Raw genomic sequence first — 57,671 nt, forward strand, 5'->3', positions numbered from 1 at the left:
GGATCGCTGATTCCACTGAAAAAAACATAAAAAAAATGAAGCAAAAAGTAAGTATAACATTATATGCCTTGTAATTTTTTTTATCAAGACAATCCTCCAAAGGCGGATCGCTGATTCCACTGAAAAAAACATAAAAAAAATGAAGCAAAAAGTAAGTATAACATTATATGCCTTGTAATTTTTTTTATCAAGACAATCCTCCAAAGGCGGATCGCTGATTCCACTCAAAAAACATAAAAAATGAAGCAAAAAGTAAGTATAACAATAAATAATGAAGCAAAAAGTAAGTACCGTAATCTCTCGCTAATTTTCCTGATAACGCTGATGATCTAATTTAATGAGTTGAATAACGACCCAGGAGACTTTTGCGTTAAGAGCGTCAAACAAATTAATACTTACTCCTCAGCTACAACAACCCCCTGCAGAAACCCTTCGCCCCAAATAAACAACAAATCACGGTAACCCTTTCTGCGCCGGAAACCGAGTGGCACTTCCGCGCGGTTCTGTGCGCTTATTTCCGGCGCGGCGTGCACCTGTCTTCGGAAATCTCCGTTGTCAAGATTAATCTGAAGCTCCGTAATGCCGTCAACCGGCTGGCGGGAAGGGGAGAGGTGAAGCACGGCCTTTCCTCTCTGCCTCACCGCACTGTTCAGTTTGGGGAAATGCCCGTACTTTTTATGAAAGCGGAAATCCCGCAGTATTGCGCGGCCTTCGGGAGTACCCAATCCTCCTGCAGGGGTGCGCTGGCCCTTTTCGGCACCATCCGCAGCCTTCAGCTCCAGCATCAGTTTGTTTACCTTCCGGTACAGGTAGCGGTCATTCATGCGCCTGCATTCCTCTGCCAAGCCGGCACGCAGAAATTTTCCGGCCGATGAGGCCTTTGCAAATTCGGTGTTCTGAACCTCGTTCTTTTTCTGAGCCTCCGATTTCGGACCCCGTTTTTTACCGGCGGCCTTGCGCACAACCTGCTTCCCGTTCAGCTCGTAGAAAACATAATCGCCAAGTTTGCCGCTCACTTTAAATATCGAATTCACTTTGCCCATGCTGTTGCTTTTAGAAATGTACCCATCTCAAATATATAAAAAATAGCACATATAACCGATGTTTTATGATTTTTCCCTATATTTACAAAGTTTTGGTAAACAGGTGATTATGAACGTTTGTTTCATTCCGAAACCCCTGTTTTTCACCAATTAAATTCTTCTTAAACCCTTTCCATAAGCATTTTCCCGAGGTTGAGCCGTAGTTGCTGCATACTTGCGCCGTACCTCCCTGCAGGATGCTTAAGGTCTCCTTAAGGTCTTCGTGCTGAATGCTTCAGGTCTTATTCGTATCTCCTTCGGAAATAACCCCTTTTTTCCGAAGAAGTCCTGAACCAACCCCGAACAGTACGGGTGCGAACCACAAAACTGTAATGCAGACTTCCTGATTTATTCACCACCTGTAGCCGGTGTATAGCGCGCCTGTTAAAAAATTTATATCTTCGTGACAATTAAAATTCCGATAATGAAACGTAACTTTTCCCTGTTATTCATCCTTGTTTCTTTAATGGCTTTCGGCCAGATCGAAGAAAAAAAACTCGATGAACTGATTCAAAATACCCTCAAAACATTTGATGTTCCCGGAATGTCCGTCGGCATTATTAAAGACGGCAAAATGGTCTATGCCAAAGGTTTTGGCGTGAATTCCCTTACCGCGAACCAAAAAATGAACGGATACACCCTCGTGGGAATCGCTTCAAATTCCAAAGGTTTTACCGCTACCGCACTGGCAATCTTAGCCGATGAAGGAAAACTGAATTTCGATGATAAAGTCACGAAGTTCCTTCCTGAATTCCGTATGTACGATCCGTATGCAACCCAGGAGGTTACCGTTAAAGATTTAATTACCCACAGAGCCGGTTTGGGTTTGGGGCAGGGAGACCTGATGTTCTTTCCTGAAGGCGGTAATCTTACGGTGAACGACATCATCCACAACGTGCGCTATCTGAAGCCCGAGCATTCTTTCCGCAACACCATGGATTATAACAACATTATGTTCATTGTAGCGGGTGAGGTAATCAAAAGGGTTTCCGGACTTTCCTGGGCTGAATTTATCGAGCAGCGGATCCTGCAACCCGTAGGCATGAAATCGAGTTTTGGCAATTATAACCGTGCAAAAGCTGCTGGCGTAAAAAATATCATCGATGCACACGCCCCTGTTGACGGTAAAGTGATTCAGGTTCCACACGACTGGAATGAGACTGCGGATGCCGCGGGAGGTATTATCAGTAACATTACCGATATGGGGATATGGGCAGATTTCCTTATGAACGGGTTCACCACCAAAGACGGTAAAAAACTCGTCTCCGATAAACAAATCCAGCAGCTCTGGAACCTGCAGATCGCCACACCTGTAGCTTTAAAAAATGCCTACGATTCCAATTTCGGTGGTTATGGGTTGGGCTGGTTCCTTACCGATGTTAAAGGGCATAAACAGGTGTACCACACCGGCGGACTGATTGGTACTGTTACCCAGTTCACCCTGATTCCCGACATGAAGCTCGGCATCATCGTACTCACCAACCAGCAGAGTGGGGCAGCTTTCAGCACGGTAACCAACACCATTAAGGATGCCTACCTCGGCATTGAAGACCGAAACTGGCTGAAAACCTACGGCGACCGGATGACAAAAATGAATGCCGATTTCGAAAAAGGAAAGAAAGAAATCTTTGCGAAATCCGAAGCCTTTAAAAAAGAGAAAAGCCAGCACCCAAAACCGGAACAGTTTGTAGGTACCTACACTGATGCCTGGTTCGGTGATGTAGTCATCACGCAGCAGGGGAAAATCTACCGTGTCCAGGCTAAAAACTCGCCGAGACTGAAAGGCGAACTCTTGCCCTACACCCACAATACCTTCATTGCAAAATGGGATGACAGAAGTTACGATGCTGATGCCTTCGTAATCTTCACCTACGATGAAGCCGGAAAAGCCACCTCTGCAAAGATGAAACCCATCTCCGATATTACGGATTTCAGTTTCGATTTCGAAGATCTCGATTTGCAGCGCACCAAGTAATTAGAAACAGCAATAATTAATAAAAAAGTCACCGGGAACCGTAATTCTCTGTGACTTTTTAGTAAGCATTTACCACAAAAGTTACAAAAGTTTTGATCTGGTAAGATGTTGCAAAGATCAAAAAAGTGCAGTGAAAATTCTTCCCGATGATAAAACTCAAGACCCCTAACTTCACCTACATTATTGTCTTTGATAAGTGAAACACCTTTGCGTTCTTATTTAGTAATTGAGAAAAAAGATATATAACCCACTTATCGTTCATTAGCAGCACTTGAATTGTGCAAAAGTCTTTGCTAACTTTTGCGGTAAACGAAATTCTTTAAAAATCAGTGGTCTTAAAATACGGCACTTAAAGCTCAAATCTTCTTCGGTTCATAAAAAAACAGCAACTTCTTTTTTGCACCCTCAAAATCTGCCCACGACTCACACTCAACCTGAAAACCTGCTACTCCGCATGTAGGGAACGCAAAAATATCCCCGCTCATCATATTGGCAAAATTAGAAATGCCGTTGTTGTGAGAGAACATTGCCACCGACTTCACCTCGTCCGTCAGTTCATAAATCACAGATTCGAAATTGTTTTCGTTGGCGTTATAAAGTTTGGGGTTGGTTTCCATCGCCACCGGATAGGTTTTGTGGAAGATTTCACACGTATTCAGGGCGCGCAGTGCGGGGCTTGAGACCATCTTATCAATGGCGATGTTTTGATTCCTTAAAAAGTTCGACATCTTTACGGCGTCCTGTAAACCGCTTTCGGCAAGGGGTCTGTCAAAATCATCCGTATTTTCCGGCCAGTCGCTTTTGGCATGGCGAACAAGAATTAGTGTTTTCATATTGCGCTGTATTTTGGGGAAATAAAATTAGTTAAAAAAAAGAGAAGTTGTGAGCTTCTCTTCCTGATTATTAAAAAATTACGGTCAGTTGAAGTTAATAATTACTTTCAGGCCTTCTCTTTAGCGGCATTACCGAATACTTCATACGCATTGATCATATCACTGAAATCGAAGCGGTGCGAAACCAGTTTCTCGGGCTGCAGTTTCTTGCTTTCAACATTTTTCAGGAGCAGCAGTCGACCAGCGATTTTTGTCCGGATCCATTAAATACTAAAGCTTTCATCAGCAAAGTGTTTTTAGATTAAAATAATAAATAAAGTTAGGCAGATTAAGATTAAAGGTGCCGGATTTCAAATTGATAAATGTCACCTTTTTTTAAATTTTGTAAGCAAAGACAAATATTTGTAAATTTGCAGACTATGGGGAAAATTATGGCGGTAGATTATGGCAAAAAACGCTGTGGCATTGCGGTTACTGATGAGCTGCAGATTATTGCCAGCGGTTTGCAGACCGTAGAAACCGTAGAACTTTTTCCGTTTCTTACCGGTTATTTTGCCCAAAACAGGGTAGAGGCAATTGTAGTAGGGCTTCCCATAGATTTGAAGGGAAACCTTTCGGAAATAGAGCAGGAAATTTCAGGGTTTATTGAGAAATTTAAACTGCAGTTTCCGGAGATTGAAGTGTACCGTTTTGATGAGCGTTTTACCTCGAAAATGGCTTCCTTCTTCATCTCGCAAAGCGGCAAGAACAAAAAGAAAAGAGAAGAAAAGGGGCTGGTTGATAAAGTAAGTGCCACCCTTATTTTACAGAATTTTTTAGAACAGAAACAAAAATGATATTACCTATACGTGCATTTGGCGATGCAGTTTTAAGGAAACACTGTCACGAGATCGACAAAGATTATCCGGGGCTTAACGAACTGATCAGTAATATGTTCGAAACCATGGAATCTGCGCATGGTATCGGGTTGGCAGCTCCGCAGATCGGTCTCGATATCCGCCTTTTTATCGCAGATCTTTCGCCACTTGCGGAGGACGAAGATTATGCCGATATCGCTGATGAACTTAAAGATTTCAAAAAAGTATTCATCAATGCCAAGATTCTTGAAGAATCCGGTGAAGAATGGAAATTCAACGAAGGCTGTCTTTCAATCCCCGATATCCGCGAAGATGTTAAACGCAAAGAAACCATCGTGATCGAATATTATGACGAAAATTTCGTTAAACATACCGACACGTTCTCCGACATGAGAGCGCGTGTTATTCAGCATGAATACGATCATATTGAAGGCATACTTTTTACAGACCATCTTAGCTCACTGAAGAAAAAACTGGTGAAAGGGAAGTTGGTAAAAATTTCTCATGGCGATGTGGCGGTAAACTACAAAATGCGGTTCCCTAAATAAAAGAACGAACTAAAAATATAAAAAATAAGAAAAATGCAGTTAGAAAAAATAATCTCAATTTCCGGTAAGCCGGGGCTTTACAAACTGATTTCGCAGTTGAAAAACGGTTTCATTATCGAAGATGTGGTTTCCAAGAAGAAAGTGAGCATCGGCAATACTTCTCAGGTAAGTTTGCTCGATAATATCGCGATGTTCACCTTTGATAAAGAAGTTCCTTTATTTGAAGTGTTCGAAAATGTGGCCAAAAACTACGATTATAAAGAAGCAATTTCTCACAAGTCTTCGGATGCGGAACTGAGAGATTTCATGGCCCAGTCGCTGCCAGATTACGATACCGAAAGAGTATATGTTTCAGATATCAAAAAACTGGCACAGTGGTACAACATCCTGAGCAAAGCAGGATACATTACCCCCGAAAGCTTCGTAAAAGCAGAAGTTCCTGCTGAGGAAAAAACTGAAGATCAGCCTGCTGAGGTTACGGAGAAAAAAACAGCGAAAAAAACAGCGCCCAAAACTGAGAAAACTGCTGCTCCTAAAGTAAAAGCTTCTACTTCTTCTGCGAAAGGTACACCCAAAAGTACCCACAGAAAAATGGGATAAACCATAGGAAATGAAATGAAAACCTTGTCTTTACCGGCAAGGTTTTTTGCATAAATGAAGTAAATTTGTAATTCGGTACCAAACATCCACCATCCATCATCCATCATCCAACATCTAGCATCCAGCATCAAATATCGCCCATCACATGAATACCAAACAACAGAAACTTGAAGCCTTTTCTAAGCTCCTCGACATTATGGACGACCTTCGGGAAAAATGCCCCTGGGACCGGAAACAGACGCTCCAAACCCTGCGGCATCTTACCTTGGAGGAAGTGTACGAACTTTCCGATGCTTTGCTGGAAGAAGATCTGCCCGAAATTAAAAAGGAACTGGGTGATGTACTGCTGCATCTGGTATTTTACGCCAAAATTGGTTCAGAGAAGGGAAGCTTTGATATCGCGGACGTCATCAATGCTTTAAATGAGAAACTCATTTTCCGCCATCCCCATATTTACGGAGATGTGGAGGTTCAGGATGAAGAGGAAGTAAAGCAGAATTGGGAAAAGCTCAAACTAAAGGAAGGAAACAAATCAGTCCTTTCCGGAGTGACTAAAGGAACACCAAGTATTGTGAAAGCCTATAGAATACAGGACAAAGTAAAAGGAATCGGGTTCGAATTTGCCAATGCTGAAGATGCCTGGAAGAAAGTGGATGAAGAACTTACAGAATTTCACGCGGAAACCGATCCCGACAAAAAAGAGCAGGAGCTGGGAGATGTGTTCTTTTCTTTGATCAATTATGCCAGAATTTCAGGTATCAATCCAGACTCAGCACTGGAAAGAACCAATATCAAGTTTATTTCCCGCTTCCAGAAGATGGAGCAGCTGGCTTCGGATAAAAATTTAAAACTGGAAGATCTCTCGCTGGAGGAAATGGATAAACTTTGGGAAGAAGCCAAAGTCATGATCCGATAAAGATCCATCATTATTTTGAGGGTTATGACATATAATTTGTTTTAGTCTTTAATTTTCGTTAGCCTTTCGCCACAAACGGACTTTTAAGGAACACTAAATTTCTGAAAGTGTAAAATAAAAGACACTTCGAGAGAAATGTCTTTTATTAAAATGATTACATATCACGTTGTGCTTCAGAATATGAGGTGAGCAGATTTTAATTTTTAATGAATTTTGCAGATTCTGTATTCCCTTCCTTGTCCGTAAGTTTCAGAACATACGAACCCAATGGCAGGCGCGAAAGATTGATGCTCTTTCCGGTCATCTTATCTGAAGCAACCCTTTGTCCGGCCATATTATAAACAGAATAAGAAGAAAATTCCTGCCCAGATTTTATAAACAGCATGTCTTTTACAGGATTGGGGTAAATATTTACAGCCGCTCCAATTTTCACTGAATTTGTACCTAACGGACCATCTGCAGTAATTTCTACCTGTGTAAAGTTGCCCTGTAAAACGTCGCCTGTAGATTGCCAAAGTGCTGAATATAAAGTCCCATAACCTGCCGAACTTGTAGAAGCTGCCTGAACACTTCTTGAAGAAATTCCGGTTCCGCTGTGTCGAACTTCTATTAGTAGGTTGCCACCGTTATACTGCCATGCACTTGTAAAATTAATCTTAAAACTGAAATTATTTGGATTGGAACCTACAGTTAGCGCACCTGCCGGAATCTGTAAACTTCCGGAGCGTACCTGAGTTTGTGTACCTACCACATTAGCGGCAAAATTAAGCTGTCGCTCCGACGGTTCAACACTCTCACTCAGATAAATATCAAATGCATTCATCGTCAAACTGTTCGGTGGCCAACTGGTAGCTGTACTTGCCGGCAGCCTGAAGGAAATGGAGGTAAGATTTTTTCCGACGAGGGAAGTAAGGAGCGTATCATCGATAATCATCTGTAACTGTCTAGCGGCATTTCCGTAAGGACCGATGAATGCACTGCCCTCATTGGAATCGGGTATTACCAAAGCTGTTTGTGCCTTGGTGGTAGTATATCCGGCCATCATCATAAATCCTATGACAACGGAAGATATACGTTTGTTCAGAAGCCGCAAAGAAAGGGCTTTGGGAAGGTAATCCTGTTTTTTGAAAAGAGTAGTTTTTGTTTCCATAATTGAATATTTAGTTGATGATGAAATTAGTAAAAAATATGAATAATAAAGCTGTCAATTAAAAAATTAACAGCTTTTAAAAATAATATTTGCCGGGTATATCTTTATTCTGATTTAAATTTTCTGCGAATTCTCTTTTTCCTGAATCATATACTGATGATAAAGCAGTGGTTCTTCGAGATTTTCGAATTCGTCTTTGGATAAAACCCGATAATTGATTTTGAAGGTTTTTTTCTTTGCAGTTTCCAGTTAAAATCCGCCTACTCCAAAACCGTCGCTAACATCAAGTTCGAAATGGTTGTATTTCCAGTATTCATATAAATCGTGATCCACCCAAAAATAAAAACCTAGAACAGTACCGATGCACACATCTTTTGTGCGCGGATAATAATGTCCTTTGCGAAAACATTGCGGCTGGGTACCTTCGCAGCAGCCACCTGCTTGATAAAACATCAAATCTCCAAATTCTTCGGAGAGTTCCCTGATCAGTTGCAAAGCTTTTGGGGTTGCGGAAAGTCGCTGTGTATTATTCATTATTACTAATTTTTAGGGTGAATAATTTTTCATATAAAAGAAAAAAAAGGCGGATTTTTTTGAGAAATCCACCTTTGTTCATTTAGAAGAATCCTAATTTTTCTTTGCTGTAAGAAATGAGCATATTCTTGGTTTGGCGGTAATGATCGAGCATCATTTTGTGATTTTCTCTACCAATTCCCGAAAGTTTGTAACCTCCGAAAGGTGCTCCTGCAGGATAAGAATGGTATTGGTTTACCCAAACTCTTCCTGACTGGATTGCTCTTGGTACTTGGTACAATTGGTGAGCATCTCTGGTCCAAACTCCGGCTCCTAAACCATAAATGGTATCGTTTGCGATCGCGATCGCATCTGCTTCATCCTTGAAAGTGGTTACCGCAAGTACGGGTCCGAAGATTTCTTCCTGGAAAACTCTCATTTTATTGTGACCTTTCAATAGGGTTGGCTGGATGTAGTAGCCGTTTTTCAATTCGCCTTCCAATACATTAGCGTCGCCGCCTGTCAGCACTTCGCAACCTTCTTCTTTACCAAGGTTGATGTAGCTAAGGATTTTGTCGTACTGGATTTTCGAAGCTTGCGCACCGATCATTGTAGAAGTATCGAGTGGATTTCCTGCTTTAATGGCTTTAACACGTTCTACGACTCTTTCGATGAATTTGTCAGCAATACTTTCCTGTACCAATAATCGGGATGGACAAGTACAGATTTCACCTTGGTTTAAAGCAAATAATGCGGCTCCTTCCAACGCTTTGTCGAAGAAGGCATCGTCTTCATCCATCACTGATTCGAAGAAAACGTTTGGTGATTTACCTCCCAATTCCAAAGTTACCGGAATAATGTTTTCAGTAGCATATTGCATCACCAGTCTTCCTGTTGCGGTAGAACCCGTGAAGGCTGCTTTTGACACTTTTTTGTTGGTAACTAGGGCATGACCTAATTCTCCTCCAAAACCATTTACAATATTTACAACTCCCGGTGGAAGCAAATCGCCGATGATTTCCATCAAGACCAAAATTGAGATGGGTGTACTTTCAGCCGGTTTCAGTACCACGCAGTTTCCTGCTGCCAAAGCTGGAGCAAGTTTCCAAACAGCCATCAGAATCGGGAAATTCCAAGGAATAATTTGAGCAATCACTCCTAAAGGTTCATTCACAATTAAGGAAACCGTATCATTGTCTAATTCCATTAAAGAACCTTCTTCCGCACGAATTACCCCGGCGAAATATCTGAAATGGTCAATCGCCAAAGGTATATCGGCATTCAGGGTTTCGCGAACTGGTTTTCCATTGTCCATGGTTTCTACCACCGCAATTTTTTCCAGGTTGGCTTCCATGCGGTCCGCAATTTTATTGAGGATGTTGCTTCTTTCGGTTACGGAAGTTTTTCCCCAAGTTACGAAAGCCGCTTCCGCAGCATTTACTGCCATTTCTAGATCTTGTTCGTTGGAATGTGCCGCTTGGCCCATCACTGTGCCATCCAGTGGGGTTATTACATCAAAATATTTTCCACTTGCCGGTGGAGTCCATTGTCCGTTAATGTAGTTGTCGTACTTTTCTTTCAGTTGTACTCTGTCGTAAACTTTTGAACTCATTGTAATATTGTTTAATTATTGTTTTTAAAATTAACAATATTCTTGCGGATGAAAAAGCCAAAATCTGTTAATTGATGTGAAATTGATAATTGGCGTCGATAGAAAATTTCAATCGAATATATTTCTAAAGAAAAACCTCCAGAAAAAATTCTGAAGGTTCATGAATGAGGTTAATTTTAAGGTATTATTCGAAATACTGGTGATAAGATTCCATAGAATGCTCCAGTGATTCTGCAATTTTTTCAGCTTCCTTTTGTGTGGTCGCTTTGGCAAGCAGGTCAATTTTTTTCATGTGATCGGTAAGCCAAACGTGAAGCACATCGTGAGATTTTCCGGTCATGGTGCAGCTTTTAATCAACTGGTCATTGGCTGTTGAAAGGTCTGCTGCGAGTTTTTTGTAATCGCCGGTTTCATCGTCGTACGCATCAATGAGCTGTTCCTGTTTTTGGATGTACGGCAGCATTTCCGTGTTGGTTTTCCATTTTTTGCCATTGTTGAGTTCCAGATTTGCACTGGCGTCGGCATGATCGTCATGGGTAGCTTCTGCCTCAGTTTCAGCTGCAACATTTTCGGTGTGATTCGTATGATCCTGATTTTCGGTAGTTTCCTGTTTCTTTTCACAGGAAATTACGATGGCCAGCCCTAAAAGTGCTGAAAGCAATGTTTTTTTCATTTTTTAAAAATTTTTATGGTTGTAAAAAGGTATAACGCAGTAATACCGACCCGAAATGCCATGGCGCCCACTGTTTTTGTTTCGTACAGACCGCCGTTACTGATGTGGATAAAGAGATAGAGATATGCTGCAATCAAAATGAAGAGTGCAGTAATCAATGGAATTTTTGCCCGAAGGCTGTTTTTAAAGACTGCATAAGCAGCAATCAGATAAAGAAATCCGCAGAGCCAGTTTGCCCAGACCACGACAGGAACAAAATTCCCTTCTTTTTCGCGGATGCCCAGCCAGTCGAATAAAACCGCGCTGCTCATAAAGAGGGTAACGAGACCGAAAAGAAACAGAAAAATAAGTAACAGGGTACGTTTCATGGCTTTCTAAAGTTAGTGATTATATTTCAGGTTACAGGGTTTTTAATTTGTTTTCCGGTAGCGCAGTACTGCCCATGTGATCACTACAAGTCCTAAAGAAACAATAAAGGCGAAATGAGGCAGCAAATCGGTGAAGCCGCTGTTTTTAAGCATAATCAGCCGGATGCCGTCAACACCATAAGTCACAGGATTAAGATACGCGATATATTTTGCCCAGTCGGTCATGCTTTCCACAGGCGTGAAAAGTCCGCTCATCAGCACGAAAATCATCATGAAAAAGAATACCACAAACATCGCCTGCTGCTGGGTTTCGCTGTAAACAGAAACCAGAAGCCCCAGGCCAAGAATGGTGATAAGATAAACCGACACAAAGGCGTAGAGCAGAAGAAGATTTCCTTCAATCCTGATGTTGTAAACAAAAACCATAACCAATAGTCCAAGACTGAACGCAACCATCGCCAGAATCCAGAACGGGAAAAGTTTGCCGATGATGAAATCAACTTTTCGGATTGGGGAGACATTAATCTGTTCAATGGTTCCGGTTTCTTTTTCGGCTACGATGTTCAGCGCGGTAAGATATCCCCCGATTAAAGTCACAAGGAAGGCTAGAATTCCCGGAACCAGAGCAAGGCGGTAATTGTAATGTTCATTAAACCAGAACATCGGCACGGTTTCCAGACCGGAGATTTTGCTCATACTTTCGAGTTCGGGCGACATTTTGAGTTGAATCTGCGAATTGAAATCCTGAAGAATCTGCGCAAGATAACTGGCAGAAAGTCCGGCCTTTGTACCGTTGATGGCATTGATGGCGATCAGCACTTTCTGGCGGTTTTCTTTTACAATGTCTTTTTCAAAATTGTTGGGAATTTCGATGATGAGGTCGGCACGGTCTTTTTCTATTTCCTGATACGCCTGCGGATAGCTTTCTCCATAAGCAGTGATTTTAAAATATCCCGAAGCTGTAATCTTCCGGATCAGTTCCCGCGATAAAGATGATTTGTCGTGGTCGGTCACCGCAATTTTTATGTCTTTGATTTCGTAACTCGCCGCCAACGGCAGAACCACCAGCTGTACAACAGGCATTACGAAAATTATAGCCAGAATAGCTCTGTTCCTAAAGATTTGCAGGAACTCTTTTTTGATTAATATGCGAAGGGTGCTCAACATTTTTTACAACATTTTAAAATTACTCGAGCCTTATTTTAAACTTCTTCACGGCGATAAGGAAGAGCAGCATCATCATTGCGGTAAGAACCGCGGTATGTTTCCAGATTACTTCCAGGCCGGTGCCTTTAATCATGATGTTTTTTACGATTTCATAATACCATTTGGCCGGAATGACATTCCCGACAACCTGAAGCGGTACCGGCATATTTTCTACAGGAAACATAAAACCGCTTAGCATCAACGTTGGAAGCATGGTGCCGACTAGCGAAATGAGCATCGCAGTTTGCTGTGTCTGGGTGAGAATGGAGATGACGATTCCCAGTAAAAGATTGGTGATGATGAAAATAATGCTGATCCCGAAAAGCAGAAACAGATTTCCTCTAATCGGTAAATCGAGTACCATTACGCTTAAAATGAGGATAGAAATGAGTATAATGACCGAAAGGATAAAATAAGGAATCGCTTTCGCCAGAATAATCACGTAAGGTTTCAGGGGTGAAACCAAAAGCACTTCCAGCGTGCCGGTTTCTTTTTCGCGCACAATGGCAATAGCAGTCATCAGCACACAGATGATGAGCAGAATAAAGGCCATAACGCCGGGTACAAAATTAGGCGCACCCTGAAGCTGCGGATTATAAAGCATCCGGATCTCAGGCTGTATTCCGGATGATTGAACTAAAGTTTGCTGTCTATAAAAATCAAGTATGATGTTCGACATGAAATTATAAATCTGGTTCGCCAGATTCAGGTCGGTTTCGTCGGTGATGAGTTGAAGCTGAGTTTTTTTTCCACTGCTAAGATCTTCAGAAAAACCCGCAGGAATTACCATAATCATTTTAATTCGTCCACCTTTGAATGCATCTTCCGCTTCATGGATGGATTTCAGGTCCTGCTCGAGATCAAAATAAAGGTTGGCGTGGATTTTCGAAACCAGTTCGGTAGAAGCCTGAGATTTGTCTTGATCCAGAACACCGATCCGCGTGTTTTTCACCTCAGTACTCAGAGCGAAACCAAAGAGCAGAATCTGTACCACCGGCATCCCGAAAAGGATGAGCAGCGTCCTTTTATCACGCAGAACGTGTAAAAATTCTTTCCGGACAAAAGTTAGTAACTGTTTCACTTCATTTAATTAATTATTCCGATGGTTTTGCGCCGCGCGCCAGTTCATAAAACACTTCATCCATCGTTTGGGAGCTGAACTGTTTTTTGAGATTTGAAGGTGTATCAAGTGCTGCAATTTTTCCGTCAACCATGATCGAAACACGGTCGCAGTATTCCGCTTCATCCATATAATGTGTCGTTACGAAAACTGTTATTCCACGTTCTGAAGCTTCATAAATCAGCTTCCAGAACTGCCGTCTGGTTACAGGATCCACACCGCCGGTAGGTTCATCCAGAAATACGATCTGCGGATTGTGGAATACAGCTACAGAAAAGGCAAGTTTCTGTTTCCAGCCTAAAGGAAGTTCGCCGACCAGCTTGTTTTTTTCATCTTCCAGATTAAGTTTTTGCAGCAGTTCGTTACATTTGGCTTTGAGTTCTTTGCGTGGAATTCCGTAGACGCCGCCGAAGAAATTCAGGTTTTCGGCTACTGTAAGGTTGCCGTAAAGTGAGAATTTCTGACTCATGTATCCGATGTTTTTCTTGATTTTTTCGGTTTCTTTATAAACATCAAAACCTGCCACCGTTGCCGTCCCCGAAGTCGGGACCGAAAGTCCGCAGAACATGCGCATCGCGGTAGTTTTTCCGGCACCGTTCGCTCCCAGAAAACCGAATATTTCTCCCTTTTCCACCTCAAAACTGATATGATCCACCGCTGTGAAATCTCCGAAGACCTTGGTTATGTTTTCTGCTTTTATGGCGATATGCTTTTCTTTGGAATTCATTCTTTTGTATTTCACGATTGAAAGTTCAAATCTCATTTACAACTTTCACCTGTCTGAAAGAAGTCTTATAAAACTGTCCTCAATACTTGCTTTTACAGGTTTTATCTCAATGTCTGTAAACCCTTCGTTTTTTAGATAGTCTGTTAGAATTGAGGTGTTGAAATCTTCATTTCGGTCTGCCGTCAAATGCACGGATTCTCCATAAGCATATCCGTTTTTTTTCGGTTTGAAATTCTCCAGTGCGCGCAATACAGCGGAAGTTCTACCTGCTTTCACTTCAAAAAGCAAATCGGGGAAACTTTCACTGATCTGCTCCGGAGTGTCAATAGAGAGGATTTTTCCATGCTGGAATAAGGCGATCCGGTCGCAAAGTGAGGCTTCATCCATATACGGTGTTGCTACTACCATGGTGATGCCCTGTTTTTTCAGACGCTGAAGCATTTCCCAGAATTCTTTCCGCGATACCGGATCCACACCCGTTGTGGGTTCATCCAGGAATAAAACCTTGGGTTTATGAATCAGTGCACAGCAGAGGGCCAGTTTCTGTTTCATTCCACCGGACAGAGCGCCGGCTTTCCGGTCTTTAAAAGGTTCAATCTGAATATAAATATCTTTAATGAGATGATAGTTTTCATTGATTGTTGTATTGAAAATACTGGCAAAGAAATTCAGGTTTTCTTCCACTGTCAAATCCTGATACAAAGAAAATTTCCCGGGCATATAACCCAGAATCCGGCGTATTTTTTTATACTCCTTCACCATGTCGAGTCCTTCAACTGTAGCGGAGCCGGAATCGGGCAACAAAACAGTGGTCAGCATTCTAAAAATGGTGGTTTTTCCTGCACCATCTGGACCGATAAGCCCAAAAATTTCTCCCGGATTCACATCAAAACTCACATCATTCACTGCAAGAATCTTTTCATTTTTCTTGCCATAGATCTTTGTAAGGTTATTGACTTTGATGGATTTCATTTCAGCTGATTCTTTTGACTTTTTACCAGGCTCTTAAAACTTTACATCACCGTACATCCCGATTTTCAGGAGGCCGTCGTTCTTCACATGTATTTTGGCGGCGTATACAAGGTTGGCCCGCTCATTTTTGGTCTGAATGGTTTTTGGGGTGAATTCGGCTTTGGGACTGATCCAGTATACCGTTCCGGGAAGTTCTTTTGTTTTTCCTTCACTCATGTCGATGAAAACTTTAACCTGCTGACCGGTTTTTACCTGCGCCAGCTGATCTCCTGTGATAAAGATTTTTAAGATCATCAGATCCAGATCTGCCATTTTGAAAACAGGTTTTCCGGTCATGGCAAATTCGCCTTCGTTCATGTATTTGGTGAGCACCATTCCTGCAATCGGACTTTCAATCGTGTTGTTTTTTAGTTGCTCATCCATTTGTTCTACTTTTTTCTGGGTAGGTTTTCTTTCGCTTAAGATGGCGCGGTTCTGAATGGATACATTTTCTTTCGCCGCTGAAATCTGCTGTTGAAGGGTACTAAGTTGAGTGCGTGCTGCCGAAATCTGTTTCTGTAAGACAAGGATCTGTCCGTTGGCATCATCCAGTTGCTTTCGGGTGGCAGCATCTCTTGCGACGAGATTGGCGGTTCTGTCACGTTCGCGAACTGCGTTACGAAACTGTTCCTGAAGCACGGAAACATTAGCAGACTGGGCTGATATTTGGGTTTGCAATACCTGGATTTGTGGAACTGCAGAACCTGTTTTCTGTTCCAAAGCATCTATGCTGGCGATGACCTGTTCTTTCTGAAGTTCTATGGTTTTTGGATCAATTTCGCCTACTTTTTCATGAAGAGCGAGTTGCTGACCTTCCTCCACCTCGAGTTTCAGAATCGTACCGGTGGCTTTGGCGGTGACCATAATTTCTTCGGCTTCAAAAGTTCCGGAAGCGTCGTATGTCGCTACTGACCTCGAACAGGCCATTACAGTCATCAAAAACAGTAGAAGGATATATTTATTCATAACGGTAAATTTTGATGTTCATTTTCAACGCTGAAATTTTCAGTTATTAAGCTGGGCCTTTTGGTTATACTGGGTTAAGAGAAACTGAATCTCATGAGTCATTTTCTGAATTCTGGCCTGTTCTTCGGCATTTACTTCACGAAGATAGTCGCTGGTGTTGAGGACCCCGTTTTCAAGTTGTGCAAGACTGGCATTTTTAATGCTTTGCCTTAATGCGATGAGTTCTTCATCTTTCTGAATAAGTTTCTGTAGTTTATCCAATTCTTCATTGTTCCGGATAGTGGAAAAATTTTGGTTAAAGAGAAAGTTTTCTTTCTGAATTTCCAGATCCTGTTGCTGGGTATTGAGCAGCGCAAGGTCATTTTTTTTGGTATATAATCCGGAAATGGGAAACTGTAGTCGTAGGCCGCCGATATAGAAAATATCGAATTCATTTATAAGCATATTGAAGCCCGGCTTGCCATATCCGCCCTGGAAAAAAGCTCCAAGTTTGGGAAGGTTTTTAGATTCCACAAGAGACTTCTGAGTTTCCAGCATCTGTTGCTGAAGGGTGAAAAGTTTCAGTTCGGATCGGTTGTTTTCTCCGGTGAACAGCAGTTTCGCCGGTGTTTCGAAAACTGTATTTTCACTGAAATCTTTTTTGGTAAACAGAGAAAGGGTTTCGATTAAATTTTTTCGGAGTGACTGTATTTCAATCTGTCGCTGTTCCAATCCGATCAACTGTGCTTTCAGCACATCAACCTGACTTCTGAAGATGGTACCATATTCCAGCTGTGCACTGGCTTTTTTCAAGCCGTTTTCGATGTCGTTTTTTGTGATTTCAGTTTGCTGCAGCTGTTCCTGGCTTTGAAGAATGCCGAAATAAATCTGGTTGATTCTTTCTTCAAGTTTATCGAGCTCGACTTGGTTTTTCTGAATCTCGGTTTCTGACTGAATTTTTGCCAGTTTCTTCTGATCAGAAATCATTCCGCCATCATAAACCGTCTGTTGAATATCGGCGTAAACTTTATACTGGTCCTTGCTCAGCGGTTCCACCAAACTGTTGGGAAGTGAGAAGGGCAGTTGGGTCACTTCGTTCTGGTAAGTGGCCTGGCCCACAACGCTAATCTGAGGCAGCCAGCCTTTTGAAACGTTTTCTACGGTATAATCTCGTGTCTTTTCAAGGAGTGCATTTCTTTTGATAAGCGGATAGTTATTTTTCGCAAGCTCCTGGACTTCCTCCAAAGTCACTGATTCCTGAGCATTGAGCGAAAGATGGAGCAGAAAAGCGGGGAGTATCAGGTATTTTAATGTTTTCATTTCAGAGGATTTAAATGAAATCGTTAGCTGTTAAGAATCATTTTAGTCCAGAGTGGAACTAAAGTCTTACGCTCTGCAACAAATTTTTGAAACTCCTCATCGCTCAGGATGTTGAAATTTTTAAGAATGGGCTTCCCGATATAAGGAAAGGCAGTCATACTCAGGAAATTAACAATAAAGTGAAGAGGATTAAGGTCGGGTTTCTTTTCCCTGATCTGTTTGAGGAGGACTGAAGTTTTCAGAAACTGATCGACCGGAATCAGCGAAGTGATATTAGAAGGTTTTTTCTGAATTTCACTGAGGACGAAAAGGGGAAGGTTGGAATTTTTAGACAAAATCTCGAAATATTTTTCACTTACAAGATCTATTTTTTCTTCAATACTTATTTTTTCGCTGGTAATGATGGGAATAATCTTACCGAATAGGAGAACAATTTTTACTTTCATCACCTGCTCAAAAAGTTTTTCCTTGCTGCGGAAATAATAATTCAGCAATGCCAGATTAATTCCGGCTTCTTCTGCAATATCTCTTGTCCGTGTTCCGGAGAATCCTTTTTCAGTAAAAACCTTTGAAGCTGAAATAAGGATTTTTTCTTCGGTTGAAATGTCTTTTTCGGAATCCATGACTAAAATTATTTCAGCAAAGTTAAGATTAATATTTTGATTTAATCAAATGATTAAAATATTTTTTGGCCTAAAAAAAAACGCAGCTCAAAAGAACTGCGTTTTATATTTTATTGCGGAAATCTTTACATCCCAAACTGTGTTGCGAAAAGATCCGGGAAAATTCCTAAAACCAAAAGTGCGGCAATAATGAAAACCGCAACGATATTATAGGTTAACGGAACTCTTTCAGAAGTTTTGAAACTGCTTTCTTTTGGGAAGAACATCACCATGATGAGTCTTAAATAGTAAGCAATGGAGATCGCGGAACCCAATACTGCCACCAAAACAAGGAAAGGAGTGGTTTCTATCGCCTGTGCAAAGATGGAGAATTTTCCCATGAAACCAGCTGTTAACGGAATTCCGGCCATAGAAAGCATCGAAATAGCTGCGGCAACTGCCAATAGCGGTTCGGTATGTGCCAATCCTTTGAATGCGTTGTAAGAAGTTTCGCGTTTCAGTTTTTCAACCCAGATTAAGCACATCATCACGCCAATCGTTGCCAGTGAGTAAGCAAAAAGATAAAAAGCAAGATTGTATGCAGATAAATTATTAAGTCCAAAGAAAATAAGACCAAGGTAACCTACGTGAGAAACCGATGAGTAAGCCAGCATCCTTTTCGCATTGCTTTGCGCAAGTCCCATTACGTTGGCTAAAAACAGGGTGATGATAATGAGAACGCCAACGATGTTAATCCATTCTCCGGTGATTCCGAAAAAGCCGATCGACATTACTTTGAAGAAAGCAAAAAATGCAGAAATTTTTACAACCGACATCATAAACGCGGTAATGAGGGAAGGTGAACCCTGGTAAACATCGGGACTCCACATATGGAACGGCGCCATGGAAACTTTAAATGCCAGGGCAACCAACATTAATACTGCACCTGCATTAAACATCAGATCCTTGGAGTTTTCAAGTGAAAACTGATGAATTTTGTATAGATCGAAGCTGCCGCTGCTGCCGTAAACCAAGGCAATACCGAATAAAAGAAATCCGGTGGCAAGTGCACCCATCAGGAAATATTTAACCGAAGCTTCATTGGAGCGTAAATCTGTTTTGTTACTTCCGGCCAATACGTAAAGCGGAATAGATAGAATCTCAATACCCAAAAATAGGGTTACCAAATTCTGGAATCCGAAAAGCACAATACCGCCACAAAGCGCAAAAAGCATCAGCGCATAGAGCTCTGATTGGTGGCTGCGGTGGTTGCTGAATGAAAAACCTCCCAAAAAGAAGAGCAGAATCGTGATGACAATAGCAATCTTTGTGAAAAGAGCCGCGTTTACGGTATAGTCGAACATCGATTTGTACTGGTTAAAGAATTCCGCTTCAGGTAAAAAACTTACATAAAATGCCACGAGAAGCCCAAGAATACTGATGTATCTTGAAAATTTTCCCTGTTCAAAAACCCCTGCAAATAATGCGGCAACTGCAGTAAGGAATATGATGATTAAAACGCTCATTTAGTTTAGATTTGAGATTTGAAATTCGAGATCTGAGGTTCTTTCTCTTTCTTAAATATTTAAAATTATTTTCTTAGTTCATCATCGAAGTAAAAATAAACTTCAGTGAACTGTTTACCATTTCGATAAGAGGCTGTGGGAAAAGTCCCAGCAGAATTACAAATACCGCCAAACTTGCCAGCACCGTAAATTCTACACCCGATAAGTCTTTCGCAGAAGATAAAACACTTTCATCTCCTTCACCGAACATCGCTTTTCCGTAGAATCTTAAAAGATAAACTGCGGACAGAATCATGGTAAGGCCGGCAAATACGGCTGCGAGTTTGCTATAATCGAAAACAGATTTAATCAGAATAAACTCCCCGATAAAACCATTGGTTAAAGGAAGTCCTACAGAACCAAGTAAAATTACAAGGAAAAGAACGGCAAATTTCGGTGCAACCTTAGCCAAACCACCCATTTGACGGATATCTCTTGTTTTGAATCTTTTATAAAGAATATCAGCACAGTAAAAAAGACCTACAACATTAATCCCGTGAGCGAAAGCCTGTACCATTGCTCCTTCGCCACCTTCAGTCATCAACGTACCTTTTACCGTTAAAATAGCTGATGCCATAATACCTGCCACCATTAATCCAACGTGTGATAACGATGAATAGGCGATAAGACGTTTTGAGTCGTTCTGCACAATGGCAATCAGTGCACCGTGAACAATACCTACGATGGCAAGAACCAAAACAATTTGTCCTGAAATTCCTAAAATTGGGTCCGGTGTTATCGGTAACAGATATCTTAAAAGTCCGTACACTGCCATTTTCAGCATGATTCCCGAAAGAAGCATGGTCCCCTGGGTTGGTGAATACGTGTAGGTATCCGGCTGCCAGGAGTGGAATGGGAATATCGGTAGCTTCACCGCAAAAGCAAAGAAGATGAACCAGAATATGACAGTCTGCTCAGATGTGTTCAGGTTGGCGTTGTAAAGGTCGGTTAGTGCAAAAGACGCGGAATGGGTGTACACGTAAATCAGCCCGATCAGCATGAATAATGATCCTACGAAAGTGTAAACAAAGAACCTGGTTGTGAACGCAATCTTCTTGTTTTCCTGACCCCAGATTCCGGCGATTAACCAGATTGGGATAAGGGTAACTTCCCAGAAAATATAGAACAGCAAACCGTCAAGTGCAGTGAAAACTCCGATTAAACCAAACTGCATCAATAGAATAAGTCCGTAAAAAGTATTCCTGTACCCAGGTTTCTCATTAAAGGAAGACAGAATGATGAGTGGCGTTAAAATATTGGTAAGCAGCAACAGCACCATGCTCATCCCATCGATCCCGAAATGCAGGTTACTTTTGATAAACTGCGACCAGGGATAATTGATTTCATACTGCAGAACTCCGTCCACTGTAGGCGTGGAATCGAAATGTGCCAGCATATAAAATGAGATAAACATTTGCACAAATGCAAATCCCAGTGCCAAATATTTACTTGCGGAGTTTTTCCACGCGAATACCACTGCAGAACCTACGAGAGGTAATAGTAACAATGTTAATAATAGATACGACATTTACTATTGTAATATAAAGTTAACAATTAAAATAATTCCGATCGCCAGAGACATGATGAGCACATAATTCTCCACGTTTCCGTTCTGGAGTCTTTTTGCTGCCCGTCCTGAATCTTCAGCGCCGCTTCCGATGAAATCTACAAACCGATTCAGCACGCCTTTATCGAACATATTTCCACCAACACCCAAACCTTCAATAAACCTTACGAAGGTTGCATTATTAAGTTCGTCCAGGAAGAGTTTTCTGTTCGAAAGTCTTTCCCAGCCGGTATATTTTTCATCCGGCAAAGCCATTTTTTTCTTGTTTACATAAATGTTTTTCACGACGAACCAAACGATGAAGAACATGAGGACCGTTAATGCAAGAAGGATCATTTCGGTTCCAAAATTCACTTCCGGAAGTTCAAGATCATAAACGTAGATAGATTTCAACCATTGGTCAAGCTTTGCATAATTACCGTGACCGATGAAGTGGGGTAGGTTGATGAAACCGCCAACTACTGATAACACCGCCAGAACAATCAAAGGAATCGTCATGTTCGATGGACTTTCATGAACGTGATGTTTCTGTTCTTCAGTTCCTCTGAATTCTCCATGGAAGGTCAGGTAATACATTCTGAACATATAAATCGCTGTAAGCGTGGCTACCAGGAACAGGATTACCCAAAGCACCGGGTTTTTACCGTAAACATTGGTTAAGATTTCATCTTTGGAAATCATCCCCGAAAGGAACGGGAAACCTGAAATCGCAAGTGTTCCAATAAGGGAAGTAATATGTGTAACTTTAATTTTGCTTTTCAAACCACCCATAAATCGCATGTCCTGTTCGCCGCTCATGGCGTGGATTACCGAACCTGCACCTAAGAACAGCAACGCTTTGAAGAACGCATGCGTCATCAGGTGGAACATTGCGGTAGTATATGCGCCAACTCCCAGTGCAACAAACATAAATCCTAATTGCGAAACCGTAGAGTAGGCTAAAACTTTTTTAATATCATTTTGTCTGAGACCGATAAACGCTGCAACCAAAGCGGTAAGAAGCCCGATAAACAGGATTCCGTCCATGGTCGTAGGAGCAAGCGAGAAAAGGAAATTTGATCTTACCACCAAATAGATCCCGGCAGTAACCATGGTTGCCGCGTGGATTAACGCAGAAACCGGTGTTGGACCAGCCATTGCATCCGGTAACCAGGTAAATAGCGGAACCTGTGCAGATTTTCCCATGGCTCCGATAAATAAACTCGCTGTAATAAAGATGATTACCGGTGAATCCAGTTCAAATTTTGAAGAGTTTTGAGCTACAGAAAGAAAATCAACCGCGTTGGTCTGATAAGCAATCATTAAAATCCCGATAATCATTCCAAGGTCACCAATTCTGTTCATGATGAAGGCTTTTCTTGCCGCCGCACCATATTCTTTATTGGTATACCAGAAACCGATGAGCAGATAAGAGCACAAACCTACACCTTCCCAACCGATGAAAAGGATCAAATAATTGCTGCCCATCACCAAAAGGAGCATGGAGAAGATGAACAGATTCAGGTAAGCAAAGAATTTATAAAAGCCTTTGTCGTGGCTCATGTAACCGATGGAGTAGAGGTGAATCAGTGATCCGATTCCCGTGATAATCATGATCATCATTAATGACAGCTGATCGATCTGGAAACTAAAATTCACCTGGATTCCGTTAACCCTGAACCATTCAAAAGCCCTTACAATTACAGGCTGCGAATCTGCATCGAATTTTAAAAATAAACTGACAGCAATACAGAAAGAGGCAAAAACCACGAGTGTTGCGATACTTCCTACCACCATCTTCGGCAGACTTTTTCCAAAAAGACCGTTGATCAGAAATCCGAATAAGGGTAAAAGTATAATTGCGTAAACTAAATTTTCCATCCTATATTATCCTCTTAATTTATTAAAAATACTGATGTCTACCGATTTCGTATTGCGGTAAATCATTGCGATAATTGCCAAACCGATCGCAACTTCTGCCGCAGCAACCACCATGATGAAGAACACCAGGATTTGACCGTTTCCATCGCCTTTGTAGCTTGAAAATGCAGCCAGAAGCAGATTTACAGAATTCAGCATCAACTCTACACAACCCAAAATAATGATGGCGTTTTTGCGGATTAGAACGCCTAAAACTCCAAGACAGAAAAGTACAGAACTCAGTATAATAAAATACTCGAGCGGTACGGTCTGTATAAATGAATTTATTTCTCCCATAATACTATAAATCTTTTTTACCGATAAGCACAGCACCTACAATTCCTGCCAGGATGAGGATTGAAGCCAGTTCGAATGGCAATACATATTCGTTAAACAATAATCTTCCGAGGTTTTTGGTCAACCCGATGGATGAATCTGCACCGGTTCCGAAAGTCGTCGCGTTCAGTCCTTTGAAAGCACCCAGAATTCCGATTAAAAGAATTCCTGCAGCAAAAACCCCGATGAATTTGGTGATGTTCTGCTTTTTACTTTCGTCGCCTTTGTTAAGGTTAAGCATCATCAGGATATAGAGGAATAAAACCATAATCGCCCCTGCGTAAACAATCACCTGAACAATTCCTAAAAACTGAGCATTCAGTAAAACGTACATTGCGGCAATCGAAAAGAACGTTACAATCAGCGAAAGAATGGAGTAGAGCGGGTTTCGGGCAAACACAAAATAGGCTGCGCTTATAATGGCAAGAAATGCCACAAAGAAAAATATAATCTGTTCCATTTATTTAACCGATTTTTTTTGTAATTCGCTCTGTCTCGCTGTAATATCAATTCTTTCATTGATTTTTTCAACCAGTTTATCTTTTCCGTACACGAAGCTTCCGCGGTTGGTTTCCACATCCACCAAACGGTCGGTAAGGTAAATCGCAGATTTTGGGCAGGCTTCTTCGCACATCCCACAGAAAATACATCGCAGCATGTTGATTTCGTACACCGCTGCATATTTTTCTTCGCGGTACAGGTCTTTTTCCTCCCGGGTTCTTTCCGCGGCGGTCATGGTAATTGCTTCTGCTGGACATGCGACAGCACAAAGTCCGCAGGCAGTACATCTTTCGCGCCCTTCTTCATCACGTTTCAGAACGTGCAGGCCACGCCAGACTTTCGCCCTTGGCTTTTCCACCTCCGGATAGGAGTAAACTTTCCCTTTGGAACCCGCCAAAGCGTGTTTCAGGGTAATGGCCATTCCCTTCATGATTTCGGGGAGGTATATTCTTTCCATAAAAGTCATCTCTTTGTTGGAGACTACTTTTGATCTGTTGGTCAGTTTCATATTGATTTTGTTTTAGCTTGGCCTAAGCCGTGAGCATGACAACTTTTACTTTTTTAATTAGGTAAAGAAAACAATTACAGCAGCAGTAATCACAAGATTTACTAAGGCTAAAGGAATTAAACTCTTCCAGCCCAGATGCATCAACTGGTCGTATCTGAATCTCGGGATCGTCCAGCGGATCCACATAAAGATCAGGATTCCGATAATCACTTTAAAAAGCATCGCCAAGATACTTAAAATACCTGCCGTATTTTCGCCCCAGTTTTCAGATACCCAGTTTATCCCAGGATAGTTGAATCCTCCGAAAAACAGGGTAGCGATCAATGCATTTGAAATGAACATATTCACATATTCCCCGAACATGTATTGCCCAAAGTTCATGGATGAATATTCTGTCATATAACCGTTTACGAGTTCAGATTCACATTCCGGCAAATCGAAAGGGTGACGGTTGGTTTCTGCCAAAGCAGCAACGAAAAATATGATAAATGCTAAAGGCTGGTAGAAAATATTCCAGTTCATCCCGTCTGCCGGAATTAAGCCCCAGATTTTACCGGTTCCCTGTGAAGAAGTGATGTAGTGAAGATCCAGACTTCCTGCCATTAAAATAATTGCAAGAAGCGAAAGCCCCATAGCCAGCTCATAAGAAATCATCTGCGACGAAGCACGGATGGCGCCGATAAGCGAGTATTTGTTATTGGAGGCCCAACCACCGATCATCATTCCGTAAACTCCGATGGAAACCATTCCGATAAGATACAGTACGCCAACATCGATATTGGCCACCTGAATATCAAAAGAAGTTCCGCCGATGTTCAGCGATTTACCCCACGGAATTACCGCTCCGGTAATCAGAGAGACGAACATGGTGATCCCAGGTCCTAGATAAAACAGAAATCGGTCGGCGTTCTGGGGTACGAAACCTTCTTTAAAAAAGAGTTTTCCACCATCTGCCAAAGGCTGCAAAAGACCGAAAGGTCCGGCTCTGTTCGGCCCGATTCTGTCCTGTAACGCCGCTGCCACTTTTCGCTCGCCCCAGGTAGAGTAGGCTGCTACGCCCATGGATACAGCGAAAAGAACAAGTACTAAAATGAGTTTAAAGGTAATTAATTCCATAAGTTATATCATTTGAGGTTTAAAGATTGATTTTAAATCAGTTTTAAACAGCTCATTATCAAATTAAATTATTTCGTCTTTTTCACCGATTTCTTTTGCATCGGGATTGTTCAGGAGATTAACCATATTTTTTGGCTTCTCGTAATGGTTCAGCGAGATAACCGAGTGTCTGTCGATATGTCTCGGACCTTCGATCGTCCAGTGTTTTAGGTCTTTTTTCTCGAAACGGCACTCATCACAGATCCAATCCTGCACTTCGTCGTACTGGTCTTTTCTGGCAGTAACCCTGATGATTTCTTCACCTTTCATCCAAACAACCGCTTTTCCGGCACATTTATCACATTTGCAGGTGGCGTTCATTGGTTTGGTAAACCACACTCTGCTTGCAAAACGTGCAGTTCTGTCGGTTAATGCTCCTACAGGACATACATCAATTACGTTTCCGATGAAATCACTGTCCAGAGCTTTATTTAAATTCGTTGAAATCTCTGCATGGTCACCTCTAAAGAGAATTCCGTGCTCACGATTTTCGGTAAGCTGGTTGGCTACCAAAACGCATCGTGCACACAGGATACAGCGATTCATATGAAGTTTAATGTTCGGACCGATATCTTCAGGGTCGAAAGTTCTTCTTTCAAATTCTGTTCTGGTTGCTTCTACACCATGCTCATAACCCAAATCCTGAAGGTGGCATTCGCCGGCCTGGTCACATACGGGGCAATCTAAAGGGTGATTTATAAGCAGAAATTCGGTTACGGCTTTTCTTGCTTCCTGAGTTTTTTCGGAGGTAAGGTTTTTTACTTCCATACCATCCATCACGCCGGTTCTGCAGCTTGCTACCAGTTTTGGCATTGGCCGCGAATCTGCATCTGAACCTTTTGATACTTCTACCAGACAGGTTCTGCATCTTCCGCCGCTGGATTCCAGGGGTTTGTAGTAACACATTGCCGGAGGTACTGATTTACCGCCGATCTGTCTGGCTGCTTCAAGAATAGAAGTTCCGGGCAAAACCTCAGTGGTCTGTCCGTCGATCGTGATCTTAAATTTTTTAATTTCTTCGCTCATTATAGATGAATTCAAAAATGAATTAATTAACTTTTACGGGTATTAAAGGTATAACCAATCCCGAAATTGATCTGTCCGAAAAGGAAATCCTGGGATGCCTTATCGGGTTTATTGTTTAAAGTTGTTTTTATGTCAGGCATGTTGATATAGCCTAATTTTCCTTCTACTCTTGCCATCCAGTGTTTCCAAAAGACAGCGTTAATATTTGCTCTGGCGTCGAGGCCGAAACCTGCAACATGAAAACGGTCGCTTCTTTCATTGTCGAAAAGTTTTACATTACTTTTCGGAAAAAGAATACCTGCGCCTGCGCCGTAGCTCCACATCACATTTATTTTTTCTTTGCTCAATAGCGGTTTATATTTTTCTAAACCTGCATTTACATAATTCAGTCCGTCGGTATGTTCAAACGTCAGGAATTTTGTATCAGTGAGATCAACTTCACCGTTCTGTACCATCGCCGAATATACCGGATCGGAAATATTTCCTTTAAACTTTACGGTCTGTTCCTGGTCCATCACATATTTCATATGGTCTGTACCTACAACCAGCGCCAAATTATCCTTAATGAAATATCCCAACCGGAAGTTAAACTGCGGTTTAGAAATTTGCCCCGGATCAACGTAAGCCAAGTCTAATTCGCTCGGTCTGTCGTGCGCTGCCACATTTTCTAAAGTGAAATCGTAGCCGTTTCCTCTAAAGTGAATATCAGACTTAGTAAACGCGGCTCTGTTCCAGCCCCAGAAAACGAACATCTGTCCTTTTTTCGACATCGGCTTAATACTAAAGTCGAAATCGTCAGATATTTCCTGAGTTGTATCTGTTTCCTGGGCAAAACTCAAGTTCAGTCCCAGAAAAAGGAATGCAAAAATTTTAAAGAACTTCTTCATCTTATTCTGCTTTCGCAGCTACCGGAATTGGATCCGCATAATTGGCTAAACCGTAATTTTTTGTTAATGCTTCAGGATTGTTAATATGCCATTCAAACTCATCTCGGAAATGACGGATTGCCGCGGCAACAGGCCATGCAGCCGCGTCACCCAAAGGGCAAATGGTATTTCCTTCAATTTTTCTCTGGATGTCCCACAGCAAATCGATGTCTGCCAGCGTTCCTTCTCCGCTTTCTATTTTTTTAAGGATTTTATACATCCACGGCGTTCCTTCACGGCATGGTGTACACTGTCCACAACTTTCGTGAGCATAGAATCTTGCCAGCGTCATGGTGTGTTCTACGATACACTGGTCTTCATCAAGTACTTCAAATCCGCCTGATCCCATCATCGTTCCGGTTGCAAATCCGCCATCCGAAAGGGATTCATAATTCATATATCTCGGCTCACCGTTAATGGTTTTCAGCAATAAATTGGCTGGAAGAATCGGCACGGAAGAACCTCCCGGAATACAGGCTTTAAGTTTCTTCCCGTTCGGAATTCCGCCGCAGTATTCATCTGAATAAATGAATTCTTCTACGGTGATGGTCATGTCGATTTCGTAAACGCCAGGTTTGTTTATGTTTCCGCAGGCAGAAATCAGTTTTGTTCCGGTAGAACGTCCTACGCCAATTTTGGCATATTCGGCTCCCGTAATGTTGATGATAGGCACTACAGCTGCAATGGTCTCTACGTTGTTTACTACGGTAGGGCTTTCCCAAAGACCTTTTACTGCCGGGAATGGCGGTTTCAGACGTGGATTCCCTCTTTTACCTTCCAGCGATTCCAGCAGTGCAGTTTCTTCACCGCAGATATATGCACCGGCACCGCGCTGAACGTAAATCTCCAGATCGTAACCGGTTCCCAAAATATTTTTTCCTAAGAATCCGTTTTTCTTTGCTTCTTCAATGGCTTCTTCCAGAATGTCGGGAATCCAAGAATATTCACCACGGATGTAAATGTATGATGTATTTGCACCCAACGCGAATGAAGAAACAATCATTCCTTCAATCAGAAGATGGGGCAGGAATTCCATTAAGTAACGGTCTTTAAAAGTTCCCGGTTCGGATTCGTCGGCATTTACGACCAGATATCTTGGGACGCCTTCGGGTTTTGCGAGGAAACTCCATTTCATTCCTGTGGGGAATCCTGCGCCGCCACGCCCTCGTAGTCCGGAAGTTTTCACTTCTTCCACAATGGCGTCGGGGGTCATTTTCAGTGCTTTTTCAACTGCTTCGTAACCGCCCTGTTTGCGGTAAACATCGAAGTAACGGATTCCTTCTATGTGCGCGTCTTTAAGTAAAAGTTTTTTACTCATTTTCTATATGCTTATTGCAATTGGCTTTTGGCTTCTTGCCTGTAATTACTTTTTTAAATTCAATAAAAACCTTACGGTTCTGAAATCAACAGTTTAGTCGAGTGCAACGGCTCCCTGTCTGCAGAGTTCCAGGATTTCGTCAACTTTTTCAACTGTTAAATTTTCGTGATAAAATTTACCCAGCTGCATCATTGGCGCATAACCACAGGCACCGAGGCATTCTGCAGGTTTCAGTGTAAATAGTCCATCCGCAGTGGTTTCGCCGTCTTTAATGTTCAGTTTGGTACGGATATGATCGAGAATTTTTTCACTTCCTCTGGTAAGGCAAGGGCCGGTTCGGCAAACTTCCAATACATATTTCCCCACCGGTTTCATGTTGAACATGGTGTAGAACGTTGCAACTTCGTACACTTCAATCGGTTTGATACTGAGAATTTGGGCAACGTAATCCATCACAGGAACATCAAGCCAGCCGCCAAATTCTTTCTGCGCAAGGTGAAGCACAGGAATGAGGGCAGATTTTTGCTTCCCTTCAGGATATCTTGCGATAATTTTATGTACCTGTTCTAAGGATTCAGGTTTAAAAGCAACAGTTTCGCTCATATTTTAAGATTTTAGATTTTAGATTTTAGATTTCAGATGAAATCGTTTTCTGAAAATCCTATCATTGATCTAATTTTTATGTTTGATTTTTAGATTAATTCAAAATTTATAACCTAAATTTATAATTTTATTAAGCATCCAGCTCCCCGGCAATTACGTTCATGCTGCACATGGTAACAATCGCGTCGGAAATCATTCCGCCTTTGATCATTTCCGGATAAGCCTGATAGTAAATAAAGCATGGTCTCCTGAAGTGCAGTCGGTAAGGAGAACGGCCACCATCACTCACGAGATAGAATCCTAATTCGCCGTTTCCACCTTCTACAGCATGATAAACTTCGCCTTTCGGCACATCAGTTTCGCCCATCACGATTTTAAAGTGATAGATAAGTGCTTCCATATTATTGTAAACATCGGCTTTTTCCGGCAGATAAAATTCCGGAACATCTGCGTGGAAAGGTCCGTCCGGGAGATTTTTATAGGCTTGCTCAATGATTTTCAGACTTTCCCAAACTTCCTGCTGGCGAACCATAAAACGGTCATAAGTATCACCGGCAGTTCCTATAGGAATAATGAAATCGAAATCGTTATAAGAGGAATAAGGACTTGCCACACGTACATCGTAATCCACACCCGATGCACGTAAGTTCGGACCTGTGAAACCATAGCTCAGTGCGCGTTCTGCAGAGATCGGTCCGGCTTTGATGGTTCTGTCCATAAAAATTCTGTTTCTTTCATTCAAAGCACAGAATTCTCCCCAGATTTTCGGGAATTTCTTTAACCATGTCTGAAGCATTTCATGGAACTGAGGACTGAAATCTCTTTCAAAACCTCCGATTCTTCCCATGTTTGTGGTCATTCTGGCACCACAAATCTGCTCATACATTTCGTATATTTTTTCTCTTTCCTGGAAGAGATAGGTTAAGCCTGTAATTGCACCGGCATCCATCGCGATAACCCCGTTACAAATCATGTGGTCGGCAATTCTTGCCAACTCCATCATGATGACTCTCATGTAGTCTACCCGTTTCGGAACTTCGCAGCCGATGAGTTTTTCCACCGTCATGTGCCAACCCATATTATTGATTGGGGCCGAGCAATAATTCATCCGGTCAGTAAGGGTAGTGATCTGTGCAAAGTTTCTTCTTTCAGAAATCTTTTCAAAAGCACGGTGAATATAGCCAATGGTTTGTTCTGAATGCAGAATCCTTTCGCCATCCATCGTTAGAACATTCTGAAAAATACCGTGGGTTGCCGGGTGCGTTGGCCCCAGGTTCAGCGTATATAGCTGCCCGTCGATATTATCCTTTGCGTCGTTATGGCTGAGTATATTTGATAGCGCGTTGTCTTTCATAATTTTTCCGTTGATCTAAGGTTATCTTCCGAACATTTTATCGTCTTTATCTGTTCTTGTACCATCTTCAAGACGATACTCCTTCAGCATCGGGTGGTAGCCAATATCTTCCATATTAAGGATGACACGGAGATCCGGATGGCCTTTAAATTTAACTCCGTAGAATTCGAAAGTTTCTCTCTCCATCCAGTTAGCACCGGCATAGAGGTCGGTCATTGAATCTACTTCGGCATTTTCTTTTGGCATAAAGGCTTTCAGACGAATTCTGAAGTTGGTCATCATGTTATGAAGATGATAAATTACGCCGATTTCTTTTGCCGGATTTTCGGGATAATGAATTCCGCAGATATCTGTAAGGAAATTTATTTCTAAAGATGAATCTCTAAGATAGTGAATTACCTTTTTGATGTCTTCTTTTTTTATTTCTAAAGTAAGAAGATCATATGGTTCTGAATGCGAGATTACTGAATCCGGAAATTCTCTTGTAATTGCTTCTAAAACAAATTCGTTTGTCATTGCCAAATTAATTTATGCCGTAGGATTCCAGTAAGTTTTTATATTCAGGCAGGTCTCTTCTGCGGATACTTTCGTTTTCGCAAAGTGCCTGTACCTGCATTACGCCTTCAATAATCTGTTCCGGTCTTGGCGGGCAGCCGGGAACATACACATCTACAGGAATAATTTTATCGATTCCCTGAAGTACAGAGTAAGTATCGAAAATACCACCGCTGGAGGCACATGCACCCACAGCAATCACCCATCTTGGCTCAGCCATCTGGGTATAAACCTGCTTCAGTACAGGTCCTAATTTTTTAGAAATTGTTCCGCAAACCATCAGCATATCTGCCTGTCTCGGGGAGAAGGAGTTTCTTTCCATCCCAAATCGTGAAGCGTCGTATGTCGGGTTCAGTACAGCCATAAATTCAATACCACAACATGAAGTGGCAAAAGGAAGTGGCCATAGCGAAAATTTACGTGCCATGCCTATTACACTGCTGAGTTTGGTTGCGAAAAATCCTTCGCCCTCAAAACCCTCAGGTGGTTCAGCATCCATTCTTATAATTGGTTTGTTATCTGACATTTTTGTTTTCTTTTAAGATTAATTAAAATACGAAAAATGGGGTTTATTTATCCCAGTCTAAAGCTCCGCGTTTCCATACGTAAATGAAAGCGAGGAAAAATACGGAGATGAAAGTAAGCACCGCCAAAAATCCTTCTACACCAAATTCGCGCAGATTAACTGCATATGGATAGAAAAATACAATTTCGATATCGAAAAGTACAAAAAGAATTGCGGTAAGAAAGTATTTTACAGAGAAAGGAGTCCGGGCATTGCCTTCAACATCCACGCCACACTCGAAGCTTTCATTTTTTTTAGTAGAACTTGCCTTCTGTCGCGGGCCTAAAAAGTGTGTTCCTAAAATACAGAGTAATACGAAACCAAAACCAACAGCAAACTGAATGATAATGGGAAGATAGTTTTCTGGAATATTCATGCTTACATTATTTTCTCAATATGCAAATTTAATGAATAAAGATGTAAGGAAGAAATTTAACTCCAAGAATTATAATTTTATAATTAATCCCTGTTAATTTAGAATTAGTAAAAATAATTATTTCTTTCCTGAGTTCTTCATGCGCTTCAGTACGAGAAAAGCCAGATATCCGATGTATAAAAACAGGAAACTTGCGAAAAGGATATTGATGAGGCTGTTGGTGCGCTCATCAGCAACCTGAAAAAACTGATTGTAGACAATAAAAGCAACAATAAGAAGCAGATAAACGGAAAGTTGTTTTTTCATTTTAAGGATTTTAAACAATAATTGTTACTGAATTTCCATTGCATAGGTTCTTCTCCGCTTGTGATTTACCGGGTTATAATCCTGCCACAGCACCTGTACGCTTTTGTTTTCTTCCAGCTCCGGATTGGTTTCAGCAAACTTAATTCCCATTTTGCTGAATCTTAAGAATATTTCTTTAAAAATAATGGCGGTAACCCCACGGCGCTGGTATTCCGGATGGATGCCGATGAGATAAAAATTCGCGCGGTCGTTTTTCTTCCCTGCCTGCAGAAAATGCCACCATCCAAAAGGCAGAAGTTTTCCTTTTGATTTCTGCAAGGCTTTGGAATAAGACGGCATTGTAATCGCAAAAGCAACAAGCTGATGATTTTCATCTTCCACGCAGATCACATAATTTTTATCAATGAAAGGGAAGTATTTCTCGCGGTAAGTTTTGATCTGCTCCTCTGAAATCGGGGTGTACGTGGAGAGCGAATTATAAGTCTGGTCTAAAAGCTTGAACATGGGCTCCACCAGCGGTAAAATTTCTTTTTTGTTTTTGAAGTCAATCACATTCAGTTTGTATTTCTGTGCAATCAAAGAACTGAATTTGTTAACTTTTTCCGGCAGTACGGTTGGGAAATTCATTTCAAATTCTACCCATTCTTTTTCTTTAACCAACCCAAGTTTTTCCATGTGTTTTGGGTAGTATTCGAAATTGTAAAGGCCGATCATTGTTGCAATCTTATCAAAACCCATTGTCAGCATTCCCGATTTGTCAAGATTGGTAAATCCCATGGGACCTTCAATTTTTTTTATGCCTCTTTCTTTGGCATAATTCACAGCAGTATCGATTAAAAGTTTCGATACTTCCAGGTCGTCAATAAAATCGAGCCAACCGAAGCGTACTTTGCTGATGCCCAATTCTTTTTCTTCCTTATGATTGATTATTACAGCGATTCTACCCACAATCTTTCCGTTTCGTTCCGCAAGAAACTGTTTGGCCTCGGAATACTTAAAAGCAGGATTTTCTGCGGGATTCCAGATGTTTTTTTCCTCGTTGATTAAAGGCGGTACATAATTTTTGTTATTTTTGTAAAGTTCCATAGGAAAAGTGATGAATTTTTTTAAATCCTGAACACTTTGTACTTCCTTTATTAATATTGCGGACATGCTGTTTTGTTTGAAAAAACAAAGATAAAGGATAAAAACAAATATAAAAACTTTGGCACGTTTTTTACTTTCAAATTACAGTTTGAACATTTAATAAATAAAAAGAAAAAATGACAGGTTATTATCTAATTATTGGACTCTCGATGCTCGTAAGTTGGTTGGTTTCAGCAAGATTGAAATCTAAATTCGAGCACTATTCTAAGGTTCATTTAAGAAACGGAATGTCCGGAAAAGAAGTGGCGGAAAAAATGCTGAGAGATAACGGAATACATGATGTACAGGTAATTTCAGTACCAGGACAACTTACAGACCATTATAATCCGGTAAACAAAACAGTGAATCTTTCAGAAGGAGTTTATATGCAGCGCAACGCCGCAGCAGCCGCAGTTGCAGCACACGAGTGCGGACACGCGGTGCAGCATGCTGTAGGATATTCGATGCTTCAGCTTCGTTCCAAACTCGTTCCGATTGTAAGCATCAGTTCAAACCTTATGCAGTTTGTATTAATCGCGGGTATTGTGCTGATGAGTGCAACACAGACCATAGAAAATCCTAACGGAAATACCACGGTGCTTGCGATTGGTGTTGCTATGTTCGCTGTTACCACCCTTTTCGCTTTCGTGACTTTGCCGGTGGAATATGATGCAAGTAACAGAGCAATGAAATGGTTGAAAGACACCGGAACAGTTACTTCAGAAGAATATGTTGGGGTAAAGGATTCATTAACTTGGGCGGCAAGAACTTATCTGGTTGCAGCACTCGGTTCTTTGGCACAGCTGCTGTATTGGGCATCGATGCTTATGGGCAGGAGAGATTAACCTAGTTAAACCGGAAAGAAATATTTTGCATCTCGGACAGTTGTTCCGAGATGTTTTCTTTTATGGAAGTTTTTATTTTAGCGGTGATGATACATTTCTCATCGGACAGAAAGTCCAGGATTCTTCCGTCGAATTTACTGAGTAAAGTAAAGATTTGGTTTTGTTGACTGAAACCGAAGCTTATTTCAATCTCAGACTCCAGTTGCTTTTTAACGATTTCTGCTTCCTCCAATGTAATTTTTGCAGACTCTTTATACGTTTTTACGAGACCGGAAACGCCAAGTTTTGTTCCGCCGTAATACCGAACCACAATAACTAAAACATTCGTTATTTCGTGAGCCAACAGTTGATTGTAAATTGGCAGGCCTGCACTTCCGGAAGGTTCGCCGTCGTCATTAGCGCGGTAATTTTCACCTTTTATGCCAAGCCGGTAGGCGTAGCAGTGATGCGTAGCTTTCGGGTGTTCTTCGCGTATTTTTTCTAAACTTTTCTTCAGTTCTGCTTCATCATCAACAGGAAAGGCAAAACCGATGAATTTGCTTCCTTTTTCTTTTAAAAGAATATTTTCTACAGGTGATTTTATAGTATTGAAAGAAAATTCCAAGTTTAGAAGTTTTTATGAAATTCAATGATATTGTCTCTGAAATTTTTTGTTTCGAAATTTTCGTGATGAAATTCAGGTGCTTTTGTTCCGTTGGTCAACTTCAGGTTTTCATTTTTGATGATGATGGCTTCGTCCCATATCTCTGCATTGATAAACTGTTGAAGCGTAAAACTTCCGCCTTCAACAATCACCGACTGTATTTGATTTTCATAAAGTTTTTGCAATAAATTTTCAAGAAAGTTTTCCTTTTTAATTTTGATTAATTTTATGTTACTTTCTTCTGAATCTTTTACCCCATTGAACACTAAAGTTGGCGCTTCGTTATTGTAAATATTAAAGTTTTCAGGAACTTTTAGATCAAAATCAATCAAAATTCTTACGGGATTTCTTCCCGTAATATCCCTTGTCGTTAGCCCGGGATTATCGGTTAATGCTGTATTTGTTCCCACCAAAATTGCGTGTTCTTCGCTTCTTAACTGATGAACAAACTGTTTGGTTAAACTGTTTCCGATTTGGGTAGGTTTAAAATCTTTATCCAGAAATCCGTCTCCTGACTCTGCCCATTTCAGAATGATGAATGGTCTTTTTTTCTGGTGAAACGTAAAAAATCTTTTATTGAGTTCCTTGCATTCGGTTTCTAAAACTCCGGAAATCACTTCGATTCCGGCATTTTCAATCATCTTTTTTCCTTTTCCATTCACTTTTTCATGAGAATCCAGGGTGCCGATAACCACTTTTTTAAATCCGGTTTCGGTTATTTTATTCGCACACGGCGGTGTTTTTCCGAAATGAGCGCAGGGTTCCAGCGACACATAAATCGTGGCTTCTTTTAATAATGCTTTGTTTTTTACCGAATTAACTGCGTTGATTTCTGCATGGTTTTCTCCTGCCTTTTGATGAAAACCTTCACCAATTATAAGGCCGTTATGAACAATAACGCTTCCTACCAAAGGATTGGGATAAGTGTATCCCAAAGCGTTTTTTGCCAGGTCAATGCAGCGTTTCATGTATATTTCGTCGGTCATCGTTGGGTTTCAAGTTTTAATAACTAAAAACACCCAACAGTTGGCGGGTGTTTAAGTGGTTGTATTTATTTTCCGGGATTAGGCTGGGCAACTTTTATTTCCGGAATTTTATACTCGATCATTGTTGCCATCAAATGGTCGCGCTGTTTTGCCAGTGCTTTTGCGGCAGATTTCAGATCTCCGTACATTCTTTTTGCATACGACATGATCAGGAAACTTTTCTGGCCTCCATTCTCCATATTTTTGAAACGGTAAATATTGTATTCAATATAAGAATCGCCGTTTTCGGGAGCTTCAGAAATAAAATAATCTACGATAAACTCTTTGCCGTCCGGACTTTCGGTCACGTTAACTTTAGCGAATTTATCTTTTTTCTCCCGCTGCTGCACCGATTCAACCTTTTGTCTCACCGCAAGTTCAGTTTCTATTTCTTTGTTGAAAAAAGAAAAGTCGATAAGTTGATTAAAATCCCTGAAGTTTTCATCTTTCGGGATATACTGCTCCTGAAAGAGCGTTTTGGAACGCTGTTTCGATTGAATGATATAAAATTCTGTCCCGTCGTATTCAATAGGATTGGGAAACGATAAAATACTTGTTTCAGTTTCCTGCGCATTGATAAATGTCGCGGAAGTGAAAAGCATCGCTAAGAATATTTTTTTAATCATTTTTACTGATTTTCGCCTGAAAGAATTTTGTGCAGACTCTGTTTCATGGATTCGAGCTGGGATTTTTTCTCATCGATCTTTTCGTAAGTATCCTTCAATAAAGGATTGGTGCGTGAGGAATTGCTGAAAAAGCCGACATTATTTTCCATCTTTACGATTTCTGCTTCCAGATCTGCAATCTGGTTTTTAATTTTCCGGGCTTTGTCTGTAAGCTGGTTTTCAGAAAGACCTTCTTCTTTCAGATCATATTCGTGAATTTTGTTGAGTTTCAGTTTTTCTCTCAGTGTTTTGTTGAATTCGCTGTTGATGGATAATTTTTCGCGCGGTACTTTGCCGATATTATTCCAGCTTGTTTTTATGTGTTCAATTTTTTCTACACTTCCTTCTTCATCAGAAATCGCTTTCAGTTCCTCCAGAAGCTGTTTTTTATTCTTGTAGTTTTCTTTCCAGTTGTCGTTTACTGCATTGTTTTTTTCTCTGTAATTATTGAAAAAAGCGTTGCAGGCTTCACGGAATTCATCCCACACTTTATTGGTCATACTGCGCGGGACGTGGCCGATTTTCTTCCAGTCATCCTGAAGCTTTTTGAAGAGAGGCACCGCAGTTTCCCAGTCTTCAGAAAGGCTGTTGTCTTTGGCGGTCTGTATCAGTTTCAGTTTTTCCTCCAGATTGGTATGCTGCGAACTTTTCAGTCCTTTATAAAATTCGTTTTTTACCGTGTTGAAATTTCTTAAATGAAGTTTGAAATCGTTCCAATTCTGGTTGGAAACTTTTCGCGGAACACTTCCAAGCTTCAGGAATTCGCTTCTTAATTCCTCAATTTTTTTAATTGAATTTTGCCAGTAGCTGTGGTTGGGTTCTTTTTCCGGGGCAGCAAGTTTTTTTATTTCCTCGATGATTTTATTTTTCTTCTCGAGGTTGGCGTTTTGTTCCTCATCAATCTGAGCCGAAAGTTCAGATTTTCTTTCATGAATTCTATTGGAAATTTCCTTGAATTCTTCCCAGGTTTTTTCTCGGAATTCTTCAGCAACCGGTTCGGCTTCTTCTTTCCAGAGTTTGTGCAGATACTGCAGTTCATTCAGTGCTTTCTGTACCGCAGGTTCGGTTTCCAGCTGTTTTGCACGCTCGATGATATGCTGGCGTTTTTCCAGATTATGGGCAAATTCCTGCTCCATATATTCTTTATTCATATCCAACATCTGATAGAATTGGTTCAGATGATGAAAATAATTGTTGTTGAGCAGTTTGAACTCGGATTTAGCGACCTGCCCGGCATTTTTCCACGCTTCTTTTATTTCGCGGATGGCTTTAAAGAGGTTGGTTCCGGCTTCGGTATTGGAATACAGATTTTTAAGTTTTTCAATAATCTGCTGTCTTTCTTCCAGGTTTTTTGTGTGTTGTTCTTCCTGTTTTTTGCTGTACTCATTGTTTTTCTCTCGGAAAATAGTAATGAGGCCGGCAAGTCTGGAAAGATCTGGGTGCTGGAAGTGGAAATCTTCCGCCGCATTTCCTGCCGCGATGAACTCGCTTTTCTGATCTTCTGTTTCGTCGTGAATATAGTGATTTGCCTGTTCTTTCAAATGATTAAAAGTTCTGAAATGTACACCAGCATCTTCTTTATTGATGATAGCTTCCATTTCTTTAAGGATTTCGGGTAACGTTAAATGTGCAACAGATTCCAAAACTTCTTCATGATGATCTTCATGGGGTTGGCCTTCATCAGCTTTTTCATGATCGATTTCTGAGAGTACTTTTTCGTCAGGTGCTGTTTCTGCAGACTTCTGTGTGTCTACATCGGCCTGGTGTTCCGGTTTTTCCTGTAAACCTTCTTCTGTCGAATTTTCTGAATTTTTACTCGCAGGTTGGTCAGGCGATTGCTCTACAGGAGTTTCTGCCAGGGCATCATTGTTTACTTCTGTTGTGTTTTCGGAACCGTTTTCCTGGAAAACCTCTTCATGAAGTGGTTTTTTTTCATTGTTGTCAGAGACTGAATCTTCTGTGATCATAGCAAACTTGTTATTATAATTGTGTGGCAAAACTTTATTACCGGAATTTTGACGTTAAACAGAGCACTAATTTAACTTATTTTTTTTAAAAGTTCCAAATTTCCCAGTTTTTTTCTGCCTGTTGTTCAAGCATATAGAAACCGTTCACTGTTTTGGCTCCTTTTTCAGAAGATTTTTTAATAAAACTGGTATAATTTGGATTGTAAATCAGGTCGATAACAAGGTGCTGATCGGTGATTCCATCGAAAGCAAAATCCAGGCAGTCATCCACATTCGGAAAGGTACCCACCGGAGTGCACTGGATAATAAGACGGTTTTTAGAAACCATTTCTTCCGTTACATTTGCGAAATTTAAGTCCCCGTTTCGCGAAACAGTTTGATAAGGAATGTTATTTTTTTCAAGAACATACTGTACCGCTTTTGCTGCGCCGCCATTACCTAAAACCAGCGCCGCATCCTGAAAATCTTTACGGTGAAGCAAAAGTGTTTTTTCGAATCCGAAAACATCGGTATTAAATCCTTTTTTTATCTGATCTTTAATCAGGATGCAGTTTACCGCGCCTGTTTTTTCTGCCTCATCACTGAGTTCGTCCAGGTAGGGAACTATTTTTTCTTTGAAAGGGATCGTAACATTCAGTCCAACCAGGTTTTGGGTTTTAAATAAAGTTTCGATTTCCGACAGATCCTGCAGATCATATACGTCGTAAAAATGATTCTTCAGCATTAGCCGCTGAAATTTATCTTCGAAATATTTCTTGGAAAAAGAGTAGGAAATGTTCCGCCCAATGATTCCAAACTTTTTTTGCTCTTCCATGCTTCAAAAATAATGAATGCGCTCCGAAGAATTGCTATTTTAGGAATAATTTTATTTATGAGTTATATCTGTTTTTTTTAAATTCACTGTTGTCTCTTCTTCAATTATTTAAGTATTTCTAAGAATAAAATCTAAACGTTCTTCCGATGGTAAAACCGGGATGCAAAAAGGCAGGAAGAATATTCCTGCCCTCTGATGGAAATGAGATTTCCTCTAAGTGTTTATAATCCGTCGCCGTCCAGAAGGTTTCCTAAACCGCCGAGGATGCTGCCCTGTTCTCCTTTTTTCGTGGTGCCAAACTGCAATATTCTGCTGGCGAGTCTTGCGATTGGAAGGGTTTGAATCCAGACTTTTCCCGGACCGCGAAGCTGTGCAAAGAATAGACCTTCGCCTCCGAAAATCGAGTTTTTTATACCTCCTACAAACTGAATGTCATACTGCACTTCTTTGGTGAATGCCACGATGCAGCCGGTATCGATTTTTAAGATTTCTCCGGGCTGCAGTTCTTTTTCAATGACATGTCCGCCGCTGTGAACAAAAGTCATCCCGTCGCCTTCCAGCTTTTGCATGATGAATCCTTCACCACCGAAAAGGCCGGTCCCGAGTTTTTTCTGAAGTTCAATTCCTACAGAAACGCCTTTTGCGGCACACAGGAAGCTGTCTTTCTGGCAAATTACTTTACCGCCAAGTTCGGAAAGATCCAGCGGAATGATTTTACCAGAATACGGGGCCGCAAAATTAACCTGTCTTTTCTGTGATGATGTATTGGTAAAAACCGTCATGAAAAGGTTTTCGCCGGTAAGCATTCTTTTTCCGGCAGAAAACAGCTTGCCCATCAATCCTCTTTCTGTCCCGTCACCAAAGAGTGTTTCCATGGTAATTCCTTCGGTCATCATCATAAAACTTCCGGGTTCGGAGATTACGCTTTCATTGGGATCCAGTTCTATTTCTACACACTGCATTTCTTCGCCGTGAATTTTGTAGTCGATTTCGTGGTTGTTCATTTTTAAAATTATTTTTCAGTTATTAGTATTGCATAGGGCTTAATTGTTACTTGAAACAGTCCCGGTTGAAAAAAACCGGAAGATTTTTCTTCCGGTATTTAGTTTTGAATGGAGTTCCGAAAATTACTCTACAATAAATTTGGCAGTGCTGTTTCCTGCTTTCAGGATGTAAACGCCTTTCGGCAGATTTTTTAAAGCAATCTTTCCTGAGTTTTTAAAAGGCTGGGAAGCAGTCTGAACCAATTTTCCGGTGAAATCAAAAATTTGTGCGGTTTTAATTTCAGAAAGGTTTTTACCGCTTACATTTAATTCACCGTTCTTCACAGGGTTTGGATAGATGCTGATCGCATTTTTACTTGCAGAGCTTTCGTTTACACTGGCAGAGGGTGCATAACAGGTCCAGCTCATGTCATCAATTGCCACTCTGTTTGTGGTGCTTGAGTTCTGAAGTGTAATTTCTACAGGGCCGGCTACGTTAATATCTGTTACTGTTGTGGTGGTAACTGTAGAACTGTATGGAACTGTTTTACCAGTATCTGTCCCGTTAACAAAGATTTTTAAAGTTCCTGCTGAGCCGGAAAATTTAAGTTGAGTTGTTACTTTTAGGTTACCAATTCCGTTTGGAACTGAAAGGGCTGTAATAAAACCGTCTCTAATAGTGATGGCTCTTCCGTTAATGGTTTGGTCGGTTCTGGAGTCTTCAGATGTCCATGAAATTCCGTTGCTCGTCCAGTTATAAGTAGAGTAATTGGAAGAACTTGGCGGGATGGTTTCGAAGTTTTCGTCACCGCAGTTTTCGCTTAGTGCTGTAGTGGTAGCAGTAACCGCATTACTTTGAGGCGAAACATTTCCTGCCGCATCTTTAGCTATAATATAAATAGAATAAGTGGTTAACGGATTTAAGTTAGCAATGTTCGTGGAAGTTGAACTTGTAGATCCCATAAGCTCACCGTTTACATAAATATCATAAGATGTTACTCCTACATTGTCCGTAGCGGCTGTCCACTGTACTGCGATATTATTTGATCCGACTGAACTCACGGTTAAATTTAGCGGAGCTGTTGGTGCCTGTGTATCAGTCAACGTTGTACCGGTGGCGGTATTGCTTTGCGCTGAGGCATTGTTTGCTGCATCTACTGCGATCACGTAGAAGTTGTACGTTGTTCCCTGGGCAAGTCCGGAAACTGTAGCTGTAGGTACATTCGAGTTGCTGTGGAAGCTTCCGTTTACAAAGATTTTATAATATGAAACACCTACATTGTCTGTTGAAGCAGTCCAGCTGAGATTAGCTGAAGCGGTGGTTGTGGAAACTACTGCTAAATTTGTAGGAGCAGAAGGTGCCTGAGTATCCAAAGTCTGGCTTCCCCAAATCAGCTGAACCCATTCCGGGTGGTCAATAAACGGATTTCTGTTTTTTTGGAAAATATAAGAAGCGTTGTTCCGCTCGATTTCTGTCGGTGAAACAGGATCCTGAGTAGACCATGCAAGCAGTACATCTCTTTCCCACGCCTGTAAACCAGGGTATGCGGAACCGCCCAGCATGTTTCCGGTAGAGAAAGATGACAACCTGCTCTCATATCTTGTCACGAAATAAAAAATCATTCGGGCGATATCACCTTTAAATTCATCAATAGGCTCAGCAACGGTTCCTCCGTAACCCGGTGAACTGCTGGGTCCTACTTTGGTCCCATTTTTCGACGTGAAAGAAGGATTGTTAACAGCCCCGAAAGGGTAGTTGCTTCGCATTCCATTCACTTTTCCGTCGGTTGGCCGTACGAAATGGATATCGCCGCGCATAGGTGCCTGCTGGTTGAAGAAACTTTGGGGAACTACATGTTCGCGGTTGTAGCAGTCGCCTTCCACACTGTAGTTGCCGCATTTTTTAATTCCGTGTCTGTACGTATAAGGATCCGTTCCGGATGGATTCTCTGAATACATATCGAGCACGGTTCCGTCGTTTTCATAATAGTGGTCGGAATCTGTTGTTGGATATCCGTTGTACAGACCGTCGTACCCGTTGTCTTTATGTCCGGCAGTAATAATCGCGCTGAGTTTTGTTTTCAGTGCGGCGCCGGTTAAGCCTTCGGTGCCATTGTAATATCCTGCAGGTGCCTGAGCGAGAGCAAGAGAAAACATGAAGCCAAGTAAAAGAGTGGTGAATTTTTTCATGTTAATTAAAATAAAAATTGGGAGGGTAAAGTTATAAAAAAATCAAATCGGAAGAATAGATTGTTATCCACACTATTTTACGCGATTAAATAAGGATTTTTAAAAGAATTTGCTTTATGAATGAACAAAATAAAAAACCGGCAGATGCTGCCGGTTTGTAATCATTGTGATTTTTATCTGAATTTATTCTACAATAAACTTCAAAGTCTGGTCTGCAGTTTTCAGGAAATAAACGCCCTTTGCTGTGCTTTTTAAAATAATTTTATTTGAATTCTTAAAAGGTTCACTGATGGTTTGCAGCACCTGTCCCGACATTGAAATAATTTGAACAGAAGAAATCTTCGCCATGTTGTCTCCGCTTACGGTAAGTGCGCCGTTGCGAACGGGGTTCTGGGAGATTTTCAATGCATCTTTTTTCGAAGTATTTTCATCGGTACCGAGTGTTGAGGTCCAGATCATGGCAACATATTCCGGATGGTCGATATAGGGATTTCTGTTTTTCTGATACACATAGGCGTAGTTATTTCTTGCAATTTCTTTTGGCGAAACAGGGTCATTTTGGTGCCACAACATCAGCAGATTGATATACCACTGGTCGAACCCACGGTTTTTGCTGCCGTCCTGTGGATTGTTTACATCGTTATAATTAAATTCCGGCAGTTGGTCTTCATATCTTGTGATAAAATAGAGCAAACTTCTGGCAACATCACCTTTAAATTCATCAATCGGTTCAAATACAATTCCTGCAAAACCTGGGAAGTTGCTTACTCCACGTTTGGATCCGTTGGTTGAAGTCCATGAAGCGGTTCCTACCGTCCCAAACGGATAATTGTTTCTCATGCCGTTTACTGATCCGTCTGTAGGCAATACATGTAGATAATCATTCTTCATTGGCGCACCTTCATTAAAGAATCCCTGAGGGAAAACATGTTCTCGGTTGTAGCACTGCCCTTCAGCATTATAGTTTCCACACTGGTTGGTTCCCGGGGTATAGCTGTAAGCATCGGGACCTGCAGGTTTTTCGGAATAAATGTCCAGAATGGTATTGTCTTTTTCATAAAATTTGTCCAAATCACCAACCTTGTAAGCTTCCCAAAGGCCTCCGTAACCATTGTCCTGATGACCGTCGGTTACAATTTCCTTGAGTTTTGTTTTTAGAGAATATCCGGTTAATCCCGTGGCAGCATCGTAATATCCGGCAGGAATTTGCGCATGTCCGAAGCTTACGGCGAAAAGCGTTACAACTAAACTTATAAAATTTTTCATGTATCGAATTAATTTAAGAAGGCAAAGGTAGAAAAAATAATAAAGCTAAACTCTTATCAGGCAGCAAAATAAGACCTGTTGATCTTTGAGAAAATCCAGGAAACCATGAAGCCGAAAACCGCTGCTGTAGCACCCACAATAAGATAGTTAATCAAGCGGATGCGAACCGGAAAAGCCAGTTCGGTTCCTGCGCCGGCTTTGAAGAACCCTGTGCTGATCTGGAAATAACTGATGGCAGTTCCTAAAACCAATCCGCTCACAATACCGAAGAATACGATCAACAGACCGGTGTAGAAATAAATATTGCGCAAGGATTTTAAATTCATACCCAAGGAAATCAGCGATTTTGCCTGCTCTTTTTTATCAAGCTGAAGAATAATAATCGCGCCTGCCAGATTAAAGGTTGTAATAAAAATCACCAGACTGAAGATGAGGTAAATAAAGAGTTTCTCCGTATTAATCATTTTCCAGAAAGCGGCATTTTCCTCAGATTTGGTTGTTACAATATATTTTCTGCCCAGTTTTTCCTTCAGCTGATCTTTTACTGCATCCGTTAACTCAGTGTTTTTGAGTTTAATAACGATTTTATATGCCGACCTTTCAGGCAGATCCAGCAGTTCTCTCGTCAGTTCAATGGGGGAGATAATGGTATTGTCGAGCTGGTCGTTACCGGGAAAAACTCCGGAAACGAAAATCTCTCTTTTGTTGAAGATATCTTCTTCTTTGCTTATGATTCCGGTGCCGGATTTGGGCATCATCAGGCTGGCAGACTCCGAACTTTCACCTACAGGAATGGCGAGGCGATTATCGAGTTTATTTTCCAGCAGAACCTCATTCGAGTATTTAAAACTCGGATAAGTCCCGTAGAAAATGTTCTTATCGATGGGGTTTACAAAAATGTAGGCCGAATCTACGCCACGCAAGTTTGCGATATCCCCGTTTTCGCGGAAGTTGATATACACGCGCTCTTCAATTACTTTCGAAAAGTGTGCGATTTCCTTATTTTCACTCAGGATTTTGGTGGCTTTGTCGATCGAAGGGAGCGTTTTCCCCTCATTGCTTTTCACCGTAATATCTGCGTGAAGATTTGCAATAAGGTCTCTGTTAAGATCCTCAAGTCCTGAGAATACGGATATGATGATGAACATTGCCGTTACCGCAACCATCATAGCCAACGCAGCCAGCCAGGTAATGAATGTTACCGCTGTGCTTCCTTTTTTGGCCAGAAGATACCGTGTCGCTATGTAAAGGGGAGTGTTACGCAAGGAAAAGTATTTAGCTGAATTTTAATTAGAGTATCGGGTTGTCGCCTTCACCTTTCAGTTCGCGCTCAATTCGTTCCACATCATCCAGCGTGGTATCCAGATAAAAATTGATTTCAGGAATAATTCTTACCTGTTTCCCCATTTTCTGCCCCATGAAATTTCTGTACTGCGCTTTGTTTTCGTTAATTTCCTTCATAATCTGAGTGCGGAATTCCTGCGGGAATATGCTCAGATAGATTTTAGCGATGCTTAAATCTGCCGTTACCTTCACATCCGAAACGGTTACCAAAAAAGTCTGCTTGCTTTCCTTGGCCTGTTTGCGGAAGTATTCAGCGAAATCCTCCTGTATAATCTGGGCTACTTTTCTTTGTCTGTTACTTTCGTTCATGCCGCAAATTTACTATTTTTGTTTGAAATAAAATGGAAGAGCGAATCTCGAAATCTGAAGAATCAAAGCTGCCTACTCAAACAAGAATATTATGAAAATTGAACACCTCGGTATTGCCGTAAAATCTTTAGAAACCTCCGATAATCTATTTGCCCGGCTTTTAGGAAAAGGATTTTATAAGCAGGAATCGGTGGAGCGCGAAGGTGTTACCACCTCTTTCTACGAGGTTGGCGAAAGTAAAATTGAACTTCTGGAAGCCACCAATCCAGAAAGTCCCATTGCCAAATTTCTCGATAAAAAAGGGGAAGGAATTCACCACATCGCTTTTGGTGTAGAAAATATTTATACCGAAATCGAAAGATTAAAGGATGAAGGATTCATTTTTATTTCTGAAGAGCCCAAAGACGGAGCCGACAATAAACTGGTGGTTTTTCTTCATCCGAAGTCGACGAACGGTGTTTTGGTAGAATTATGTCAGGAAAAGCCTTAAAAACTTTTAGAATTTCAAAAAAATATTTACATTTGCACACTCGCAAAACAGAGGGTTTTGATCCTTTTGTTTTCTGGCCTTGTAACTCAGCTGGTTAGAGTAGCTGACTCATAATCAGCAAGTCCTTGGTTCGAGCCCAAGCTGGGCCACTTGAAATTCCGCAACCTGTTTGCGGAATTTTTTTTTCGTTGAACAGAAAGTGTGTGCACAATGTCCTCTGTGTAGGAAAATGGTAGGAGCAGTAGGCGTTCAGTGTGACCAATTTTTTTAACTGATTCTTTTCTTACTGGTAGCTTTTACCCATTCCTTTTTTTTACACTTGGGACAGACGAGCGATGATGCTGAAGTTTTATGTTCGGTGTAGGCGCAGAAAATACATGAGTAATGGCCGGCTGCATCAATTCTTTTCAGGGGGTTGTTCAAGGAGTCGGGCATTACAGAAAGTCCGGGTTTGATTTCTGCGTCTGAATAATAAAAGACGCTTAATTCGCCTGAAGTCTCTTCAATGGCGGTCTCCACCTGGCCGAGGTGAGAAATACCCTTCAACCTGAGTTCAGCAAAGAATTCGTCGCTTCCGAGATTTTCTTTTTTAAAGTTTTCCAGGACAAAAACACCGTCCTGAATAAGGCATACCGGTTTTCCTTCCAGCAGATTTTCGACTTTTTTAGATTTTCCCACGATGTAGGTGAGTGCCGCGTAGAGCATAATAATAATGAGAAAAACGAGTATCGTGAAAGCGAGTCCGACCTCTTTATAAAACATGGGATCGCCGGCTGCAGAACCCAGACCGAGGATCACCACCAGTTCAACGACCGACAGCTGCTTTACCCCACGTTTCCCCATGAACCGCAATCCGATGATGATAATCAGGAACATAATGAAAGTCCGGAGCGCAACTTCGGTGAGAAAAGACCAGTCTTCAGTGCCGAGAAACAGGGCGGACCAGTCGATGGTAATCATGTGATTCATTTTTTACTGTTTGTTCAGCCGAAGCCAAAATGATGCCTACCTGAGCACTGAACGGTCTGAATTGAACGAGGTGAAGCGTTTCCTCTGTTAAAGAATCATACTCAGCTGCACCCTCTTCCTTGCCTCATCCACTTCTGTCACCCTAACCTGAACGTGCTGATGAAGTTTCACCACCTCATTCACATCGGAAACATAGCCATTTTTCAGCTGCGAGATATGTACCAGTCCGCTTTCCTTAATCCCAAGGTCCACAAAACAGCCGAATGCCGTGATGTTGTTTACGATGCCGGGAAGGATCATTCCGGTTTTTAAATCTTTAATGCTTTTAACGCTCGGGTCAAACTCAAAGACTTTGGCAGCTTTCCTCGGATCTAAGCCGGGTTTTTCAAGTTCTTTCAGGATATCTTTAATTCCTAAAATTCCAACATTTTCTGTGACATATTTTTCAGGACTAATCAATGCAATTTTTTCTTTATTGGCGATGAGGTCGATGGTTTTAATTCCTAAATCTTTTGCCATTTTTTCAACAATTGGATAAGCTTCCGGATGTACCGCGGAATTGTCGAGCGGGTTTTTTCCATTGGCAATTCTAATGAAGGCTGCTGCCTGCTGATACGCCTTTTCACCTAATCTCGGAACTTTTTTCAGTTGTTTGCGGTCTTCAAACGCGCCGTTTTCTGCACGGTAATTCACGATGTTTTCTGCCATCTTTTCCCCGATTCCGGAGACGTAACTCAACAGGGATTTGCTTGCTGTGTTGAGATTGATTCCCACTGCGTTCACACATTTCATCACGGTAGTGTCCAGCTCATTTTTAAGTAAAGTTTGGTCCACATCGTGCTGGTATTGTCCGACGCCGATGGATTTCGCATCAATCTTTACGAGTTCTGCCAAAGGATCAGAGAGTCTTCTGCCGATGGAAACCGCACCACGAACGGTTACATCATAATTCGGGAACTCATCTCTAGCGATTTTACTCGCTGAGTAAACAGATGCGCCCGCTTCCGACACCACGAAAACCTGTGGCGGCGTATCGAAAGCGATTTTCTTGATGAAGAATTCGGTTTCGCGGCTTGCGGTGCCATTTCCAATCGAGATCGCCTGAATATTATACGCATTCGCCATCGAGCGGATTTTCTTCATGGCCATGCCTGTTTCATTTTGTGGGGCGTGCGGATAAATGGTTTCGTTGTGCAGCAGGTCGCCTTTTTCGTCGAGACAAACTACCTTACAGCCGCTACGGTAACCCGGATCAATTGCCAAAATTCTTTTTTCTCCCAAAGGCGGAGCGAGTAAAAGCTGTCTCAGATTTTCAGAAAAGATATCAATGGCTTTAATGTCGGCTTTTTGTTTGGCTTCCTGCAAAGTTTCATTTGAAATGGCAGGTTCCAAAAGTCTTTTGTAGCTGTCTTTAATGGCCAGCGCGATTTGGTCGGCACAGTCGCTGTTTGATTTAATGACGGCATTTTCGATGAGGTCGAGGGCTTCGTCTTTATCAATATTGACGCTGGTTTTCACGAAACCTTCCGCTTCGGCACGCAGCATGGCCAGAAGCCGGTGGGAGGGAATACGGTTGAGGTTTTCTTCCCAGTCGAAATACTGGGCGAATTTCTGTGCGGCTTCGTCCTCTTTCTTCGCTTTCACAACTTTTGAAATAATCACTGCTTTACGCTGGAAGAGCCTGCGCAGGTTTTTCCTTACATACATGTTTTCGTTGATCCACTCTGCCATGATGTCCCGTGCGCCCTGCATAGCTTCTTCTCCCGTGGCAACCAAGTCATTGAGGTATTTGGAGGCGAGAAAATCCAGATCGCAAGCTTTCTGGCTCATGATGATTTTAGCCAACGGTTCCAGACCTTTTTCTTTCGCGGCATCGGCTTTGGTTTTTCTGCGTTTTTTAAAAGGAAGATAAAGGTCTTCAAGTTCCTGAATATCGAAACTTGTTTCTATGCGCTGTTTTAAATCCGGGGTGAGTGCATGCTGCTCTTCAATGGATTTCAGGATGTTTTCTTTCCGTTTGATGAGTTCTTCAAACTGATCGTTGAGTTTAGCGATCTGTCCGATCTGTACCTCATCCAGATTTCCGGTGGCATCTTTCCGGTAGCGGGAAATGAAGGGAATGGTACAGTCTTCGTTCAGCAGTTTAAGCGTTGCGCTGATGCTGTGTTCGGGGATCTGAAGGGTTTTCTGAATATAGGAAGTAGAAGTCATAGCAATTTTTGAGGTTGCTAAAATAGGGAGATTTCCCGGAATGACTCAAATATAGAGGGGTTAAAAGCGGTCCCGACTACCGATTTTCGGTGGAAGTTTTGAACGTTAAGCTCAACATCAGCGAATGCAGACAGTTTTCAAATCAGCTGTTTAGGGTGATTTTATCAAAGACCTGGCGGGTAGAAGTTCGGTCTGAAATGGTGATGAGTTTCACATGCTCGGGGAGGACGTTTTCCTTTAAATTCTGGATGAAGTTATTGGACTTTTCACCAAACAGACGCAAATCGATAATGACCGCATCCAAATCCGCTTTAGAACAGATGTTGAAGACGCTTTGGGTCTCGGTAGGCTTTACGACCTCGAATTTCTTCTGCTTCAGAAAGTTTGAAATTTTCGAGAGGGAATATATTTTATTGTCGAGGATGAGGATCTTGCTTTTCATAATTCATTTTCAGTAAGTTATGAAACTGCAATAAAAAATTATGCCAGACGTGGAATGTTGTGCTCATTTTTAATTCAAACGTTGTCACTGATTTAAAAAAAACGCTGTCAAAATCCTGGACTTTGACAGCGTCGGAAAAGTTAAAAACTATTCTTCCTATGCGGAGTATTTTCTTTATCCGGCTTATCTTATCAACTTTGCCAAAGTGATTTTCATGGTGACTAAAACTTTGGCAAAGTAAGAGGACGGTGGTATGTTTTAAGATTATTATTCCACTCCGGAATATTTTTCTTTATACCGCTTGTAGAGTTCCTTTTGCTGGTTGTTGAGGTCGATCTGGCGGCCGTCGATAAATGCTTCGGTGACATTATTCGTAAGCTGGTCCAGCGCGTCGCCGTCGGAGATGAAGAGGGTGGCGCTTTTGCCTACTTCCAGACTTCCGTAATCCTTGTCGATGCCGAGGATTTTGGCAATATTCAGGGTGATGCTCTGCAATGCTTTTTCCTTATCCAATCCGTAGGCAGCGGTAGTTCCGGCGAGGAAAGGCAGGTTTCTGGCATCGGAGAAATCTTTTCTGGCGCTGTAATCCAGGCCATGTAGAATTCCTTGGTCTGCTACTTTTTTCGCGAATTCATAAGGAAGCCGCGGCGAGGTAGATTCGTTAGGCGGAAGCGAGTGCGGGTTGGTGATGATGAGCGGCATGCCACTTCTTTTGATTTCATCCAAAACACTTTCCAAACCGGAGTTTCCTAAAAGTACTGTTTTCTTTACGCCGTAATCCTGTACGAATTTGATGACCTCCAGAGCTTCATTCGCGCCTGCAACCTCCGCAAACAGAATCTTGTCTCCGCTCAATACGGGCGCAATCGCTTCGAGTTTATAATCTTTAATTCCTGTTTTGGGCTGATAGGCTTTCGCTCTCGCGAAGAGGGTTTTCAGTTCGTTCAGATTGGCGTCCCGGCGTTCCTTCATTTCCTTATTGCGCTTTTCATCTGTAGATTTCCGGTGTTCAGGCCAGGTGAGGTGCAGCACGTTATCGGTGGCAACTACGGCATCCTGCCAGTTCCAGCCGTCGAGGTGCATCACAGAAGAGGTTCCTTTAAGGATTCCGTTGCCCAGAACAGGCTGGGTTAGCAGAACTCCGTTGGTACGTACGGTAGGAATCACATGGCTGTCGGTATTGAAAGCGATGAGGGTGCGCACTTCCGGAACAAATCCATTAGACTCCACAAAATCCACCGTGGCTTTGGTTGCCGAAACTTCCACCAAACCGAGAGAATTATTGACGAGGATGAAACCCGGATAGACATGTTTTCCGGTGGCGTTAATGACTTTTGCGTTGGCAGGAACCGGGGTGTTGATGCCTGTGATTTTTCCTTTGTCGAAAATAATGGAGGCGTTAGGAAGCACGGTTCCTGTTGCGGTATGCAGGGTAGCGCCTGTAATCGCTATGGGTGCCGACTGCTTAGGTGCCGGAGCCGGCCGCTGTGCAGCCACCATCCCCGAAATGCAGACGGAGAATGATAATATTTTATATAAAGACTTTTTCATGTTTTGATTTTAGTTTAGTGCGAATGTGACTCATGTTCTTCACCTTCCAGCGTGTCGCAGTGGTAGAGGACGCGCTGTTTTTTCTCGGCGCTCTGGGTGTTGCCTTTTCCGGCATCTTCGGAGAAGAGCATTTTCTGGATGATTCTGTTTTTCTCGTCTTTCACCATCTGGTCTTTTCGTTGCTGCTGTGCGGCATCGAAATACAGAATTCCGTCTACAAAAGTTTTATCCACGGTCGCGTAAATACTTAAAGGATTATCCGTCCAGAGCACAAGATCAGCGTCTTTGCCGGGTTCAATACTTCCCACTCTATGGTCGATCTGGAGCATTTTCGCCGGATTTAAGGTTACCATTTTCCAGGCCTCTTCCTGGGGGACATTTCCGTATTTCACTGCTTTACCCGCTTCCTGGTTGAGTCTTCTTGCCATTTCCGCGTCATCAGAATTGATTGCCACATTTACGCCCGCCTGCAGCAGAAGTGCCGCGTTGTAAGGGATGGCTTCGCGAACTTCTTCCTTATAGGCCCACCAGTCGGAGAAGGTAGAGGCGTTGGCGCCGTGCTTTTTCATTTTGTCGGCTACTTTATAGCCTTCAAGAATGTGGGTAAAAGTCTGCACGCGGAAATCGAAACGGTCGGCCACATCCATCAGCATGTTGATTTCGCTCTGTACATAAGAGTGGCAGGTAATGAAGCGGTTGCTTTTCAGGATTTCGAGCATGGTCTCCAAACGGAGATCTTTACGGAAGTTTTTATTCGTGCTTTTTTCTTTTTCATATTCCAGGGCGCGGGTAAACCAGAAGTCGAAGGCCTGTTCCACACCTCCTCTCGACTGCGGGAAGCGGTTCGGATTATTGCCCCAGTTGCTTTGCTTCACGTTTTCGCCCAAAGCGAATTTAATATATGGTTTTGCTCCGGGGAACAGCATGTCTTTTGGATCTTCGCCCCATTTGAATTTCACCATAGATGACTGTCCGCCCACCGGATTGGCTGAGCCGTGAAGCTGCTGTGCTGCCGTAACACCACCCGCAAGCTGGCGGTAGAAGTTTACATCATCAGGGTCTATGGCATCGCTCATGCGCACTTCTCCGGAGTTGTTGGTTCCGGCTTCGTTTACGCCGCGTGCAAGCCCGATATGCGTGTGTTCATCGATGATTCCGCTGGTGAGGTGAAGATTGCTGCCGTCGATTACTGTGGTGTTTCCAGAAGAAAGTCCGGTTCCTACCTGTACAATTTTACCTTTGGAGACTTTTACATCGGCATTTTTAATGATGCCTTTTGCACTGTTGGTCCATACGGTAGCATTTTTAATCAAATAATCCTGCTGGGTAGGAAGCGCTTCCGCCCCGAAGGCAGAAAACGGATACCAGATTTTCCCTGGTTCATCCTTTTTGGCTTTCTCCTCTTTCTTTGCTTCAGGTTCAAAGGCTTTAACAAAACGGATGGTCACCGGAATACTTCTGCCATCTTTGTCTGTTGCCACGGTGGTGCGGTTTTTATAGTCGGTCATCGGAAGCATCAACCGGTAATTCTGCACGGTATCATTGGGCAGTTTCAGTTCGAGCGCCATTTTATAATCGGCTACCGCCAGTTTTGCTTTCCCTTTTTTGTCGTTCTGAATGATTTCTGCTTCTGGCTTTGTGATTTTACCTTTGATCTTCAGGTCATAGGTCTGGTTATTAAGCTGTACCTGATAATCGCCGCGTACGTCGGTATCGGGCATTCGGGTGATGATGTTCTGCTTACCGGAAACCCAGTTTTCATAAATGACGGACTCTTTCGTAAAAAGGTCGTTAGAAACAATGATGAAATTCGCCATAGAACCTTTATTAAGATTTCCGAGCGAGCTGACCTGAAGAATCTGTGCAGGCTTTTCTGTAAGGGACTGCAGGATTTCTTCCTTACTCAACCCTTTTTTATGCAGGTCACGGATGCGGTCCAGAAAGGCATTTTTATCTTTGAGTCTGGACATGGTGAGCGCAAAAGGCACTTTTTCTTTCGCCAGATACACGGCGTTGTACGGCGCCAGTTCCCAGTGTTTCAAATCTGCTACGTCCAAATCCTCCACATTCATGAGATCCTGACTCTGGAACGGTTTAGGATATTCCAGCGGAAGGATGAAGGTTCCGTTGGTGGCTTTCATTTCTTTTGCGCGCTGGTACTCGGTTCCCGAACCTACAAACACAAACTGTGTGGCCGCTTCGTCACCGATGGCATCGGCACGCAGTACATCCCATTTTTCAGAAGTTTCTATAATGGTGGGGAGTTTACGGTAGCGGTTAAAGGCTTCGAGGTTGGTGTTCTTGTTTTCCAGATAACCGGATTTTGCGTACCAGTCGGCATCCAGATAAAGCTGGCGGAGCAGTGCGACCGATCCTACGAGGGAAGAAGGGTAGGCCTGGCGCGAACTTCCTTTACTGAAGGAGAGCATAAGTCCGGCATCTTCCTTAATCACTTTTTCAGAGGAAAGCCCTTCGCCCAGCGTTATAAGTACCGCAGAACCGCGCACGATTCCGTCTTCATTAAAACTCAGTGCCGCTCCGAAGCCCTGCTTCAGGTAGTCCTGAAAATCTTTGCTTTGGTTGGTAAAACTGCTCACGGCACGGGTATCAGCTTTTATGGCATCATTATATGCTGCTGAGGTCGCATCGGTAGGCAGATAGGTGCTGCCGGGGTTGTAATCGTTGCGTTTGGCTTTTTCTACGCCAATGTTTGCATAAGGATCGATAAATGAGGGATAGACAAAAGCTCCGCGTCCATCAATCACCACCGCGTTCTTCGGGATGCTTACTTTTCCGGAAGCCACTATTTTGCCTTCCTGAAATACCAGCACGGCATTATCTACTTTTGTTCTGTAATCCTGGTACAGCGTAATGTTTTTTACGGCGTACACACTGCGGTCTTTTCCCTTGGTGTCATTGGGCCAGAAGCCGACCTGCGCCGAGCCTGACACCATAATCCCGACCGAAACCACCGAGAGTAATTTCTTTAGCATGAAGTATAGGTTTTCTGATTATTGGTTAAAACAGTAAATTTATAAATATTTAGGACTTCAAGCTGCTAATTCATAAAAATAACCGCGCTTTTTTGTGCGGTTATAAACAATTCTTTATTATTTGTACTGATAAATCACTTTTCGGTGATCTAAGTGGGCAGTTTACTAATTATTTATAATGAATGATCTTTAAAATCTTTCCGTCCCGGGGATCAATATCAATTTCAAATGTTCCTCCGAATTCAGGCATTCCGCGGGAGACTAACTTTTCTAACGTGCTATTATTTAAAGTACCTTTCAGTGACCATACTTTATTTCCCAGCAGCCTGACTTCATAGGGTCTTTGATTCTTGATGTGAGATTTGCCATATGTTTTGAATAGAATTTCTTCAGCGATATCAACAGCGGTTTCTTCATTTTTAACAGTGCAGCCGTCGCAGTTGCTAACCTGCTGATTCAGCGCCGTATATCTGTCTGTACTGAAAAATGCTCTGTACACTGCTATTCCCATAACCATGAGTATCAAAAAAATCACTGCTCTTTTCATAGTATTGTCTTGATTGATACATTTTATGCAATCCGCTAAAAGTTAGCGTTCTTTTTCTATGAAAGAAAACACACTTTTCACAAACTCCTCATTATTTTCGTAGTAGAGCAAATGCCCGCCGTTGATTTTCGCCACGCGCTGGTTCGGGAATTTAAACAGTTTATAATGCTCCGGACCTACAGCATGATCCTGCGTTCCGGTCACTACCAAGACAGGGACTTTAATCCCGGGTGTCAGTTTGGTAAAATCCCCATAGTATTCACTGATGTTCCATACGTTATTCCGGAAACCGTTCTCCTCCGGTCTTTTCTCATCAATTTTATTCAACGTATCCATGTTCACTTTGCTGTCGGACAGGAGTTTATACATCAGACCTTTGTCATTCAGTTTGCCCATGGCTTCACCCAATGCGGGCATGTACTGTCCGTCCTTAATTTCAATTTTGCTTCCGGTAAGTTGGTTCGCATACAAAACCTGACTCATCACCGAATCGTTGAGGTAAAGTGTACTGCTTACCAGGATTAAACCTTTCAGATGGCTGCCGTATTTCGCTGCGTAGCTGGTTGCGATAATCCCGCCGAAAGAGTGCGCCATAAGATATACCTTGTCTGCGCCCAGCTTTTTACGGATATCTTCAATATCCTCCACCATGCGGTTTACGGAATAATCATTGGTTGCTGAGGCTCCGGAACGCCCGCTGCCGCGCTGGTCGTAATACACCATTTTGAGGTGGGTTTCCAAACGGTTGCCTTTCAGGTTTTCGAAGGAATCGCTCCACATGCCGGGGCCGCCGTGCACATAAATGCAAAGGTCGCCAGTGCCCGAAACTTTGGTAAAAAGTTTGGTACCGTCGGAAGTTTCAGTGAAAAAGGGGGTAGTAGTTTCTGCTTTTTTAGAAATCGTTTGGGCTAAGAATAACTGCGCCAGTACAATCAACACTGCGGAGAGGTACTTTGTTATCATAGAAGAATGGTTATTAGTTTTAGTTTTTATACAGCGATTGGTAGCACCTCCGGTTTTTTTTGTTACAGGATAACAAAAAAAATAATAGAGAAAGCTTTGAGAACCGTCACTTAAAAATCAAACCACCGCCCCGCATACCTGAACACCATAAAAAAGGAGATAGCCATACAGCAGAACAATGGGCAGGGCGTAATACCATTTTGTCGGCAGTTTTTGGTTGCTGTTGATTTTCGTTTTAATATCGGCAATTACGTATTCTGGAATCAGACTTAAAGTTGTTTTAATGAGCAGGAACAATAATGAGGTCATCCAGCAGGCCCAGAACGGGGATGAAATCCGAAATCAGATCTATGGGACTCAGCAGATAGGCTATGGTGAGACCGGCCACGATCTTGGCTGAAAGTGGCGTGCGGCTGTCGAAGAGGGCATGGTAAATGGGAACCGTTTCCTGCTTCAGTTTTTTTACGTTCTCTTTGAGTTTCTGCAACATGAACTTTAAAGTAACGAATTCTGTTCCATTTAATGCAACAAAAAATCAACGGATCAAATGTGTAACAAAACAATAATCTCCCTTACTGATTAAAAAAACAATAACCGTGTACGAAAAACTGAGAACCCACAAGCTGAATCAATGGCTCATTATCCATCTGCGCTATCTGTTAGGCGTAGCTTTCCTGCCTTCCGGGCTTACCAAAATTGTAGGCAACAGATTTACCCAGATTTCAACAGATCACCCCATCGGGTTCTTTTTCGAAGGACTTTATCAGTCCGGCATCTATTATAATTTCATAGGAGTAGCGCAGGTTCTTGCAGCTTTACTGTTGATGACCCAAAGATTCGCTACCTTAGGTGCAGTCGTCTATTACAGCCTTATTGTTAATATCTGGCTCATTACCGTCAGTCTGTCCTTTAAAGGTACCTGGGTCATTACGTCACTCATGCTTTTGGCCTGCACCGTATTGCTCGTCTGGGATTATCAGAAGCTGAAAGGGATCTTTGCCTACAACACCGCGCCAAAGATCACCCTATACCCCGATCCGGACCGCCTATGGCAGGCCGCAGGCATCATCTATTTCGTATTTATTCTCGCTATGTCTGCCTTTCCTGCTGACCGTCTGTTTCCGAAGATTAGCGCTGTAATGGTGGTGATCACCTTTGTCGTCTCCAATAGAATTGCCTATAAAAGATATAAAAAGGGGAGAAAGTTCATTGAAGACATCAATCCCACGATGCAACAAACGAAACAATAAATCCCAGGAACAGTAAGGTAAGACCGATGATTCTGGTCACCTTTGCAAACTTCTGATAGTTCGTTTCGTTATTCCTTTTATCGTAGTGATCTACGATAACCGAAATAAAATTAGCCGCACCAAAAATAAAAGCACCGTAAATCAGCGTGCAGGCAGCACCGTGGAAATGTATTCCTTTCCCTCGTTTGCCGGGAATATAAATATCATCATTAAACCATCCGTAAGTGCCGTAAATAAGTAGTGCAGCAGCGAACAGTATGCATTTCATTCTTTCCTCTTCTGATATATGATTGGGCGTATGGGTGTTTTCTTTTGAATCTTTCATCTAATGAAATAAATTGGGTGCGGTTAGCTTAATGCTGTTATTTAAACTCTCTGCTGCCGCACGAATTTTATACTTTCGGCTCATAGGATACCATGCTTTACGTAAAAATGGGAAATTTAGCTGATATTGTGACCAC

59 protein-coding genes and 1 tRNA gene (1 of these 60 running past the window's edge) are annotated in these 57,671 nt (G+C 41.9%); 10 read left to right on the plus strand and 50 right to left on the minus strand.

What is annotated here, in order from left to right; translation table 11 throughout:
• Positions 1–395 precede the first annotated feature (395 nt).
• A complete protein-coding gene (locus tag OK344_RS06985; RefSeq protein WP_265144123.1) occupies positions 396–1,043 on the minus strand; it encodes a hypothetical protein in 648 nt (215 codons plus the stop codon).
• A gap of 463 nt (positions 1,044–1,506) precedes the next feature.
• Between OK344_RS06985 and OK344_RS06990 the strand changes: the two genes are divergently transcribed.
• Positions 1,507–3,057 carry a serine hydrolase gene (locus OK344_RS06990; RefSeq protein WP_265144124.1) on the plus strand — a complete coding sequence of 517 codons (1,551 nt, stop codon included), beginning with the start codon at positions 1,507–1,509 and terminating at the stop codon, positions 3,055–3,057.
• A gap of 356 nt (positions 3,058–3,413) precedes the next feature.
• Here OK344_RS06990 and OK344_RS06995 read toward each other — a convergent pair whose 3' ends face one another.
• Positions 3,414–3,890 (minus strand): SixA phosphatase family protein, encoded by a 477-nt coding sequence (locus OK344_RS06995; RefSeq protein WP_265144125.1) that lies wholly within the window; start codon positions 3,888–3,890, stop codon positions 3,414–3,416.
• Between the two features lie 419 nt (positions 3,891–4,309).
• On the opposite strand from OK344_RS06995, the gene ruvX reads away from it, so the two are divergent.
• From ruvX to mazG, 4 genes are all read left to right on the plus strand, one after another.
• Entirely contained in the window at positions 4,310–4,726 is a 417-nt protein-coding gene (ruvX, locus tag OK344_RS07000; RefSeq protein WP_265144126.1) for a Holliday junction resolvase RuvX, read from the plus strand.
• Positions 4,723–5,295 (plus strand): peptide deformylase, encoded by a 573-nt coding sequence (def, locus tag OK344_RS07005; protein WP_265144127.1) that lies wholly within the window; start codon positions 4,723–4,725, stop codon positions 5,293–5,295. Before ruvX ends, def begins: the two co-directional genes overlap by 4 nt.
• 33 nt (positions 5,296–5,328) lie before the next feature.
• Complete coding sequence (locus OK344_RS07010) at positions 5,329–5,895, plus strand: DUF5606 family protein (protein WP_265144128.1); 567 nt, start codon at positions 5,329–5,331, stop codon at positions 5,893–5,895.
• 145 nt (positions 5,896–6,040) lie between these two features.
• Positions 6,041–6,811: a nucleoside triphosphate pyrophosphohydrolase gene (mazG, locus tag OK344_RS07015; RefSeq protein ID WP_265144129.1), complete on the plus strand. Its 771-nt coding sequence runs from the start codon at positions 6,041–6,043 to the stop codon at positions 6,809–6,811.
• Positions 6,812–7,007: 196 nt separating this feature from the next.
• Here the strand turns inward: mazG and OK344_RS07020 are convergent, their stop codons facing one another.
• The 29 genes from OK344_RS07020 to OK344_RS07160 all read right to left on the minus strand — a co-directional run bounded on the left by OK344_RS07020 (position 7,008) and on the right by OK344_RS07160 (position 33,770).
• The gene (locus OK344_RS07020; RefSeq protein WP_265144130.1) at positions 7,008–7,961 is read right to left on the minus strand and encodes a T9SS type A sorting domain-containing protein; all 954 of its coding nucleotides are present in this window, start codon (positions 7,959–7,961) and stop codon (positions 7,008–7,010) included.
• A 249-nt stretch (positions 7,962–8,210) separates the two neighbouring features.
• Positions 8,211–8,495 (minus strand): DUF779 domain-containing protein, encoded by a 285-nt coding sequence (locus tag OK344_RS07025; protein ID WP_306400450.1) that lies wholly within the window; start codon positions 8,493–8,495, stop codon positions 8,211–8,213.
• Between the two features lie 82 nt (positions 8,496–8,577).
• Entirely contained in the window at positions 8,578–10,086 is a 1,509-nt protein-coding gene (locus OK344_RS07030; RefSeq protein ID WP_265144131.1) for an aldehyde dehydrogenase family protein, read from the minus strand.
• Positions 10,087–10,270: 184 nt separating this feature from the next.
• Positions 10,271–10,759: a hypothetical protein gene (locus OK344_RS07035; RefSeq protein ID WP_265144132.1), complete on the minus strand. Its 489-nt coding sequence runs from the start codon at positions 10,757–10,759 to the stop codon at positions 10,271–10,273.
• Positions 10,756–11,127: a hypothetical protein gene (locus OK344_RS07040; RefSeq protein ID WP_265144133.1), complete on the minus strand. Its 372-nt coding sequence runs from the start codon at positions 11,125–11,127 to the stop codon at positions 10,756–10,758. Before OK344_RS07040 ends, OK344_RS07035 begins: the two co-directional genes overlap by 4 nt.
• A gap of 42 nt (positions 11,128–11,169) precedes the next feature.
• Positions 11,170–12,294, minus strand: coding sequence for an ABC transporter permease (locus tag OK344_RS07045; protein ID WP_265144134.1), 1,125 nt, complete (start codon positions 12,292–12,294; stop codon positions 11,170–11,172).
• A gap of 19 nt (positions 12,295–12,313) precedes the next feature.
• Entirely contained in the window at positions 12,314–13,414 is a 1,101-nt protein-coding gene (locus OK344_RS07050; protein WP_265144135.1) for an ABC transporter permease, read from the minus strand.
• 13 nt (positions 13,415–13,427) lie between these two features.
• A complete protein-coding gene (locus tag OK344_RS07055) occupies positions 13,428–14,180 on the minus strand; it encodes an ABC transporter ATP-binding protein (RefSeq protein ID WP_265144136.1) in 753 nt (250 codons plus the stop codon).
• Between the two features lie 45 nt (positions 14,181–14,225).
• Positions 14,226–15,152, minus strand: coding sequence for an ABC transporter ATP-binding protein (locus OK344_RS07060; RefSeq protein ID WP_265144137.1), 927 nt, complete (start codon positions 15,150–15,152; stop codon positions 14,226–14,228).
• Between the two features lie 33 nt (positions 15,153–15,185).
• The gene (locus tag OK344_RS07065; RefSeq protein ID WP_265144138.1) at positions 15,186–16,157 is read right to left on the minus strand and encodes an HlyD family secretion protein; all 972 of its coding nucleotides are present in this window, start codon (positions 16,155–16,157) and stop codon (positions 15,186–15,188) included.
• A 39-nt stretch (positions 16,158–16,196) separates the two neighbouring features.
• The gene (locus tag OK344_RS07070; protein ID WP_265144139.1) at positions 16,197–17,456 is read right to left on the minus strand and encodes a TolC family protein; all 1,260 of its coding nucleotides are present in this window, start codon (positions 17,454–17,456) and stop codon (positions 16,197–16,199) included.
• Positions 17,457–17,479: 23 nt separating this feature from the next.
• The gene (locus OK344_RS07075; RefSeq protein ID WP_265144141.1) at positions 17,480–18,079 is read right to left on the minus strand and encodes a TetR/AcrR family transcriptional regulator; all 600 of its coding nucleotides are present in this window, start codon (positions 18,077–18,079) and stop codon (positions 17,480–17,482) included.
• 125 nt (positions 18,080–18,204) lie between these two features.
• Positions 18,205–19,584, minus strand: a complete 1,380-nt coding sequence (locus OK344_RS07080) for an NADH-quinone oxidoreductase subunit N (protein ID WP_265144142.1) — start codon at positions 19,582–19,584, stop codon at positions 18,205–18,207.
• A gap of 73 nt (positions 19,585–19,657) precedes the next feature.
• Entirely contained in the window at positions 19,658–21,151 is a 1,494-nt protein-coding gene (locus OK344_RS07085) for a complex I subunit 4 family protein (RefSeq protein ID WP_265144143.1), read from the minus strand.
• A gap of 3 nt (positions 21,152–21,154) precedes the next feature.
• Complete coding sequence (nuoL, locus tag OK344_RS07090; protein WP_265144144.1) at positions 21,155–23,050, minus strand: NADH-quinone oxidoreductase subunit L; 1,896 nt, start codon at positions 23,048–23,050, stop codon at positions 21,155–21,157.
• A 6-nt stretch (positions 23,051–23,056) separates the two neighbouring features.
• Positions 23,057–23,386 (minus strand): NADH-quinone oxidoreductase subunit NuoK, encoded by a 330-nt coding sequence (gene nuoK / locus OK344_RS07095; protein WP_088469483.1) that lies wholly within the window; start codon positions 23,384–23,386, stop codon positions 23,057–23,059.
• Between the two features lie 4 nt (positions 23,387–23,390).
• Positions 23,391–23,885: an NADH-quinone oxidoreductase subunit J family protein gene (locus tag OK344_RS07100; RefSeq protein WP_088469482.1), complete on the minus strand. Its 495-nt coding sequence runs from the start codon at positions 23,883–23,885 to the stop codon at positions 23,391–23,393.
• Positions 23,886–24,434 (minus strand): NuoI/complex I 23 kDa subunit family protein, encoded by a 549-nt coding sequence (locus tag OK344_RS07105; RefSeq protein ID WP_088469481.1) that lies wholly within the window; start codon positions 24,432–24,434, stop codon positions 23,886–23,888. It abuts the gene before it with no gap.
• Between the two features lie 57 nt (positions 24,435–24,491).
• Positions 24,492–25,550, minus strand: a complete 1,059-nt coding sequence (nuoH, locus tag OK344_RS07110) for an NADH-quinone oxidoreductase subunit NuoH (protein WP_088469480.1) — start codon at positions 25,548–25,550, stop codon at positions 24,492–24,494.
• 63 nt (positions 25,551–25,613) lie between these two features.
• Complete coding sequence (locus OK344_RS07115) at positions 25,614–26,615, minus strand: NADH-quinone oxidoreductase subunit G (RefSeq protein ID WP_265144145.1); 1,002 nt, start codon at positions 26,613–26,615, stop codon at positions 25,614–25,616.
• 26 nt (positions 26,616–26,641) lie between these two features.
• Positions 26,642–27,502 carry a hypothetical protein gene (locus tag OK344_RS07120; RefSeq protein WP_265144146.1) on the minus strand — a complete coding sequence of 287 codons (861 nt, stop codon included), beginning with the start codon at positions 27,500–27,502 and terminating at the stop codon, positions 26,642–26,644.
• 1 nt (position 27,503) lies between these two features.
• Positions 27,504–28,859 carry an NADH-quinone oxidoreductase subunit NuoF gene (gene nuoF / locus OK344_RS07125; RefSeq protein WP_088469477.1) on the minus strand — a complete coding sequence of 452 codons (1,356 nt, stop codon included), beginning with the start codon at positions 28,857–28,859 and terminating at the stop codon, positions 27,504–27,506.
• A 93-nt stretch (positions 28,860–28,952) separates the two neighbouring features.
• Positions 28,953–29,462: an NADH-quinone oxidoreductase subunit NuoE family protein gene (locus OK344_RS07130; protein ID WP_088469476.1), complete on the minus strand. Its 510-nt coding sequence runs from the start codon at positions 29,460–29,462 to the stop codon at positions 28,953–28,955.
• Positions 29,463–29,592: 130 nt separating this feature from the next.
• Entirely contained in the window at positions 29,593–30,816 is a 1,224-nt protein-coding gene (locus OK344_RS07135) for an NADH-quinone oxidoreductase subunit D (RefSeq protein ID WP_265144148.1), read from the minus strand.
• 21 nt (positions 30,817–30,837) lie between these two features.
• A complete protein-coding gene (locus OK344_RS07140) occupies positions 30,838–31,332 on the minus strand; it encodes an NADH-quinone oxidoreductase subunit C (protein ID WP_088469474.1) in 495 nt (164 codons plus the stop codon).
• A gap of 7 nt (positions 31,333–31,339) precedes the next feature.
• Entirely contained in the window at positions 31,340–31,897 is a 558-nt protein-coding gene (locus OK344_RS07145) for an NADH-quinone oxidoreductase subunit B (protein WP_265144149.1), read from the minus strand.
• Between the two features lie 43 nt (positions 31,898–31,940).
• The gene (locus tag OK344_RS07150; RefSeq protein WP_088469472.1) at positions 31,941–32,312 is read right to left on the minus strand and encodes an NADH-quinone oxidoreductase subunit A; all 372 of its coding nucleotides are present in this window, start codon (positions 32,310–32,312) and stop codon (positions 31,941–31,943) included.
• Between the two features lie 117 nt (positions 32,313–32,429).
• A complete protein-coding gene (locus tag OK344_RS07155) occupies positions 32,430–32,618 on the minus strand; it encodes a hypothetical protein (RefSeq protein WP_265144150.1) in 189 nt (62 codons plus the stop codon).
• A gap of 24 nt (positions 32,619–32,642) precedes the next feature.
• Positions 32,643–33,770: a GNAT family N-acetyltransferase gene (locus tag OK344_RS07160; protein ID WP_265144151.1), complete on the minus strand. Its 1,128-nt coding sequence runs from the start codon at positions 33,768–33,770 to the stop codon at positions 32,643–32,645.
• A gap of 110 nt (positions 33,771–33,880) precedes the next feature.
• On the opposite strand from OK344_RS07160, the gene OK344_RS07165 reads away from it, so the two are divergent.
• A complete protein-coding gene (locus tag OK344_RS07165) occupies positions 33,881–34,588 on the plus strand; it encodes a zinc metallopeptidase (RefSeq protein WP_265144152.1) in 708 nt (235 codons plus the stop codon).
• Between the two features lies 1 nt (position 34,589).
• Here OK344_RS07165 and OK344_RS07170 read toward each other — a convergent pair whose 3' ends face one another.
• The 10 genes from OK344_RS07170 to rbfA form a co-directional block, all read right to left on the minus strand.
• Positions 34,590–35,192, minus strand: coding sequence for an IMPACT family protein (locus OK344_RS07170; RefSeq protein WP_265144153.1), 603 nt, complete (start codon positions 35,190–35,192; stop codon positions 34,590–34,592).
• A gap of 2 nt (positions 35,193–35,194) precedes the next feature.
• Positions 35,195–36,217, minus strand: a complete 1,023-nt coding sequence (ribD, locus tag OK344_RS07175; RefSeq protein WP_265144154.1) for a bifunctional diaminohydroxyphosphoribosylaminopyrimidine deaminase/5-amino-6-(5-phosphoribosylamino)uracil reductase RibD — start codon at positions 36,215–36,217, stop codon at positions 35,195–35,197.
• Between the two features lie 65 nt (positions 36,218–36,282).
• A complete protein-coding gene (locus tag OK344_RS07180; RefSeq protein WP_265144155.1) occupies positions 36,283–36,882 on the minus strand; it encodes an HI_0983 family protein in 600 nt (199 codons plus the stop codon).
• 2 nt (positions 36,883–36,884) lie between these two features.
• The gene (locus OK344_RS07185; protein WP_265144156.1) at positions 36,885–38,888 is read right to left on the minus strand and encodes a DUF349 domain-containing protein; all 2,004 of its coding nucleotides are present in this window, start codon (positions 38,886–38,888) and stop codon (positions 36,885–36,887) included.
• A gap of 85 nt (positions 38,889–38,973) precedes the next feature.
• Complete coding sequence (locus OK344_RS07190; protein ID WP_265144157.1) at positions 38,974–39,702, minus strand: shikimate dehydrogenase family protein; 729 nt, start codon at positions 39,700–39,702, stop codon at positions 38,974–38,976.
• Between the two features lie 221 nt (positions 39,703–39,923).
• Positions 39,924–40,706 (minus strand): TIGR00266 family protein, encoded by a 783-nt coding sequence (locus OK344_RS07195; protein ID WP_265144158.1) that lies wholly within the window; start codon positions 40,704–40,706, stop codon positions 39,924–39,926.
• Between the two features lie 123 nt (positions 40,707–40,829).
• Complete coding sequence (locus OK344_RS07200; RefSeq protein WP_265144159.1) at positions 40,830–42,875, minus strand: endonuclease; 2,046 nt, start codon at positions 42,873–42,875, stop codon at positions 40,830–40,832.
• 183 nt (positions 42,876–43,058) lie between these two features.
• Positions 43,059–44,141, minus strand: coding sequence for an endonuclease (locus OK344_RS07205; protein WP_265144160.1), 1,083 nt, complete (start codon positions 44,139–44,141; stop codon positions 43,059–43,061).
• Between the two features lie 56 nt (positions 44,142–44,197).
• Positions 44,198–45,406 carry an ABC transporter permease gene (locus OK344_RS07210; protein ID WP_265144161.1) on the minus strand — a complete coding sequence of 403 codons (1,209 nt, stop codon included), beginning with the start codon at positions 45,404–45,406 and terminating at the stop codon, positions 44,198–44,200.
• A gap of 25 nt (positions 45,407–45,431) precedes the next feature.
• Positions 45,432–45,794 (minus strand): 30S ribosome-binding factor RbfA, encoded by a 363-nt coding sequence (rbfA, locus tag OK344_RS07215; protein WP_265144162.1) that lies wholly within the window; start codon positions 45,792–45,794, stop codon positions 45,432–45,434.
• Between the two features lie 91 nt (positions 45,795–45,885).
• Here rbfA and mce point away from each other — a divergent pair, with 91 nt between their 5' ends.
• Entirely contained in the window at positions 45,886–46,284 is a 399-nt protein-coding gene (gene mce, locus OK344_RS07220; protein WP_265144163.1) for a methylmalonyl-CoA epimerase, read from the plus strand.
• A gap of 75 nt (positions 46,285–46,359) precedes the next feature.
• Positions 46,360–46,433 (plus strand) — tRNA-Ile (locus tag OK344_RS07225).
• Between the two features lie 118 nt (positions 46,434–46,551).
• On the opposite strand, the gene OK344_RS07230 is transcribed toward OK344_RS07225, so the two are convergent.
• The 8 genes from OK344_RS07230 to OK344_RS07265 form a co-directional block, all read right to left on the minus strand.
• Complete coding sequence (locus OK344_RS07230) at positions 46,552–47,253, minus strand: DUF421 domain-containing protein (RefSeq protein ID WP_265144164.1); 702 nt, start codon at positions 47,251–47,253, stop codon at positions 46,552–46,554.
• A gap of 87 nt (positions 47,254–47,340) precedes the next feature.
• Entirely contained in the window at positions 47,341–49,464 is a 2,124-nt protein-coding gene (locus tag OK344_RS07235) for a Tex family protein (protein WP_265144166.1), read from the minus strand.
• A 142-nt stretch (positions 49,465–49,606) separates the two neighbouring features.
• Positions 49,607–49,906, minus strand: coding sequence for a response regulator (locus tag OK344_RS07240; protein ID WP_265144167.1), 300 nt, complete (start codon positions 49,904–49,906; stop codon positions 49,607–49,609).
• Positions 49,907–50,173: 267 nt separating this feature from the next.
• Complete coding sequence (locus tag OK344_RS07245; RefSeq protein ID WP_265144168.1) at positions 50,174–51,457, minus strand: amidohydrolase family protein; 1,284 nt, start codon at positions 51,455–51,457, stop codon at positions 50,174–50,176.
• Between the two features lie 14 nt (positions 51,458–51,471).
• Positions 51,472–54,450, minus strand: a complete 2,979-nt coding sequence (locus OK344_RS07250) for an amidohydrolase family protein (protein WP_265144169.1) — start codon at positions 54,448–54,450, stop codon at positions 51,472–51,474.
• Between the two features lie 169 nt (positions 54,451–54,619).
• Positions 54,620–54,997 carry a YbbC/YhhH family protein gene (locus OK344_RS07255; protein ID WP_265144170.1) on the minus strand — a complete coding sequence of 126 codons (378 nt, stop codon included), beginning with the start codon at positions 54,995–54,997 and terminating at the stop codon, positions 54,620–54,622.
• A 42-nt stretch (positions 54,998–55,039) separates the two neighbouring features.
• Positions 55,040–55,960: an alpha/beta fold hydrolase gene (locus tag OK344_RS07260; RefSeq protein ID WP_265144171.1), complete on the minus strand. Its 921-nt coding sequence runs from the start codon at positions 55,958–55,960 to the stop codon at positions 55,040–55,042.
• A 280-nt stretch (positions 55,961–56,240) separates the two neighbouring features.
• Positions 56,241–56,450 carry a YkvA family protein gene (locus OK344_RS07265; RefSeq protein ID WP_265144172.1) on the minus strand — a complete coding sequence of 70 codons (210 nt, stop codon included), beginning with the start codon at positions 56,448–56,450 and terminating at the stop codon, positions 56,241–56,243.
• A gap of 106 nt (positions 56,451–56,556) precedes the next feature.
• Here OK344_RS07265 and OK344_RS07270 point away from each other — a divergent pair, with 106 nt between their 5' ends.
• The gene (locus tag OK344_RS07270) at positions 56,557–57,210 is read left to right on the plus strand and encodes a DoxX family protein (RefSeq protein ID WP_265144173.1); all 654 of its coding nucleotides are present in this window, start codon (positions 56,557–56,559) and stop codon (positions 57,208–57,210) included.
• On the opposite strand, the gene OK344_RS07275 is transcribed toward OK344_RS07270, so the two are convergent.
• Positions 57,179–57,535, minus strand: a complete 357-nt coding sequence (locus OK344_RS07275; protein ID WP_265144174.1) for a hypothetical protein — start codon at positions 57,533–57,535, stop codon at positions 57,179–57,181. The genes OK344_RS07270 and OK344_RS07275 overlap by 32 nt on opposite strands.
• A gap of 107 nt (positions 57,536–57,642) precedes the next feature.
• Between OK344_RS07275 and OK344_RS07280 the strand changes: the two genes are divergently transcribed.
• A protein-coding gene (locus OK344_RS07280; protein ID WP_265144175.1) for a cation:proton antiporter domain-containing protein crosses the window boundary here: on the plus strand, positions 57,643–57,671 show its 5' end (the start). 331 nt of this gene lie beyond the right edge of the window; the window shows 29 of its 360 coding nt (coding positions 1–29); it begins with the start codon at positions 57,643–57,645; its stop codon lies beyond the right edge, outside the window.

Origin of the sequence: Kaistella yananensis (assembly GCF_026107505.2) — a bacterium.
Lineage (GTDB): Bacteria > Bacteroidota > Bacteroidia > Flavobacteriales > Weeksellaceae > Kaistella > Kaistella yananensis.

Bases quoted from the DNA above. Each gene is read 5' to 3' on its own strand.
- mce (WP_265144163.1), top strand. From the start codon at position 45,886: ATGAAAATTGAACACCTCGGTATTGCCGTAAAATCTTTAGAAACCTCC.
- OK344_RS07145 (WP_265144149.1), bottom strand. From the start codon at position 31,897: ATGTCAGATAACAAACCAATTATAAGAATGGATGCTGAACCACCTGAG.
- OK344_RS07025 (WP_306400450.1), bottom strand. From the start codon at position 8,495: ATGAATAATACACAGCGACTTTCCGCAACCCCAAAAGCTTTGCAACTG.
- OK344_RS07045 (WP_265144134.1), bottom strand. From the start codon at position 12,294: ATGTTGAGCACCCTTCGCATATTAATCAAAAAAGAGTTCCTGCAAATC.
- OK344_RS07155 (WP_265144150.1), bottom strand. From the start codon at position 32,618: ATGAAAAAACAACTTTCCGTTTATCTGCTTCTTATTGTTGCTTTTATT.
- OK344_RS07065 (WP_265144138.1), bottom strand. From the start codon at position 16,157: ATGAATAAATATATCCTTCTACTGTTTTTGATGACTGTAATGGCCTGT.
- ruvX (WP_265144126.1), top strand. From the start codon at position 4,310: ATGGGGAAAATTATGGCGGTAGATTATGGCAAAAAACGCTGTGGCATT.
- OK344_RS07190 (WP_265144157.1), bottom strand. From the start codon at position 39,702: ATGGAAGAGCAAAAAAAGTTTGGAATCATTGGGCGGAACATTTCCTAC.
- nuoF (WP_088469477.1), bottom strand. From the start codon at position 28,859: ATGAGTAAAAAACTTTTACTTAAAGACGCGCACATAGAAGGAATCCGT.
- OK344_RS07165 (WP_265144152.1), top strand. From the start codon at position 33,881: ATGACAGGTTATTATCTAATTATTGGACTCTCGATGCTCGTAAGTTGG.
- OK344_RS07160 (WP_265144151.1), bottom strand. From the start codon at position 33,770: ATGTCCGCAATATTAATAAAGGAAGTACAAAGTGTTCAGGATTTAAAA.
- OK344_RS07275 (WP_265144174.1), bottom strand. From the start codon at position 57,535: ATGAAAGATTCAAAAGAAAACACCCATACGCCCAATCATATATCAGAA.
- OK344_RS07105 (WP_088469481.1), bottom strand. From the start codon at position 24,434: ATGAAACTGACCAACAGATCAAAAGTAGTCTCCAACAAAGAGATGACT.
- OK344_RS07060 (WP_265144137.1), bottom strand. From the start codon at position 15,152: ATGAAATCCATCAAAGTCAATAACCTTACAAAGATCTATGGCAAGAAA.
- OK344_RS07265 (WP_265144172.1), bottom strand. From the start codon at position 56,450: ATGTTGCAGAAACTCAAAGAGAACGTAAAAAAACTGAAGCAGGAAACG.
- OK344_RS07195 (WP_265144158.1), bottom strand. From the start codon at position 40,706: ATGAACAACCACGAAATCGACTACAAAATTCACGGCGAAGAAATGCAG.
- OK344_RS07250 (WP_265144169.1), bottom strand. From the start codon at position 54,450: ATGCTAAAGAAATTACTCTCGGTGGTTTCGGTCGGGATTATGGTGTCA.
- OK344_RS07130 (WP_088469476.1), bottom strand. From the start codon at position 29,462: ATGAGCGAAACTGTTGCTTTTAAACCTGAATCCTTAGAACAGGTACAT.
- mazG (WP_265144129.1), top strand. From the start codon at position 6,041: ATGAATACCAAACAACAGAAACTTGAAGCCTTTTCTAAGCTCCTCGAC.
- OK344_RS07035 (WP_265144132.1), bottom strand. From the start codon at position 10,759: ATGAAAAAAACATTGCTTTCAGCACTTTTAGGGCTGGCCATCGTAATT.
- def (WP_265144127.1), top strand. From the start codon at position 4,723: ATGATATTACCTATACGTGCATTTGGCGATGCAGTTTTAAGGAAACAC.
- OK344_RS07235 (WP_265144166.1), bottom strand. From the start codon at position 49,464: ATGACTTCTACTTCCTATATTCAGAAAACCCTTCAGATCCCCGAACAC.
- nuoK (WP_088469483.1), bottom strand. From the start codon at position 23,386: ATGGGAGAAATAAATTCATTTATACAGACCGTACCGCTCGAGTATTTT.
- OK344_RS07260 (WP_265144171.1), bottom strand. From the start codon at position 55,960: ATGATAACAAAGTACCTCTCCGCAGTGTTGATTGTACTGGCGCAGTTA.
- nuoH (WP_088469480.1), bottom strand. From the start codon at position 25,550: ATGGAATTAATTACCTTTAAACTCATTTTAGTACTTGTTCTTTTCGCT.
- OK344_RS07205 (WP_265144160.1), bottom strand. From the start codon at position 44,141: ATGAAAAATTTTATAAGTTTAGTTGTAACGCTTTTCGCCGTAAGCTTC.
- OK344_RS07040 (WP_265144133.1), bottom strand. From the start codon at position 11,127: ATGAAACGTACCCTGTTACTTATTTTTCTGTTTCTTTTCGGTCTCGTT.
- OK344_RS07140 (WP_088469474.1), bottom strand. From the start codon at position 31,332: ATGACAAACGAATTTGTTTTAGAAGCAATTACAAGAGAATTTCCGGAT.
- OK344_RS07020 (WP_265144130.1), bottom strand. From the start codon at position 7,961: ATGGAAACAAAAACTACTCTTTTCAAAAAACAGGATTACCTTCCCAAA.
- OK344_RS07185 (WP_265144156.1), bottom strand. From the start codon at position 38,888: ATGATCACAGAAGATTCAGTCTCTGACAACAATGAAAAAAAACCACTT.
- OK344_RS07200 (WP_265144159.1), bottom strand. From the start codon at position 42,875: ATGAAAAAATTCACCACTCTTTTACTTGGCTTCATGTTTTCTCTTGCT.
- OK344_RS07080 (WP_265144142.1), bottom strand. From the start codon at position 19,584: ATGAGCGTTTTAATCATCATATTCCTTACTGCAGTTGCCGCATTATTT.
- OK344_RS07240 (WP_265144167.1), bottom strand. From the start codon at position 49,906: ATGAAAAGCAAGATCCTCATCCTCGACAATAAAATATATTCCCTCTCG.
- OK344_RS07100 (WP_088469482.1), bottom strand. From the start codon at position 23,885: ATGGAACAGATTATATTTTTCTTTGTGGCATTTCTTGCCATTATAAGC.
- OK344_RS06995 (WP_265144125.1), bottom strand. From the start codon at position 3,890: ATGAAAACACTAATTCTTGTTCGCCATGCCAAAAGCGACTGGCCGGAA.
- OK344_RS07115 (WP_265144145.1), bottom strand. From the start codon at position 26,615: ATGAGCGAAGAAATTAAAAAATTTAAGATCACGATCGACGGACAGACC.
- OK344_RS07010 (WP_265144128.1), top strand. From the start codon at position 5,329: ATGCAGTTAGAAAAAATAATCTCAATTTCCGGTAAGCCGGGGCTTTAC.
- OK344_RS07085 (WP_265144143.1), bottom strand. From the start codon at position 21,151: ATGTCGTATCTATTATTAACATTGTTACTATTACCTCTCGTAGGTTCT.
- OK344_RS07070 (WP_265144139.1), bottom strand. From the start codon at position 17,456: ATGAAAACATTAAAATACCTGATACTCCCCGCTTTTCTGCTCCATCTT.
- OK344_RS07255 (WP_265144170.1), bottom strand. From the start codon at position 54,997: ATGAAAAGAGCAGTGATTTTTTTGATACTCATGGTTATGGGAATAGCA.
- OK344_RS07075 (WP_265144141.1), bottom strand. From the start codon at position 18,079: ATGGATTCCGAAAAAGACATTTCAACCGAAGAAAAAATCCTTATTTCA.
- OK344_RS07135 (WP_265144148.1), bottom strand. From the start codon at position 30,816: ATGAAAGACAACGCGCTATCAAATATACTCAGCCATAACGACGCAAAG.
- ribD (WP_265144154.1), bottom strand. From the start codon at position 36,217: ATGACCGACGAAATATACATGAAACGCTGCATTGACCTGGCAAAAAAC.
- OK344_RS06985 (WP_265144123.1), bottom strand. From the start codon at position 1,043: ATGGGCAAAGTGAATTCGATATTTAAAGTGAGCGGCAAACTTGGCGAT.
- nuoL (WP_265144144.1), bottom strand. From the start codon at position 23,050: ATGGAAAATTTAGTTTACGCAATTATACTTTTACCCTTATTCGGATTT.
- OK344_RS06990 (WP_265144124.1), top strand. From the start codon at position 1,507: ATGAAACGTAACTTTTCCCTGTTATTCATCCTTGTTTCTTTAATGGCT.
- OK344_RS07055 (WP_265144136.1), bottom strand. From the start codon at position 14,180: ATGAATTCCAAAGAAAAGCATATCGCCATAAAAGCAGAAAACATAACC.
- OK344_RS07180 (WP_265144155.1), bottom strand. From the start codon at position 36,882: ATGATTAAAAAAATATTCTTAGCGATGCTTTTCACTTCCGCGACATTT.
- OK344_RS07230 (WP_265144164.1), bottom strand. From the start codon at position 47,253: ATGAATCACATGATTACCATCGACTGGTCCGCCCTGTTTCTCGGCACT.
- OK344_RS07030 (WP_265144131.1), bottom strand. From the start codon at position 10,086: ATGAGTTCAAAAGTTTACGACAGAGTACAACTGAAAGAAAAGTACGAC.
- OK344_RS07245 (WP_265144168.1), bottom strand. From the start codon at position 51,457: ATGAAAAAGTCTTTATATAAAATATTATCATTCTCCGTCTGCATTTCG.
- OK344_RS07120 (WP_265144146.1), bottom strand. From the start codon at position 27,502: ATGAAGAAGTTCTTTAAAATTTTTGCATTCCTTTTTCTGGGACTGAAC.
- OK344_RS07150 (WP_088469472.1), bottom strand. From the start codon at position 32,312: ATGAATATTCCAGAAAACTATCTTCCCATTATCATTCAGTTTGCTGTT.
- rbfA (WP_265144162.1), bottom strand. From the start codon at position 45,794: ATGAACGAAAGTAACAGACAAAGAAAAGTAGCCCAGATTATACAGGAG.